Here is a 57671-nt window from a genome sequence, read left to right as displayed (position 1 = left end):
GCGCGCCAACATCCAGTTCTAACTTCCGGGCCGCCGCAGAGATACACCTTTGCGGCGGCCCGTATTTCCTCCGCATGCATCGCCCAGGAGCCAAGTGCATCCACTCCGCGCTCATCGGCATACCACGCTTCACGCTGCGCAACTCGCCCCGCATGGGAACGCAACGCGTGTGCCTGCGTGCGCCTGCCGGGTGTCGCCTCAACCCTTTGCAAGAGTCTGTGCACACTGGCTCGTTTCTGTATTGTTGCTCTGCGTGGCCTCGAACAGCCGTGCGCAGGGTGCAGCCGCGCCTGCACCGCACGAGATACAGGGCAACTCAAACCCGATCCTGGGAGATGGTTCCTACTACTCGGCCGACCCGGCGCCCATCGTGAGCAATGGCCGGCTGTACATTCTTGCGGGGCGCGATGAGGCTCCGCCCGATCGCAACGACTTCATCATGAACGAGTGGCAGTTATTCGCCACCGACGACGTTGCCTCGCACCGCTGGACCCACTATCCGTCGTTCCTGAAGCCGGAGCAGGTCTTTCACTGGGCAACGCCCGGGCACGCCTATGCCGGGCAGATCGTCGAGGCTAAGAACGGCCGCTACTACCTCTACGCGCCCGTGCAGGAAGCGAACTCAACCAACGAGGACAGCTTTGCGATCGGTGTTGCTGTTGCATCCTCGCCGTTAGGACCCTGGACCGACGCACATCCGTCGGGGCCCATCGTTTCGCAGAGCGTGCCGCTTGCCAACCGCATGCAGAACATTGACCCGACCGCGTTTGTCGACGAGGACGGCCGCGCGTACCTGTACTGGGGCACCTTCGGCCAGTTGCGCGGAGCGGAACTGGCAGGCGACATGGTGACGCTCAGGGGCACGCCGGTAGCGGTGCACACGCTGCCCGGCTTCTTCGAAGCCTCCTGGCTGTTTCGCCGCGGCGCAACCTGGTACATGGTGTACGCCGACAACCAGGCTGGCCCGCACTCGCCCTGCACCCCCACGGTCTATCACGCATGCATTGCATACGGCACCGCGCCTGACGCGCTCGGTCCGTGGACCTACCAGGGCGTGATCCTGCCGCCGGTCAGTTCCACAACGTCGCACCCTGGAGTGATCCAGTTCAAAGGCAAGTGGTACCTCGTGTACCACACCGCGGATGCAAAGGACGGCGGCAACTTCCGCCGCAGCGTTGCCATCGACGAACTCCACTGGGACGATGCCGCTGCGCCGGCGCGCATGCTGCCGGTGGCACCCACACAAGCACCCATGCCGCCGCAGCCGCCTTCGCGGAACCTGGCTCCTGCCGCGTTTGCCACAGCGTCCAATGAGCCGGTGCCGGTGCAATACTGGCTCGCTTCGCTGAACGATGGCAGGACACCAAAGAACCCACTACCCCCCGAAATGTGGGGCACGTGGACGCCGCACAATCCGTCATCGCAGTGGGTGCAGTATGAGTGGTCCCGGCCGGTGTTGTTGAACCAGGCCCGGCTGTGGTTCTGGGGCGATCAGCCACCGGGCGCGTCACAGGGCGTGACAGCACCCGCGTCATGGCTGCTCGAGTACTGGACTGGCCACGCATGGGCTGCCGTGCCGCACCCGGGCAGTTATTCCGCGGAGTTAGGCCGCTTCAACGATGTCGCCTTCCGCACCGTGCGCACCCGCTGCCTGCGTGCCCGCCTGCAAGCGTCGGGTTCCAACGGCCATTACGCAGCTTTCGGCATCGAGGAGTTTGAGGCAGACGCGCCCAGGTCGATGGCAAAGCGTGACCTGCCTCCTGTACCCACTGGCCCTTCAGCGTGTCCGGAGAAGTAGTTCAATCCCCTAAACACCCACGCTTCCCTTGCGACTCAAACCCGCAGCGAAAGAGCTTTGCCGCGACACGCGGCAATAGCTATCGCAGAAGCTCCGCCGGCAGGTTCTGGTAGCAGACCGGCCGCAGGAACCGCTCGATCGCAAGTGTGCCTACCGAGGTAAACCTGCTGTCGGATGTAGCCGGGTAAGGACCACCATGGACCATGCTGGCGGCAACCTCGACCCCGGTCGGAAATCCGTTGGCAAGCACGCGGCCGGCTTTACGTTCGAGGATCGGAAGCAGTTGCGCTGCCAGCGGATAATCTGCCGGATCGATCTGCAGCGTGGCCGTCAGTTGCCCTTCCATCGCCCGCGCTGCCGCGAGCAGTTCCGCTTCATCACCGCAGCGAACAATGATGGAGCAAGGTCCGAAGAGCTCCTCCGAAAGCTGAGGGGTGGACAGAAAATCGCTCGCACCGATCGCGAACAGTGCAGCATGCGAACCGAATCGTATCTCGTGCGGCTCCGAGCCTTCTGCCAGGAGCTCCAGGGATCCAATCACCCGGCGCGCCGCGATTCCACGCTGGTACGCTGCGTGCATGCCAGGGTTGAGCATGGCGGCCGCGGGCTTGGCAGCGAGTCGCGCCGCCGCTGCAGCTTCGAAGCTTCGCAGCTCGGGGCTGTCGAGTGCAAACAGCAGGCCGGGCTGGGTGCAAAACTGCCCGCAACCAAGCACAAGGCTGTCGACGAAATCTGCAGCGATTTGCTCGCCGCGCTGCTCTAATGCCGTGGGCAAAGCGAAGACAGGGTTGATGCTGCTCATCTCCGCAAACACCGGAATCGGCACAGCCCGTTTAGCCGCCAGCGCGCATAGTGCAAGACCGCCGATGCGCGAGCCCGTGAACCCCACTGCGGCGATCGCAGGATGCTGTACCAGGGCCTCGCCCACGCTGTGATCGCTGCCATGCACCAGCGCAAAAATCGCTGCCGGCAACCCGGACTTCGCGACCGCACGCTGCACGGCGAGGCCCACCAGCTGCGAGGTACCCGGGTGACTCGGGTGCGCCTTGGCTACCACGGGGCAGCCGGCCGCAAGCGCCGAAGCTGTATCGCCGCCGGCGACAGAAAAGGCGAGCGGGAAGTTGCTCGCGCCAAACACCGCAACGGGGCCCACGGGGAGACGCCGAAGGCGCAACTCTGGCCGCGGTGCGGGCTTGCGATCCGGCAGCGCGACGTCCACGCTGCGATCTTCAAAGGCTCCGCTGCGCACCACCTCCGCGAACATCCGGAGTTGGCCAACAGTCCGGCCGCGCTCCCCTTCAAGCCTGCCGCGCGGCAGGCCGCTCTCTGCTCCGGCACGGTCCAGCAGCGCATCGCCGAGGGCAACGATCTCCTCTGCAATCAGGTCCAGCAAGGATGCGCGCTGTTCGAGCGGCGCCTGCCGAAACGTATCGAAAGCTTGTTCGGCGTGCTCGCATGCCTCCGCTACCTGTTCTGCGCCGCTATCGGCAAACAGCGGCTCCAGCGACGCACCCGTGGCCGGGTTAACGGCGCGATATTCCGCGCCTGTGCCAGGGTGCCCTTGCCCGTCGATCAGCGTCGCCGTGACCCACTGCTCCATTGTGTTGCCTCCACGTTCCATTCATGATCATACCAAGTACAACCGTGTATACAATCAATCGAACTTTCTCAATCCTCGTACCTAGTGTGATGATCCAGGAAAGGTCTCGGCCAGTGAACAAAGCGTCAAAACTCCTCTTCCATGTGGCCTGCGTCAGTTGCGTTGGCTTGCCGGTGATGGCCGCTCCTGTTTCCCCGAACACCCCGGCAGACGCCAGCTCCCGCCGCATGCCGGACGTAATCACGCGCTACAGCGCGGACCAGCGCAGCCTCGAGCAGACGTATACCCTGCGCGTGTCGCCGGAAAGGTTTGCGCGCTTCGAGACCTTCTACAGCGATGAGCTCACCCTGCTTGCCAGCCTACCGTTCCAGCATCTGGCGCACGAGGACCAGGTGGACTATGCGGTGCTGAAGGCGCACATCCACGATCAGCAGCACGAGCTCGCGCGCAGAAAAAAGGAGATCGGTGACATGGCGTCGCTGCTGCCGTTTCTGCCCGCGATCGACGCGCTGGCTGAGCAGAAGCGACAGATGAAGAAGCCTGACCCGGAAGCCGATGCCGCCGCGTTGCATGCCATGGTTGAAAGCATCGCCGCGCTTGAGAAAGCCCGAAAAGACGCGGGACCAAACGCCCCCAGGATGGATCGTGCTCTCGCGAATCGCGCAGTACAGGTAGTCGCGGAACTGCAGCGCTCGCTGCAAACCTGGTTCGAGATGTACAACGGGTACGACCCGATGTTTACGTGGTGGGTCGCGCTGCCCTACCAGCAAACAGACGAGGCCCTGAAGAGCTATCGCGAGTATCTGCTCAAGGAGCTGGTCGGGATCGCGCCCAATGACAAGCTGACGATCATCGGCAATCCGGTGGGCCGCGATGCACTGCTGGCCGATCTTGCAGACAACATGATTCCGTACACGCCAGAAGAGCTGATTGCGATTGCGCAGACCGAGTACGACTGGTGCATGAAGGAGATGCTGAAAGCATCGCGCGACATGGGCTACGGCGACAACTGGCATGCGGCTGTCGAGAAGATCAAGCAGATGCACGTGCCGCCAGGCGAACAGCCGGAACTCATCCGCGGCTACATGAGCGAGGCGGACCAGTACGTACAGCAGCACAATCTCGTCACGGTGCCACCCCTGGCTACTGAGACGCTGCGCATGATCATGATGACGCCTGAGCGCCAACTTGTGAACCCGTTCTTCACGGGTGGCGATGAGATCAGCGTTTCCTACCCGACCGACACGATGACGTACACACAGCGCATGATGAGCATGCGCGGCAACAGTGGTCCGCTCTCCCATGCGACTGTGTTTCACGAAATGATCCCCGGACACTTTCTGCAGTTCTACATGAGTGCTCGGTATAACCCGTATCGCGGCGAGTTCGAAACGCCCTTCTGGCATGAAGGGAACTCGCTGTGGTGGGAGATGCTGCTCTATGACATGGGGTTCCAACAAACCCCGGAGCAGCGTGTCGGCGCGATGGTCTGGCGCATGCATCGCTCAGCCCGCGTGATCTTCACGATGAACTTCCATCTTGGTCGCTGGACTCCGCAGCAATGCGTGCAGTTCCTGATCGACAACGTCGGCTTCGAACCCGACAATGCAACCGCAGAAGTGCGGCGTTCATTCGACGGCTCAGTGGGCCCGCTGTACCAAAGCGCTTACCTCATGGGCGGCCTGCAGTTCCGCGCGCTGCATCATGAGTTGGTGGATTCAGGCAAGATGACGAATCTGCAGTTTCACGATGCGATCCTTCATGAAAACTCCATGCCGATCGAGCTACTGCGTGCAGATCTGGAGAATCTTGCGCTCACGCCGGAGTACTCATCCCACTGGAAGTTCTACGGCGAGCATCCTACGCATCCCTAGGGCGGCGCATCGATTCGTTCTCACTCGATGCAAGGGGCGGGTGCACAGTGTGCACCCGCCAAGCCTGTCGGCACGCATGTGCTCTTACGACCTGCCGCGTTGCTTCGGACAGTCTCGTATCTCTACCGCTCTACCTCGACCGATGTTTCCTTGCTCGACAGCGGAACCGTCCATGCTCCCGCATCCAGAGCAAAGTTTCCACTCAGTCTAGGGTGCGCACTTGTGTCCGCGGGAACACTCAGGCGCAGGCGTGCTGTGGATACCGTCTGCGTCGCTGGTGACAGCATGAGCGTGACACGCTGCGTCCTGGTGTTGAGACGCACGCGATCCACTGTGCCGCCATCCAGTGTTATCCAGAGACCAAGCGGCGCAAGAAAGATACTGCGTCGCGAGCTGTCCAGTACGCTAACGTCGATCACGTCGTGCGTCTGCGAAAGGTTGCCGCCGAAAGCGAGCCAGCCCATCGCCTTGTCATTCACGATGTAGGTCCCTGTGTTCACAGCATGCCCAAAGAAGTTGGGGCCGTAGTCGCCGGTATATGGATCATCGGCCATGCGGTCAGGAAAGGAATGGAACGCAGCCGACGCGAAGCCCTTGGTGTCGATCGTGGTGAGCGCGCCTGTCATCCCGGCATACCCGGCACGCAGCAGGTATAGGTCATCCGGATGACTGCGGTACTCGGCGAGCAGCGGTATGGCGTTCAGTCCCGAGCCGTAATGATGCAACTGGCGTTCAATTCGAGGGTACTTTCCGCCGTAGAGAAAGTCCCAGTAACGACGCGAGCTCCCGTTGTAGCCCCAGCTGGGGAGCACGGGGGTGTAGCCCAGGATCGCATTGAGCGTTACGTCTGCCTTGTCAGCAAAGCCGAAGTAGCGCGTCCAGTCATACACCTCTTCCTGCCCGGTGGAGTCCCATGGCATCTCGCTGCCGAATGGATACGCTTCGCTTCGCCAGTGCTCGGCACGTTCACGCATCCATGACTCCAGCTTGCCTGCTTCCTCGGTCTTGCCTTCGCGCTTCAGGTCGTCGAGCAGGCGCACAAAGACGGTGCCTTCCATCTGGCCGAACTGCGTGTAGTAAGGCGCCTGGGTCCGCATGGCCATGGTGGTCTCATACGCCTGGTCCAGGTACCACTGCCAGGGGTGGTGCGTGGCAAGGCCGTGCGTGTTGCGGGCGATTGTGTAAAGCGCCCAGTAGGCGGCGACCACGTGCGGGTAGTTGTAAGACCGACCGAGGTCGTCGGAGCTTTCCTTGTTCCAGCTGGTCCAGCTCGTCCAGTTTGTTTTCGGATCGTACTGGAACGCTGGCACGAGGCTTGGCTGGTAGAAAAACAGGCTCTTGTGCACGCCATACCTGTGTTCGCCTTCGGCGACTTGCAGGTGCCCCCACACGGTCTCGTCGACAAAGCGCTCCAGCTTCGCCACTTCTGCCGCATCGGGCTCCAGGAACTCCTTCATGGCCGCAGCCAGCCATGCACCGGCACCCCCTTCATCGCTCAAGCCCGCGATCCACACGCGTGACTCCTGCGTGACCTGTGCATGCACAGAGTCGTCGTAGCTGATCACCGAGGGTGCCCGATAAAATGGATCGTTGGGCTGATCAAACCATTGATCGTTGAAGAGGAAGTGGCCCATGTCGGCGATGGCTTCACGCTCGGGCTTGATCACGCGATACGCGATGCTCTGTGTGGTGCCGTCCGCATACTCGATCACCAGCCGCGCACGACCCCACTGCTTACCTTGAAGCGTGTAGGCAAGCAGCCCGCCTGGCAGCGTGCCGTCATCATGCCACGACAGGGCGCCCGCGGGTTCGCTACGCATCGCACGCACAGGCTGTGTGGAACGCAGGAAGAGGCGCGCCGACTGATCCTGCGGCACCACGTAACCGGGTATGCCGACGGCGACCGGACGGTGATGCGCTGCGAGCGTCGACTCCACCTGCCGTATATCGGGGGCGACGACGAAGCGCAGCGTGTAGTGCGCGCTTGCGCCAGGGGCCAGCGTTTCCGCGGTGGGCGGGTTCCACTCCTGTGCACCCTTCCACTCGGTCTCAGCAAATGCTGCAGAGTGCACCATCCAGTCGAAAGAGCCCTCGAACGTCGTTCCGCGCGGGGTGGGATCATTGCCCGGCTCGCCCAGGTGCGTCGTACGCGATCGTCGATCCAGGATCGGCTTCCACGCCTCAAAGGGCGTGTGCTGATCCGCAAGCACGAGCAATACGGGACCCGTACCTTTCAGCGGAGCCACCTGCACATAGCCGGCATCCTCACCGATGTACGGATCGTAGAAAGAGCACTCGCTGTAAGCCTGCTCAAGCGTTCGATCGTTCATGATGTTGTTGAACACCATCGCCATGCCGACGCCGCCGATCTCGAGCGGACTGTTGGTGGTATTCGTCAGGGCAAAGCTCAGCAACAGGGCGTCGCCATCGTCCTTCCAGCTGCGCACGATGCGCACCGGCGAGTCCGGCGGAAGCGAGTTCGTAATGTCCCCGGTAAGCTCGTGGTCCGTGGCAGTGAGGATCTTCTGCGGTTCGCGATGCGTGGCGCTGGAGAGTGCCTGCCACGCGGTCGCGCCCGCAGCGCGCACACGCAGATCAATATCGCCTAGATGGTAGAACGTGTCCTGCGATCGCTCGGAAAGCTTGTCTGTGGGGGCGTAGTTCCACGGCACCGCCCCGGTAGTGGTCAGGCTCGCCACCGTACCGCTATAACGCAGTACGTCGAGTCCCAGCGCACCTGAATGCAGCGTCATATGCCCGCCGGAAAACATCGGCCCGGGCGGCAGCGGTTCGGGCTTTTGCGCCTGCACAGCAAAGGGCACTGCAAGTGCGCACAGGATTGCCAGACGCACAGGGATGGGCAGGGCGGACTTGTACACGATTCTCTCCATCACGTCAGAGTGGGCGGCAGTGGGTTCCCTGCCGCCTTCAGGCTTAAGCAGCTATGCCTTTGCGAGTGTAGGAAACGGCTTGGTCGCAATGCTTGGGCGCGCCTTCTGCGAAGTCTCGTACTCGAGCTTTGCCTGCGCGAGCTCCGCGCCCTGTAGCTCCAGGCGCGGTGCGCGCACACGCGCCGAGCCGACGCCTTGCTGCTCCTGCACCCACTTGATCAGCTGCACAAACTTCGGCACGGTATCCATGCGAAGCAGCGGAAGAAACCAGCGGTACAGATCAAAGACGCGTTCTTTTTCACCGGCAACAGCAAGGTTGAAAAGTTCAACCGACTCGGCAGGGTAAGCATTCACCTGGCCCGCAATCCATCCCTTGGCGCCTGCGTACACCCCTTCCACCAGTGCGTCGTCCACACCCACAAAGATCACGAGGCGCTCGCCCAGCACTTCGCGAATCGCCGAGACTCGGCGCACATCCGCGCTCGACTCCTTCACGGCAGCGAGGTTTGCGTGCTCCGCTGCGAGTTCCGCAATCTGCGATGGCAGAAAGTCAGTCTTATAAGCCACGGGGTTGTTGTAAAGCATGCAGGAGAGCCCCGTGGCGGCAATCACGCTCGCCACGTGGAACTTCATCTCGCGCCAGTCGGATGTGTAGACATAGGGCGGCAACACCATCAACCCGGAGCAGCCGAGTGCCTCGGCTTTCTTGGCAAGTGCGACAGCACCCGCAGTCGAAAGCGATGAGATGGCCGCAACTACCGGAACGCGCCCCGCAGCAGCCGCCACCGCTGTCTTCAGGATGGCCAGCTTTTCATCATCGGTAAGTGTGGCGCCTTCCCCCAGCGAGCCGAGCATCACAAGTCCGGTGCATCCGTTGTCCAGCATCCAGTTGCAGTGCTGCGCAAGGAACTCGTGGTCGACGGAAAGACCGGGGTGGAAGGGTGTAGTCATTGCAGGCATAACGCCGTACCAGTTCATAGGTTCTCCTCGTGGTGACTTGTGGATGAAATCAGTGCGTGCAGGGGAACAGGCACGAGCGGCGGCCGCACGGACGCGGGCTCCCACCCAAACACCACGCGGGTCGCGGGCCCGCAGATACGGCCCTGGCAAGGACCCATCCCACAGCGCGTCTGCAGCTTGGCCTCGGTCCAGCCTGCGCAGGCCTTCACTTGTGCAAACGACGCATCTTCGCAGCGGCACAAAATGGTATCTTCCGCGGCGAGAGTGCGCAGTGCTTTGCGCAGGCGGAAGGTGCGATCGAGCATCTTGCCAAAAGCACGCTCGGCTGCGGCCCGAGCATGCAGGTGCGTCGAAGGCTGACCCGCGGCAGTAAGGCCGGCGATCTCGCCCTGCAGGAGCGCCGCGTCCAGTCCGGCAATGCCGGTCGGCTCACCCACGCAAAAAACATCCGCACGCGTGGTGCGCTGGTACGTGTCCACAAGCACACGCCGGCCAACAGGGGTGGCAGCAAGGGCGCAACCCAGCAGCTCGGCAAGCTCGCTGTTGGGCACCAGGTGGAAGCCAGTGGCGACAAGGTCGCAGTCGATTGTCCTGGTCTCGCTGCCGTTGGTGATGCGCACACCGGCAAGCACGCCGCGGTCGGCGATTGCTTCCACCGGCCACCAGCCCATGCGCACCGGGGTCCCGCGCAACCTCGCGGCATAGTGCAGACCCTGCCGCAGTTTTGTGAACCGCAACAACATGCTCGCGGCAAGCGGCAGCATCGTGCGCAGCCCGGCCTGCTCCGCCAGCAGCACCACGCGTGCGCCTGCTTCCTGCAGGTGCGCTGCAACAGCGATCAGCAGCGGCCCGGTCCCCACCACCGCCACCCGCTTGCCCGCAACAGAGTACCCCGCCCGCACCAGCGCCTGCAGGCCACCTGCCCCAAGCACGCCCGGCAGTGTCCAGCCGGGAAACGGCAGCATCAACTCGCGCGCACCAGTGGCCACAATCAGCGTGCGGTACGTGTAGCGCAGGCCGTGCTCGTCCTGCTCCAGTACATCCACAACGTTGTTCGCAGGGGCGGCAAAGACGCGCGTCGCACAGTGCAGCGTGGCTCCACTCGCATGCAGCGCTGCAATGGCCTTCTCCCGCGACGACATGGGTTGCGTCGATTGCGTGTTCGCCGCAACGGAAGAAGCGCGCCAGATCTGGCCTCCCGGCGCGAGGTTGTCATCGAGAACGTGCACATCGCAGCCGTGGCGCGCAGCGGCCGTGGCGGCCGCAAGGCCCGCAGGCCCCGCCCCCACAACCAGCACGTCGGCGTGCGTGATGTCGTTTGCAGCACTCATCGCTGTGTCTCCACACGCATCTCGTCCAGGCAGTTGATCTGGCAGGTGCGGCGGTGCGCGACGCCATTGATCACCGCGCGGCATTCAAAACATATGCCCATGCCACAAAGCGCGGCGCGAGGAGTGCCCTTGACGGATTCCCGGCACGGCACCGCGTGCAGCAACAACGCTGCCGCAACACTGGTACCGCGCGCCACCTGCCGCGGCATGCCATTCAGGTAGATCTGCACACATTGAGCTTCCGGCATGGCTTCAGGCATGGAGAGCCTTTCCCGCCGCGCTCCCTTTGAGCCGCGCGGGCAGAAAAGGTTCCAGCTCCATCGCGGACGCGCGCCCGAGCAGCCGATCAGCCAGCAGGCGCGCAGCACCGGGCGCATGCGTGTAGCCAAGGCCTTCAAACCCCACTGCTAGCCACAGCGTCGGATCATCACTCAGCCCTTCCGCCGGTCCTAGCAGTGGCAGCTTGTCCTCGGTCGCCGCGCGAAAGCCGGTCCAGATGCGCAGCGCAGACACAGCGCCCAGCCCCGGCATGTAGTGCTCCGCACGCTGCAGCATCCGCGTGAGTATTTCCTGGTTTATTGCAACCGTATCGCTGCCATACTGGCGGCTTGACCCGATGAGCAGCTGACCGGTCTGCCGCGGTTGCACGTTGAAGGCAACCGAGTCACCTGCCACTTTGTGAGCACTCTTTAGGTATCCAAGCTCGACGAGTTGATGACTGACAAAGCCGGGGTAACGATCCGTGATGACGAGATGCCCCTTGCGCATGCGCAGCGGCATTGCGGGCAGCAGCGCACAGTCCATACCCGTGGCCAGCAGCACAAAGCGCGCGGTGAGCCGGAGCCCTCCATCGAGCGAAACGCTGCCCTCGCCCGCGCGCGCAGCACGGCCCGCGATCATCTCGGCTCCCCACTCTTTCGCCTGGCGTAGAAAGTACGCGGCAGCCGCAGGGGGATACATCACCCCGTCTTCGGGCACCAGCAGCCCACCGGCAAGCCCGGCGCGAAGGTTCGGCTCAAGCGCGGCCAGTGCAGGGGCGCTCAGCACCTGGCTGTGCACACCGGCCCGCGCGTACGTCTCCTTTTTCGTGAAGACTTCCGCCATCTCTTCCTCATCTGCTGCAATCCAGATGGTGCCGGGCGAAGCATATTCCACCGACACGGGAAACGACTCTTCGCGCCACAAGCCTCGCGAAAAAGCAGTCAGCGCAAGCTGCGCCGGCGAGTCGTCCATCACCACCACGTGGCCCATGCCCGCCGCAGTGATGCCGCCGCCCGGCGTACCTGCTTCGACGATGGCGACCCGCAGACCGCTGCGCGCGCATTCGCGTGCCACAGCCGCGCCAATGATGCCCGCACCAACGATGATGAGATCGTAGCGATGCATCCGTTTAGAAATGGAACCCCGCAGTGAAGGGGTCGCTTTCATCAAAGAGCAGCGTGCTGTCCGCCGTAATCCAGGCACGTCCCTGGATGGTCGGGATCACCGAAGGCTGGTCTTCGATCATGGGACCAGGCTCGACATGCCCCTCGAAGAGCGTGCCCAGAATGCCCTCCTGGCGCCAAAGTTGTCCCGGGGCGAGCTTCCCATCGGCGAAGAGACACGCCATCTTCGCGCTCGTGCCGGTGCCGCATGGCGAGCGATCAAATGCCGAGCCGGGGCAGAGCACGAAGTTGCGAGAGTCCGCGTGCGCCATCTCTGGAGCCCCTATCAACTCAATATGGTCGACATCTTCCCCGGCCGGTCCGGTAATCCCTTGTTGGCGCAGTGCGGTGCGGATCGCCATCGATACCCGGAGCAACTCTGCGGTATTGGTGCCGGCAAGCGAATACGGATGCTCTGCCACTAGAAAAAACCAGTTCCCGCCCCATGCTATGTCCCCGGTGATCCGCCCCAGGCCCGGCACATGCACCGGCACCTGCGCACGGTAGCGGTAGCTCGGCACGTTCGACACCGACACGTTGCCGTCGTCCATGAGGCACGCTTCCACGATGCCCACGGGGGTCTCGATGCGGTGGCGCCCGGGCGCAATCGAGCCGAGGTGCGCCAGGGTTGTCACGAGGCCGATCGTGCCATGCCCACACATACCCAGGTAGCCGGCATCGTTGAAGAAAATCACCGCCGCACTCGAGTCCGGTTCCACGGGCTTGGTCAGCAGCGCACCCACCAGCACGTCTGAGCCCCGCGGCTCGCAGATGACGCCCGAGCGAAAGGTGTCCTGCATCCGCAGCCTCGCGAGTCGCTCCTGCAGTGAGCCTGCACCAATCTCCGGTCCGCCCGAGAGGACGACACGGGTAGGCTCACCTGCGGTGTGGGAGTCGATGATGCGGACGGAACGAGAAAAACTCATAGCGAGATAATACGTTGGTAAAAACATTTTTGCATACGTTGAACTTCCACCTGACGTGTGGATCGGGGAGTGATGCAGCCCGGTTGTGCCCGGGTGGCAAAGTGCTTTCCGGGCCAACCTTGGCCGCGTACTCCCCGCTTGAGAACTGTACGCCCAAACAACTAACCCCGGCTCTGAGCGATGGTTGCGCCAGCCATCTGGCCCTTGGACACCTTGCGGTGCATCAGCACCCCGGCGATCAGGAAGTACACACCACCGAAAATAGCGTAGCGCCCGAGGTCGCTGATCTGTTTCGTCCCGTGCAGCCCGCCCAGGACGAAGACCACTCCTGCCAGTGCAGATTGCGCACCGCTCAGGATCATCGCCCACTGCCCGCCCAACTGCCCCCTGCGAGCGATGCCTACGGCAAGCTGCGCTGCTCCAGCAGCGAAGGCCCAGAGCCCAAAGACCACAACTGCCTGGTGCGGAGACCTGAAGGCAGTGCCGGCGATACCCGCGGCCGCAAGGGTGCCCAGAGCCGCGTTGACGTACTGCGCGGTGGGTGTTCCGGAGTTGGAGCGCGAGGCAGATCGCAGGTCATACACCGTACAGGCGACATCCCAAAGGGGATAAAGCACCAGCAGGCCGGCTGCCAGCACCGGATTGCCGGCGGCGGTCGCCATGATCACCCCGGCCCAGACAAGCTGAACAACGGTGCGTGTGTAGTAGAGGTTGCGCAGGGAAAAGGCCTGCGCCTGGGCGTTCGTGATCGTGGCTGACATGAGTGCTCCTTGACTATCTTCTAGTTGGTAGATTTATGAGGCAAAAACGAAGAACCGGTGCCGAGCGGGCGGACCTACGCCTGGATACGTTGCAAAGCGCTGTGCGTTACGGCTTCGAACACGGCGCAGTCTCCGAGGGCACGGGCAGACAGCATGGCGCCGTGCACCGTTGCCATGAACGTTTGCGCCTCGTCCTCGCTGCTTCCTTTGAGTTTCATACTGCGCTTCACAACCCCTTCCTCGAGCGTCTGGCGAATCCACTCGCCCAGGGCTAAGAAGTGTTTGTGCACTTCGGCGCCCACCTCCTCGGGCAGGCTTGGCAGTTCAGCCGCCAGCAGGGCCGCGATGCAGAATGGCTGCGACCGATCCCGGATGCAGCCCTCCCAATGCCGGACGTACGCCTGGAGGCGCGCAAGCGGATCTTCCACCTGGTGCGTCAACGCCTGGGTTGCAGCCAGAAACCGCTCGCGATGCGCCCGGAGCACAGCGACCACCAGTCCGGACTTGGTCGGAAAGTGATGGTGAATACTGGCCTTCCGAATCTGCACTGCTTCCGAAATATCGGCGTAGCTGAACGCCGAGTAGCCACGATCCGAAATCAGGGTCCTGGCCGTTTGAAGAATTCGCTCTGCTGTTTCTCCCTGCATGCTCTATGAGACTACCAACTAGTAGGATGCGATTCAGAAAAGCTGCAACTTTCTAGATCCGCCGGCATGGGAGTGGCTCTGCAGCAAGTATGTTCGAGACCCGAGCTTCAACTTTTACGGCAGGCACAGTCCACCCGCGCTTACACCCTTACACAGAGTGTGCGCTCAAGACTGCGATGGATCAGCTTTTGGCCGTGAAAACCTGGAGCCACTACGTCCACAAGCAAGGGTGCACTCAGAATTCCAGCTAGGACCAAGATTGAAGTGACGACCAGCAATATGGCAAGGATCGCCCCAGCAACCTGCGATGCCTCCTCGTGCCTTTCTTCTGCGCGTAAGCGAGCGTAAACCGGAATAAAGGAGGCTGAAAGCACTCCTTCGCCAAATAGGTTTTGTAGAACATTGGGAATACGGAAGGCGGCACGGAAAGCATCCGCAGCATCGGAATTCCCGAAGTAATGCGCAAAGATTCGGTCCCGGACGAGCCCTACAACACGGATCAGCAAGATCCCCGTAGCTACCGCAAGCGCAGAGGAACGGTTCTGGTCCACCCTCTTTTCGGCCTGGCCGTCGGGTTCTCGTGCGGTCTCACTCACTCTCCACTCATTTACAGCCGCATACCCGCCGGTGCCCCTGAACAACCAACTATAAACGCGATTGTGTTGGCCGGTTCCATGGTCCTCCCGAAAGCTCATCTTCGGCATCTTCAGTTTGAAACGTTCACTGAACGCTGTTTTGCGCGTGCCGGTGAGGGCAGCGCCTTGGGATCCCACCACTAGAGACTACGCGTGCTGATAGGACGAAGTGTACATACTGAACCTGCAATAGTGGATCCACAAACATCTCTCTTGGGGAAGTCAGTAGGCCAATAGACTATTGGGTGCGCACCGGGTGACCGATTCCGCTGGTTGTCTTGCGTTCGAGCGCAGTCGAGTTCTATGCTGATGCCACCATGCAACAGCTGCCTTGGCGATCCCTGCTTTTGATGTGTGCTTGCATCCTGCCGCTCGCTTCAGAGGCACAGAACTCTGCTCCGGGTACAACACCGACGGAGCAGGCAGGTCCCGACATTACCCAGGTCCCGATAGTTCTTAAAGTCACAACGCGTGAAGTGATCGTAGATGTAGTTGCTTCTGATCGCCGCGACGAATCTGTTCCAAACCTGCAAGCCTCGGAGCTCGCAGTCTTTGAAACAGGCCCAGATCATCAACGGAAACAGCAGAGAATCACGTCCATTCGCTACGTTGCACCGTTGTCCGAGATGTCGCAGCCTTCCACACCGGCGACCTTGCATGTCCGGCTGGGTAGCGGCTGTGCGGAAGACACGACCGGTCACTACGAACTCACTTACCACGTCAGCACCGACGAGCTTCGCGATGGGGAACATAGCCTTCTCGTCACGACTCCACTTCCTGGGATCAGGCTGAACTATGGTCTCCACTACCACGTAGCTAGTATTGCGAAACTAACGCCTTCTACTCAGGAGCCTGAGAGTGTTGCTGAGGCGCGCCTCTTACAGGCAGCCTGCTTCCACAGCAACGAGCCGTTGTCGCTTCCACTGCTTGTACATTTCGTTGAAACACAGGATGCAAACGATCTGCGTTTTCAAATAACGATCCCGCCCGCCGCGCTTCCATTGGCTTCGATCGCGGTTGATTCCCGGGATATACACCTGCAATATGCTGCTTGTAGCTTTGACCAGAATGGCCGCGCCTTGCACTTCATGCACTCTTCGGAAAACAGAACACTGCGTTCTAGCGAGTATGTCGAGGCATCGGTTCACGGCTTTCCAAGCTTCGTTGAGCTTCCAGGCACGGAACATCCGCCTGCAGTCCGGTTCGTCGTGAGAGATACGCAGACCGGGAACATCGGAAGTGCTTTAATCAAGACACCATACGCCCTTAAGGCTGGGCAACTGACGCCGGAAGAAGCAGCGGCGGAGCAAAGCTGGAATGAACATCAAACGACTCGCACAGATATTAACTTTCCTCCTTTGGGACCAATCGGTTCCTTTGGGTCGATCGAACCAAGAGCGGGAGCGATGTGCGCAGATGTCTATGAGCTACCTGCAGGCATGTCCAGGCTTCCAAAGTACTGGTCTCTCGATTCCGTGGGCTCGCTCTATGCGTACGTTCTCAATGTGCCGCATCAACAGTTCTGGAAGACAGGCGGCATACCTGGAGTGACCCGCGCCACAGAGTGGTTCGGCATCGACTATCACGGAGCTTTTCAGGTCAAAGAACCGGGGGCCTACGAGTTCACTGTTCTAGCGGATGACGGCGCAAAGCTCTACATCGATGATGAGCTGGTGGTCGACGCCGACAACCTCCACAATTTAGAGACTGCGAGTGGGAAGGTTACCCTCCAGCCTGGCTGGCACACTTTGCATCTTCCTTACTTCCAGGGACCGCCCAACGCTGTAGCGCTCCAGCTCTTCGTCAAGAAGCCAGGCGGTTCTCGGGAGCTCTTCGACATGCGTGAGTTTGGGTCTACACCGGGCGTTGGCCAGGAATAGATGGCGCCCTCTCGGTAGAGACAGAGGGTTGCACTGCTTTCACGCTGCAATTACTCGCTGGCCTTGGAGCCCTGTTCTGCGCTCGCGACCGAGAGCTGGACTGTACCTGTTCTGCCGCTTTCGAGATCAATCACTGAGAGCATCAAATACTTCGCGCCGTGAGCCACACGAAGTTGCTGCAGCGTGGGCACACCTTTGGTGCTTGCCTGCTCCATCTGCGCATCGTCATAGTGGGTTGTCACCTCATCCATGGCAGAGCTCAGCACCTCCCCTTCTGCGTTATAGGCAAGAGCCGCTACCTTGAAATGTGCATCATTCCTGCCGCTTTCATCGCGATTGAACACTAGATCCTTGGCTGCGATTCCGTAGTCAATAACAAGAGGCTCGCCTGCGTTCTTTGCAGGCGCTCCCGCCACCTGTTGAGCAGCCTCCGCTCCCATCTTGATACGCGCCAGAAACACAATCGGTAGAGGAGAAGCAGGCCCACCGTCCGGTACCTGATCTGATTCCATACCCGACACAGAAGCTTCTTCGTCCAGGCCAGCCGGGTCCTTGGCGTAGTAGCCTTGGCGATAACTCACCTGGTAGGGTCCATCCACCGTCACCCTTACCTTATGAAAACGCCCATCCGACGAATATGGCGTCGGATCGTAGGTCACGGCATAGGCATGCCGCCCGTCGGAAACCGCCTGTTGTAGCACCGTACCGAGCGCATTGTTGCTGTAGTACGCGTGACCGCCAGTCGCCGCGGCGATTTCATCCATCGCGTTCCACGAACCACGCTGCGCGGCAGCATCGTTGCTGCCGGTGATGACCGGCGATCCTCCTACTTCGCTTGTATTCTTAGCCTGATTCAGAGGTCCGGCTACGTTGAGCACACCTCGCACATCGACCGGATAGACAGCAACCCGCGCCCCCTCAAGCGCTCGTAATACCATCATCTCTGCTTCGTCCGACTGCATCGATCGTCCCGCTCCGGCGGCACCGCTCTGTTCGTCGCGCAAGGGAAAGGCTGCGGCAAACCACAGGAGCGACTTGCGTCCTTTGTACTGGCGCAGGTAGAGTCCCAATTCGCTTAGCTCTCTGACTGCAACGCTGTAGGATGAAGGGATCGGGCTAGTCAGGGCGGGCGCGCTATTCTCGATCGCACGGCGGATGAGTTCGCGATCTGTTGTCACGGACTGCATCAACACCGCAGGCCCATGGCCGGTAGTCCGGAACACAGCGATCGGCGTGCCGCTCGGCAGTCCTGCAAGCGAGTGCAACACCTGCAGCCGGAAATACATCTGGTCTGCTACATCGACACCCATGTTGTCGATCAAGAGCACATTGATGTTGCGGTCGCCCTGCAACATGGCTACATTGCTGAAGACCCCCGGCGTCGACCGCGTTTCATTGGCATCGGTGACTGACTCTGCGCTTGCCTCGAAGTTGCGGATCACCTGGGGCTTGCCATCATCCTGCACATGAAAAGCGCTTTGCGGAAGCCCAAGAATTGGCTTGCCTTTTGCATCGGTGACCAGCACATCCTCGACAACTCGCCGGACAGAAGCTTGAAGCGTAAAGGGCGGCGGCTGTAGCGCGACGGCATCGTTACCTTGCGCTTGATTCTGCGCCTGTGTCGGTACGACCCAGGTCAGCAAGGCCAGTCCTCCGGTGAGTAAAAGACCATATCGATCAAGCATGCAGTACTTACCTCTCGGCCCCTTCGTCACCCGAAGCACTTGTCTGACATTGTTGCCGCAGCCCTACTTCTACAATACGAAGCTTAGAGCCTGCAAGGCCGTGAATCGGCGAGGCCGATCGCCATTTAGTCCCGCATGCCTGCTCATTGCATCGACATAACGTTGTCATGGTCAGACAGGCACACAAGCAAATGGTGTTCGCAGCGATGGGCATAATCCCGTCGGTAGACGGCTCGCCGTTTTGATCCTCAAAGGTCAGCATTTCGGCAACTGAAAAGATGGGTAATGCTAAACGCGGGTGTTTACTTGCGGACAGGTCCTCTCTCCTCAACGAGAGGGGGGACGGGCGTTGCAGGCGGTTTCTTTAGGTTGAAATACAGCGTGGTTTGCTCATGACCAGTAGGGTCCTGTTCGCGCCACAGCTTTAGCAGCAGACGCCGCCACGCAGTCAGAACCGCCTAAGTCCGGTGCGCCCTGGCATGACAACCAGGGCAGCGCGATCCTCAGCGCCAGAATCGACTCTCCCGGTGCCCCGTGATGCGCGGGCGTCATCCGGTTCGAGCGAGGCTAGGTCCGCCGCCGTCGTGATTCCGAACTTGCGGCCGAGGCTCTGCCGATGCCCCATATCTCTTCGACCGGCACGGCGGGCAGCAGCTCCTCCCGCACCCGGCTGGAACGCAGACCGCAGACCGCAGATCGCAGATCGCAGATCGCGCGATGCTGCGGATGTTTCATGGCGATGAAGTTGGCCACTTTCGCAAGAGTTTTCGTAGGCGCAATGCCAACAAAAATGGGGGTGCCGGCCCAGCGATGGTCACAATCGCGCAGCTCGCGCGCTAGCGGCTCGACTTCCCTGCCGTTGAACTCGCCCAAGTTCAGGAAGCTCTCGTCAATCGAACAGGTCTCGACTGTAGGAACTATCGTGCCATTCCTGACACCAAGGAACGACATAGTCCACAACTTGGCCGTTTCCGGAGTACCTCGGGAGCCGGCGTGCGTGTCGCGAGACCAGCCATAAGGTCCGTTCGCACAGGGCACTGTATGAAGAATGATTCCCGCTGTTGAAGTGGAGCTGAAATGGGCACTTCCCGCGTGTAAAGGATGCATGGTCAAGTCGCAAACTGTGGTTTCGATGTGGGCCAATATGGTTTCTGCAAGAAACTTTAATGCTTCACGAGTTCCTTCTAAGAGAACGAATGTCTCAGGCGAACGATCACATCCTAGGTCGTCCTCTTCATACGTTAGAACCCGCACGGTGAGCTTGTCTTCGCTAGCACCATGAGCCTGAAGAATGTCATTCACCGCGGCATAGTTGTGGCTCATCGTGTTCCTCGCTTGGCTGTCGGTTTGCAGGTCAGCATACTATGCTGACAAGATTAGGCATCCAGACCATGCAAAGGCGCTCTACGCCTGGCGCTAACCCAGATGCCGCCCGGTTCTCAGTTTTTGAAATATGCAGGAACAGGAATTGTGCTGATGGGTCGGTCCACTGATTGCGCAGTGCTGGCTTGAGCCAACGGATCGGACAGGTCGCCGACGGGTCAGAAGTGTGGTCTCGAAAACGGCGTTGTGGGAATTGAGCTTTGGGAACTTCACAAACTGTCATGTGAGCAGCGCTCGCTTACTTCACCGCCAGCACTCGATGAGGTGATGCGCCTTGAAGACGGATTAACCCATCCTCACACCGATATTTCGTCCTTGCGAAACTACGGAATCCCGCACTGAACATCGCTGCCACGCTCGGTCATCAGCCTGAAAGCTGATCTCGCTCGCGTTGGAGTTCCAGCCTCAGTTCCTCCTCGGAGGGTAGAACCAGCTTGTAGCGGCTTGCGAACAGGTGTTCGCTCTCCTGGAGCACGGAGTAGCGCACGACCGACGCGTCCTTCTGCGTGCACAGGATGATGCCGACGGTCGGGTTGTCGTCGGCGCCGCGCCGGAGATCGTCCATCATCCGGACGTACATGTCCATCTGGCCAATGTCCTGATGCGTCAGCTCTCCGGACTTGAGTTCGAAGAGCACGAAGCACTTCAGTAGGAAGTTGTAGAAGACAAGGTCAACGTAGAAGTCCTTCGTCTCGGTGCTAAGCCTGTACTGCCTTGCGACGAAGGCGAAGCCACGGCCAAGCTCGAGGAGAAAGGCCTGCAGGTTGTCGAGCAGGGCGCGCTCAAGATCCGCTTCGAGCAGGCGTCCGACACCGGGGAGGCCAAGGAACTCCAGCATGACTGGATCGCGGACGAAGTCCCGGGGTGTTTGGAGGGGCGCGATTGCGCTCAATGCCTCCCGTTCGACTGCCGGCCGGTCGGAGGTCGCGAGGAGCCGCTCATAGTAGAGCGTGTTGATCTGCCGCTCCAATGCACGGGTGGTCCAACCCTGCTCCGCGGCCTCTGCCATATACCAGAGCCGGGCTGGTTCCTGCTCGACCTTGAGCAGAGTCCGGTAATGCGTCCAGCTCAATTCAGGACGCAGTGCGTCGCGAATCGGAAAAGCCCGGTAGAAGACCCGCATATGACGCAGGTTCGAGACGTCGAAGCCCTTGCCGAACTCCCGGCTCAGCGACTCCGCGAGCAGCGGCAGGAGCCGAGTGCCGTACTCGGCCCGGGAAGACCCGCCCTGCTCAAACTCCACGATGTGCCGGCCGATCTCCCAGCAGGTCTGGATCTGGACCGCGTCGACTGCTCGAAGAGCCTTCTGTCGAGCACTCTGGATGAGCCCGCGGAGACTCTCGAGGAGGCTCGCCGCTCCGTTGTTCATTTTCTCGAGCTCGTTTGGCATCGGCTCCCATTATCTCAAGTATTAGGCAGCTCAGAGCGCGATGCTGTCGTTCACGGCGACGGCGATCTCCGGCTCAGAGCCGATGTAGCGTTCGGTCGTCTGGATTGAGCTATGCCCGAGCAGCAACCTGATTTGTTCGAGTTCTCCGCCGGCCTTGCGGCAGAGCTTCGCGCAGGTGCGACAGAGATCGTGCGCCCCGAAGTGCTCGGTGCCGATCTGTTTCGCCGAATGCTCGACGACCGACCACACGGCCCAGTCGCTCAGGCTCACGCCCAACCTGCCGCCCTTCGCGAGACTCCGCAGCAGCGGACCCTCTTCGATCTGCGCAGCGGCCTTCCAGGTGTCGATTGCGTCCCCAGCAGAGTTCCTGACACTTGATCTGCCCAAGAGGACACCGAGGCATACCTCACCGCCATGCCTTGGGATCGCGCCTTTGACTTCTGTGAGCGCCTGTACGGACAACTTGCCACGGAGTACAGCTACGAGTACGACGGTGATACGTAAACGGTCTCAACAGAAGAAAAAACTAGAGTCTTCTTTGCTGATGATATGCAACGCCTATTCAACGAGGGGAGTTCGCTTACGATTTCTGACATGAAACGGTGGAAAGACGCGGCAAGCGTCATACGGTAAATGCAGCCCCAACAGCTCACACACGATTATGTAGAGCGTACCGTAGAGAGTGCATGGATCAAACAGCAACGCTGCACTGGCAACGTTGGTGGCTTGGCTCGGGGCACGATGCCGTGGTCTACAGACCCGGGGAGTGCGTCCTTGACCCCGTTACCTTGATGAAAGACATACTCCGGTAAGCTCATTTCTGCAACGCATCAACGTCGTCGAACTGCCCTTCCCACGTCTGCTGGTAACCGGCCATGCAGTCTTTCCGAGTCATTCGACCTGGTTCGGGCGGAGAGGCGCGATCTTGCCTGCAGCTACGATCTACATTCTTGGGTAGTCTTTAGCCCTCATAGTCTCAGCTGTTTCAAGCCCTCAGATGGTAGGAGCTGCAAGGAGCGACACAGCGAGTGGTCCCGGCGGCGACCGGATCGCGTTATGGAACTCACATCGCAGGAGCGAGTGCTGGATACACCTTGTACTCGACACCAATGAGACGCAGCTCGGTCGTGCCGACGTTCTCGAGCGTATGCGCGGGCATGGATGGCGACCAGATCGCCGTGCCCTCGATGGGCCGGAGGAGGGTGCGGCTATCCACAAGCACAACGCCGTCGGCATCCCGCCGCACGCAGTCGCTCCAGCTCAGCAACAACAGCGGTCCGGGCCAACGATGGGTATGCAGCGGTGTGGTTTCCCCCGGGACGATCCTGATCTCGAGTACCCTTAATATTTCATTCTCGAAAAGCAGAATGTGATTGCGGGGCGCGGCTACAAGGGCATCGAGTTCTTCAGGCCATTGCTGATCTATAAGCATGAGATCAACTTTCGGTTCGAACACGTCACTAGTGTCTTGACTGGAAGACTCACCAAGGAGCCATAGGGATGCCTATGTGCAGCCAGTCTGTTCCCGCTCCGGTTCCAGCCCCAGCAACCACCAGGATTCCCCGAGGTACTCCAGGGGCGGCTAGGTTGGGGCACAGGGGGCGTGTTCAGCACTCTTCCGGCATGCACCTTGGAGATCGCCCTCGCACTCTACCTGCTGGCCCGCTACCAGGTAAAGCGACTCGGCACCCACGGCAGAAGGGACTAGGAGCATGTTGTTGAAACCCCGTTTTGAGGGAAAGCTCGGCTTGCTGCATGGTGAAAGGCAGATCATCGAGATCATTTCTTTGGAACGAGTTTGATTTCGAAAATCGATGGCCACTGCTTACCCGTCACGAAAAGGCGGTCATGTTGGGCGTCGTAGGCAATCCCGTTCAAGACAGCCTCGCTGTCCAGCTTGAAGATCGGTGAAAGGATGTTAGTGAGATCAACCCAACCTAAGATGTTTCCGTTCTTCGGTGAAATCCGCGCAAGACGGTCGCTGTGCCAAACGTTCGCATATATCTCGCCCTTGACAAATTCAAGCTCGTTTAGTTGGCTAATTTCCGTACCAGCATCTTTCACGACGATGTGATGCGTTTCTTTGAACGTGACAGGATCGCGGAAGATGAGGGTACTCGAACCGTCGCTGGTGACAAGCTCACGATCTGTGTGCGTCATGCCCCAACCTTCGCCGCTATAGGTAAATCGGCGCAACACCTTCAACGTAGTGCGGTCGCGCACAAAGCCTACGTTCGTCTGCCATGTCCATTCATAAAGGTTCGGCCCCCAGTCGACGATGCCTTCGCCGAAGAACTGGGGAGGGATGTCGGCTGACTGCTTCACAGTGCCAGTCTTCGGTTCGTAGACGAGCACCTGAGAATGCCCCTTCAGGCCAGTGCTTTCATAAAAAGACCATCTAAATACAGGAAGCCCTCGGTGTAGCTGGTCGTGGAATGAGGATAGATGGCCACGACCTTGTAGCCGTAGATCGGCGTTGCGGTTCTCTCGACAGTAGGCAATAACATCAGTGTTGCTGCAATCAGAAGCCTGACGAACGTTGGAAAACATTCCTGCATTTCGGCAGTATAGATCCCGCAAAATCGCCATTCCCGGAAACAATGGCTGCCTGCCCGCAAAAAAGCTCCCGGGAGGGTACCCAGAAAGCCAGCACTGCGTCATCCGAGGACCAACGCATGAGCCAAACTTCCATCCTTGCATATTTTCAAAAATGAAAACCAGCCAGAAAACGGGTTAGCGCCAGTCGTAGCGCGCCCTTGCATGGTCTGGCCCCCAATCTGTCTGGGCTGGGAACGTGGTGTCCCTACTTGGCAACCAACCGGGTTCCCAAGGTACTCAGGGGCGGCTAACGGTGGGGCTGGCTACAGGATGCTCGTGGCCCTCGCACCCTGCCTGCTGGACCGCTACCAGGTGAAGCGACTCGGCACCCATGACAGAAGAGACTAGGAGCAGGTTACCGAAAACGCCGTTTTGCGGGCTTAATTCGGTTCGACCATCGGCTCTGCTATTTGGCTATTTGTCTGTGTTCACCCCTAACGATTTGACGGCCTTTAGGATGTTGCCGGCGTCCTGGGTCCCCAGACCGGGAAGGACACGCTCTGACCGGCCTCCTGCTTCGAAGCGAAGGCCATAGACAACGCCTACTTTGGAGGCTGTAGCAACTGTAGCAACAGATCGATACTTCAAGCCTGTAATCCACTCGACTGGATACGATTGAACTCGCCAAGCTTTGTTATGGATGTCTAGCCAGCACACTTTCGAGATTGTCAGCGTTGACCGGTCACAATAAAAGGTCTCATCCGAAGGGAACGCCATCACGACGTAGCGCCAACTGTTGAGTACGAGTAGAGCTGAGCAGCCAACTATTGTGAGCAAAGGGATGATGAAGCCTAAAGAATTGACGGGCTTTGTCGCGAAGTCATCCCACATGCCCGGTTCGCCGTGCTTGCCCTTTGAAAGAACGATTAGGCACACCCCTGCTATCCACAGCGCCAGAAAGAAAGCAGTCCAATAGAATCTCCCTCGCGGAGACTTCACAGATGCGTTCAAACGGACGTTTACTGATTGGTCGTTGATTTCAATCTGGAACTCTCCGTCGCTTGGCCGCGCTACTTTAGTGTCTGACCCCATCCCGAGGACTTCACTCCTGAACACAACTTCTGTATGAGATCCCAGTCTAGTCACTACTCCTTAACTCCCGCCATGTCACGTTCCCGGAAACAATGGCTGCCCAGCTCGCAAAAAGCTCCCCGGGAGGGGTACCCAGAAAAGCCAACACTGAGCCACCAGTGAACCGACGCATTCGGCAAACTTCCATCCCTGCATATTCTCAAAAACGAAAACCAGCCGGAAATCGGGTGAGCGCCAGTCGTAGAGCGCCTTTGCGTGCTCTGGACACTCAATCTGTTTGAGCTGGGAACGTGGCGTCCATCCCGGCAACCACCCGGGTTCCCGAGGTACTCAGGGGCGGCCAGAATTGGGCACAGTGGCGTTTTGGGCAATTGCACGCGCGACGGCTAAAGCTCTGCTGAACTGCAACCTTTATGTGAGTTCTAGTGTCGATAGTGCAGGCATGTAAACAGACCCCAAACCCTGGACCAACCGACGATGCTGCAATTAAGCAAGCTACCTTTTCTTGTTCTGGCGTGTCTCCCGCTCCTTCTTTGTGGGCAGTCCGAGCCGCGCACATCTTCTTCCGAGAATGATCTGTCCACACCAGCAGTCATCCAGGGTCATCCATTTTCAGCGATCAAGTACAGCCGCACAGTCGAGGTTCAGCCAAATGGTCGCCGCATGATCACAAGAGAACTGCATCATCTCCTGCTTGCCCGTGACAAGAGTGGCCGCATTTTTCTCTCAGGATCAGGTCAGGTGGATGAGCAGTGCGACGTGCCGTCACTTGGCAAATTGAAGCCCTGCGATAGCTGGTCTTTGTCCTTGTTCAATCCATCCATAGCGACTATGTGGCACTGGGGCGAGGGGGAGTTTGCAGAGAAGACTCAGATAGTTCAGATGGATCTCACCAGTGATCAGATGGCAGAAGTTGAGCGGCTCACCTCAGTCATCTCCATACCTCTTTCTACTGATTCCCCTGAGCCGGGTGTCAGTTTCCAAAATCTCGGGGAACATGATTTTGAAGGCATTCCGGCTAAGGGTACCCGAATCATTACCATTCACGCAGTCCCTGGTAGTAGCTCATCGACTCAAACCATTCATGAGGTTTGGTTTTCTTCCGAGATGCGACTCGTGCTCCGGGTAGTCGATGGCGATCCAGCAGGAAAAGAGACGGTATCCGGCCTCGCTCACATCTCGTTAACTCCCGACGCTTCTCTCTTCGAGCCGCCTCCCAATCGAATCGCTCGCCACTGGAAAGAGAGCAGTCAATATGCAGCGCCAGATCTCGAGGCGTTGACCCTCTGGGCGGTCAAGTAGTCCTGAGAGGCTCTCAGCAAAGCGCCCAGCACATGAAAACTTACCGGGGTACCCGGAAAAGGCAGCCCGAAATCGTCCGTGAGCCGAAGCACCGGCCAAGTTCCTGCTCCTGCATAGTTTAAGAGCCAGTCGTGGAGCACCTTCGCGTGGTCTGGACACTCAATCTGTTCTGGGTGTGAAGGGGCGTCCGATCCGGCAACCACCCGGGGTTCCTGAGGTGCTCAGGGCGGCCAGGTTAGGGGCGACGCCATCCATCGAGCCTGAGCGCAACTGCGCACAGGTAAAATGGCGCACAAATGGCTATTTTCCTTAGCAGCGAACAAGGTGCGTTTGATTTGCGAGCTATCCGAGACGGAGGCATCACTTTGTATCGGAGGCATGACATCCTTGCCGAGGACACCGCCTGGCTAGGGCAAGTGGGCTATCGGATTGTTCGACTGGACTGCCAAGCATGGAATTCCGAACAGGACATGCACATGAGCCTGTTCTCAGTCTTTCACTTTCCCGACTACTACGGGATGAATCTGGACGCTCTTAGTGACGTGTTTACTGAAATTGAGGTTCCCCTCAACGGCGGAGTAGCACTCATCCTGTCTTCTTACGACCAATTTGCGAATGGTGCAGGCGGGTCGGTTCCTGGCTTACAACGCGGTCCTGCCGAGGCTCTCCTGGTTATCCTATCGAGAGCCTCACATGAGTTTCTGCTGACTGGAAGGCGATTTCTCACGCTTGTGCAATCTGCCGACCCGCTGCTTAGCTTCCAGTGTTTAGGCGGTCATGCAGCATCCTGGAATGCGCGGGAGTTGCCTCTGAGCAACCGTAGTCTTTAACAACTCTAACTGCCCATCCCGGCAACCACCCGGGTTCCCGAGGTACTCCGGGGCGGCCATGTTGGGCGTTCTGGCTGATCCCTAAAGGTCAACAAACGGCCTTCGAGCAGTCTCTTTAGTCCCTGAATGGTCTTCCTCCTGCAAAGCCGGAGCAGCGTTCGTCCAGACGCACCAAATTGCGAAAGAGCGGCTTGCCATCGAGCGAACTACACGACGAAGGCTAAAGCCATACCTAGGATGGCAATTCCAGCCCAGACCTTGGCAAGACAAATGGTGGTGTCGCCATCCATACTTCGACCAGACGCCTTTCCCCGGCCGAGTGAAAAAACAAAACCAACAATTCCGATAGCCACGTCAATAATTAGAGCAGGAGCTTCCTTGTGGATGCTAAGTAGCATGTCTTATCCCTTATGCCCCATGGCTAGCGTGTGCATATTTTAAATCTGAGAGCAACCGTAACAACGGGTCAGCGCCAGTCGTGAGCACCTTTGCGTGCTCTGGACACTCAATCTGTTTGAGCTGGGAACGTGGCGTCCATCCCGGCAACCACCCAGGTTCCTGAGGTACTCAGGGGCGGGCAGGTAGGGGCACAAGGGCGTGTTCAGCAAGCGTCCGGCATGCACCTTGGAGATCGCCCTCGCACTCTGCCTGCTGTACCGCTACCAGGTGAAGCGACTCGGCACCCTTGGCAGAAGGGACTAGCGGCATGTTGCCGAAAACGCCGTTTTGCGGGCGCAAATCCAGTGCAAGCCTACTGGAACGCTGCGCAGACGCTACTGCCGTCTCAAACCTGAAACACGCTCAAGCAGAGCGCGAGCCTCGCCTACAGTCGCACCTATTCGCGTTTCGAATTCATCTCCAAGGCTTATCCCGTTGCAAATCTCATTCAGTGCGTTCTGGACAATGTCGGTTTCTGCCCGCGTGAGGTCCCATCGAGCGTGTGCGGCTGGACCAACAGCCACAAGGCCGCAATTTCCGTCCTGAAATGTGTGCTCTTCGACGGTCACTTCTTGGCCCGATCTGAAGGCCCAATTCTCGTCGTCCGGGTAGAGCGGCTCGCTCCCGATGCGATATGTCGCACTACTTATGGGCTGTGCGATAACGGGTGTCCAAACGGCCGTGCCCTCGTCCAGCATTGGGATATAGATGGTCTTCGTCTGCATGAACGTCAGCGTATCAGCCTGTCCCTCTAAGCGGATCACCGCCCAATTTCTCGGCAAGCGCCCGCAAAGTCGTTGTTCCCGGAACAATGGCTGCCTGCCCGCACAACCCTCCCGGGAGGGTACCCAGAAAAGCCAGCACTGCGCCATCCATGGACCGACGCATTCGCCATACTTCCATCGCTGCATATTTTCAAAAGCTGGGACCTGCCGGAATCTGGTTTAGCGCCGGTCGTGGAGCGCCTTTGCGTGCTCTGGGCACTCAATCTGCTTGAGCTGGGAACGGGGCGTCCATACGGCTCACCCGGGTTCCCGAGGTACCGGAGGTACTCAGGGGCGGCCATTCGGAGCCTTCGCACACTGTGCACCCGCATCAGCGTCCCTCGCTGGAACGTGGTGTTTACCCGGCAACCATCGTGGTTGCAGAGGTACTCCAGGGCGGCCAGGTTGGGGCACAGGGGGTGTTCAGCAAGCTTCCGGCATGCACATTGGTGAGGGAGCTCGCCCTCGCTGCGCGGATCACCGCTCGAGTAGCTTAAGACGACCTAGGCACGTTTGTATTCACTGGAACGTGCGTTTCAGAGACAAACAGCTCCTCTTCTATTGCTGAACCTGCAATGCCACTGGTAACTTCCATCCATACGACGGGGAAACCTGATGCCACACGATGATGAGGAGGCTGAGGATGGCTGGATCTCCGAGCTAGAGGCGGAGCAGCGCAACTTCGCATGGCCCGATACTATGCGGAACAGCCGAGGAGTGGACGTTCTCTTCTTCAAAGGCGATCCCAAAGCTCCGATGGTCCAGAGGGTTGGGTGCTGGGTATTCGGCATATCGATGTTCTTCATCACCGCAACTTCGATAGCTGAACTGCTCGATTCTAAGAGTGCAGAGTGGGCCATCATGGCGCTGGCATCTGGTGGGTTCGGCGGCTGGGTTTTCAGTAGAGGTTTTGTCGGTCTCAAGAATGGACGGAAGTAGCCAGGTTTGTTCCCCCTGAACGGACGGCTCAACCGGTCACCGCCAGCGTTCCGACAGCCGAAAGCGGGGTTTATGAAACCTGACCTTGGATTGCTATAGTTCCACCTTCTGGACCTAGACCGCTGACCATTACCCATGCCTTCGGGGCATTGGGATCTTGCCCGGAGAAACTCAGCGCGGGCTTGGTTAGCTTTCGGCTACGACCCTATCCCGCTGCAACTCCGAGTTGGACAACTCTACCGAGGACCCAGCCGGAAAGCGCGTTAGCACCAGTCGTGGAGCCCCTTTGCATGCTCTGGACACTCAATCTATTTGGGTTGGAACGTGGCATCCATACGGCCCACCCAGGTTCCCGAGGTACTCCGGGGCGGCCAAAGTGGGGCACAGTGGACGTATTTGGCAAGCTTTCCGGCATTCACCCTGTTTGCGGACTCGTGGCCCTCGCACTCTGCCTGCTGTACCGCTACCAGGTGAAGCGACTCGGCACCCTTGGCAGAAGGGACTAGGAGCATGTTGCCGAAACCGCCGTTTGCGCGAACGTCTGCTCTAGATATGTTCACGCCTGCATTTCAGGGATATAGTAGCTTCGTGACCTTAGGAGACGGTGTGACAAGGGTGGACCGATGGTCACCAAGGTTTGGGCTTGTGTCGCTCGCGACGGTTGCCGCATTAGCCGTTATCTGCCAGCTTCCCGGAAAAGTCAGCTTCTATTTGATCCCGATTGCCGCGCTAAGTTTTGCTGCAGGCTCGATCATCATTCTAGGGTTGACTATTTTTCTTGTTGCTAAGAAACGTCCGCGAACGGGTGCCTCTATATCTCTGATTGTCCTGCTTCCTCTCATACTCTGGTCGCCGATGGTCCGAGCCGCGGAGTTCGCACATCTTGGCCTCGCAGCGGAATTTGGGGTCGGTCAGCTTGGCTACTCTTCGTCACACGGGAGCGACTTCATTGTCTATGATTGGTCAGTTGGCCTAGCCGGTGCGAACACTTTTCTCATTCATGACGTAACGGATGAGATTGCACTACCTATGTCTAAGCACACACATCCATCAAGCTCCGAGGATGGCTTCGGCGAAGAATGTGCGGGCAAGGTCAAGCGTCTCGTGAGCCACTACTACGTCTGTTCGTTCTGATCGCAATGCGCTGAGCTGATACCCAACTCTCGAAGTGGCTATTTTCCGGAAAGTCAGGGTTCCCGGAAACAATGGCTGCCCAGCTCGCAAAAAGCTTTCCGAGCCAGGGGTACCCAGAAAAGCCAGCACTGCGCCATCAATGGACCGACGCACTCGCCAAACTCCCATCCCTGCATAATTTCAAAAATGAAAACCGGCCACAAAACGGGTTAGCGCCAGTCGTAGAGCGCCTGTGCGTGCTCTGGACACTCAATCTGTTTGGGTTGGGAACGTGGAGTTCGATCCGGCAACCACCCGGGTTCCCGAGGTACTCCCGAGGCGCCCAGGTCGACGCTGGCTACAGGATGCTCGCCTTTGCGCTCTGACCGTTATACCGCTACCAAGTGAAGCGACTCGGCACCCTTGGCAGAAGGGACTAGCAGCATGTTGCCGAAAATGCCGTTTTCCAGCAGCAAACGCGCGTCGATAGCAATATTCTGTCATCAGTCATGGTTCTATCTAAGATCAAAGGGCATTTGCTGCGTGCTCTCAAGCGGCGCACGTCAACTCCTCCCATTAAGCAAGAGCAAGGGCTTGGCCCTCGCCTGCTTTCTGAAATCGAGAATGACTGGGTAAAAGTGATGCTTAAGGCCAGCGTTGGTTGGGAGAATGCCGACATCAGTAAAACTTCCGTTGCTCGGGTAGAGCCAAACCCAGAAGGCTTTCTCGTCGTTCTTGACGCCCCTGCAGCTGAGAATCCTCATGCGGCTGCAGTTATGAATTCGTACGCGCAGCTCTGGATAGAAACCGCTGATCACTTGATCGTAAACGTACTGCTCCATGAATCGGAAGGGCGGCTTAAAAGCTTCTACGTCATAGTAGTTGATCCGAAGCATCCTCGTCGCAGAGTCAACATCCGTCCGAAAACTTGGATTGAATTAAGTCGCAACGTTGTAGGTTTTGGCTCGTAATGATGCATCGACATAGGCCCGTGCCTCTTGCCAGTTTCCACCAAGTGGGCTAGCGAGTGATCACGGGGGTAGTTGTGATGTATAGCCCCTTGTCCAGCTTAGCGAACGTTTTCTTGTCAGGGCTTGCTATATGCAGAGTGTTCAGCAGGATCTGCTTCTTAGTGGTCAAGGAAATGCCCAACACAAGAGCATCCTTCTCGCCTCCGGCCTGCCAGATGTCACCTTCGATAGAACCTCCTATTCGCGCCCGGTATTGGCCGCCGAAAACTTGACTACTGGAGAAATGAAATTCTGCCCCTCCATTCTCTGCGTCACGGCTGCCACGGCAGATGGGAAGGAGTCCTGCATAAAGAAGCTTGCTTTGGAGGTGGACTGTGACCCTGAGTTTCTGCTTCGTGTCACATTGCGCAGACCACGTCCAGACAATGTCAGGCCCCTGCTGTGCTCCGGATTGCTGCGCGATGAGCGGGGAGACCAAAACGCTCCCCAGTAGCAATATCACTAGCTGGAGACCCATTCGATTTGCGGTTAGCATCGCTAGAACCCCCGGTGGCCCACCAGCGAACATATCAGACCTCGGGGCATTCCTCGAGAAGTCACGTGCCCGGAAGCAATGGCTGCCTGCCCGCACAACCCCTCCCGGGGGTACCCAGAAAAGCCAGCACTAAACCATCCATGGACCGACGCATTAGCCAAACTTCCATCCCTGCATATTTTAAAAAATGAAAACCAACTAGAAAACGGGTTAGCGCCAGTCGTAGAGCGCCTTTGCGTGCTCTGGGCACTCAATCTGTTTGGGGCTGGGAACGTGGTGTCCATCCCGGCAACTATTGGCAACCACCCGGGTTCCCGAGGTACTCACGGGGCGGCCAAGGGCGGGGACAGTGGCGTTCTCCAGTCGATTGCGAGACACAGCCATGAGCTAAGTGGGAGAATGCAGCTGGCTGTACTGATGGCGGGCTTTGCGATGACAACCGTTTTAAGGTCCTTCTTTGCTATGATCCTCCTGATTAGCAGTGCCTCGCCACTTCTTACGATGGGGCAAGACCAGCCGTCACGTGGAACGGTCCAAGACAACAAGCCGGACATAGTTAACCTCCCAATCACACCGCAAGGCTCATCACGAGTATGGATTAACAGGGACAAGAACAAATATCGCTGCAGCTATGAGCGTCAATTTGAGAAGTCCAAGCACGGAGAATATGTAACCGAAAAGCAAGCATGGGACAGTGGAGCCAAGCCATTCAACAAAAGAGGCTGCCCAAGTCGCTAGCGTGCTTAGGCAGTATTGTCGCTGCCTTGCCAGTCATCCTGGCTCTCAGGATGGGGAGATGAGTTTGCAACCACCGCCGAGTACAAGGCTGCCAGCGAGCCGGACGGGGATCGATTCGACATTGACTGGTTTCTTGCATACCCCGGCATCGAGACGATCGTTGCAAGCCCTCAAGCTGCCGAATGGTCAAGGCGCTTACAACGCCCGATGTACTCGGCCAGCGTCGAAACAGATCGTTTTTGGATCTCCATGGTGTTCAGCGGCGTGCATCACCGGAAAACGTCAGACGAAGCTGGATTGATGAACCAAGTCGTAATTCGCAGACCGTAGTCCAAAACGAGTTAAAGCGCCTCAGTTGATCTCCAGAAAGTTCCCATCCCGGGCAGCCACCCGGGTTCCCGAGGTGCTCAGGGGCGGCCAGGTTAGGGGCACAGAGGGCGTTCCGTGCTGATCACCGGCAAGGATGGAAACACCTGAGGGGCAGAACCTAGTTAAGTTGGTAAGGAATCCTGACGAGGTTTTCAACGCGCCAGAAGCTGCGCACCACAGGGCTTGGAGAAGTGGACAAACTGTCCCTGATGAATGAAGCGTCTTCCGTAGGCGTGAGGATGAGCTTTTGACCCGCTGCCGCTGCCTTCTCAAGCTGTTTCGTGGAGGCAGCATCTGGGATTCGTGCCGTGTTCAGCATCTGCTCAAAGATGAACAACCATGCGCCTGGATTCGTCTCCTGCAATGGATTGAACTGGATGAAGTTCACTTCCTCCTGGATGACGGTCCTTGCCGCTTCCCCTGGGGGAGAAGAGTCATCAAGGTCGAGAGTGTCTCCTGCTTGGACAGGAAGCGACACTCCGCACAGCTGTCCTCCTTTTCGTAGTTTGCCTGTGCAATCCCCAGAATGGTTGTTACGTCCTGGCTGTCCGGCTGCGTGAGATCAGGATCGTGTGCTACGTACTGTTTCTGCTGGTTGCTGGCACTGAGTGCGAACAGCTTCTGCATCGGCGCTCTCAGGCGTTCATCGAAAGGGATCTTTCGTGCTGGAGCTGCGTTGGAAGGGCTTCCAAGCAGATCACGCATCTCCAGCGCATGCACCTGTTCGGTGACGGCAGCTTTCTTGCGTAGAGCATCAAACTCCGAAATGATGGCACTCCGATCCAGGGAGAAATCCGAACACTGCTCAGAGCCAAGCCCCCTCGCAAGGAAACCCCGATACGCCTGCAGGAGTTCAACTGCCGATTGCCGCTTGTCCCCCAGCTTGGCTAGGACTTCCGCCAGAGAACTGGACAACTCCCCTCTTCGATCCAGCGCACTCAGCTCGCGATCCGAGGGATGGAGCAGGGCCATGGATTGCTCCACTCTTCCACTCACCAGGCTCCATTCAGAAGATTCCAGATGCACGTCCTTGAGAATGCTGAGGTACCCCGAGATGGCGCTCGGCGAGCTGAGACGGCCGGCAGCATCCACCAGAAGCGCCCGGGGCATTGCGTCGCTGCTACTGCCGGGCAAAGATGCTAAACGCTGGAGGGTGTTGAAGTACGGCGTGTAGTTGGGAGTGGAGCTGTCGCTGCATGATGTAGAGGACTGCGGAAGCTGCATCGAGAGGAACGCCTGCATGGCGCGGTCCCGGTCGAGGGGGATCAGCCTGTCGATGGATTCAGCCTCAATGCTCACACTGTCCACGTGAAGGGCCTTCAGGTAGAGCGCCTCTTCAAGCGCAAACTGAGTACCGGACCTGGGTCCACCATATGAAAGCATGGCAGGATAATGAGCCGCGTGGGCGCCTTGAATCAGATCTAGCAACCAGGCTATACGCTGCTGGCTGGAAACGATGTTCGGCTCGTTATCCAGGACCTCGAAGGTCAGAGAGGCTTGGTACTCCACGGGAAGCGTTCTTGTGGCATCCATGATGGCCGCTGCATCTAGCGATCTCTGGGAGACCCTGCTCTTCGCTGCCGCTGGTGAGGTCTGAGCGAGAGCAGTTGACGTGCCCAGGATAAACAAGCAAATCAAATACAGTCTGAACACTGGCACTCCGTAAGGGTGTCGTGATGAACCAAGCAGAACAACAATGCGTTCTGCTTGCTACCTGGCTGTTCTCGCAAGAGAGCAGATCGCGAGCTGGAATGAATGTCACTCTACATGAGACAGTCTGCACCGCCGATTACCAGCATGCACCAAGCGCCACAGGAATGCATACGTGCAGACCGCCTGTTCCTGATCCGGTTCCCATCCCCCGACAACCACCCGGGGTGCCCGAGGTGCTCAGGGGCGGCCAGGTTGGGGTTGCTGCCATTCGCAATCTGTACTGCTCTCTGTCACATTGTTCTGTACATTGATCCGTGAGGTGACCGGTGGCTTCTCTGGATTCTCGTATTTCTCGCATGTACGGTGTCGATAATGACTTGTGCGCACCACACCGTTCGGTTTCCTACTGGGCAGTTGTTGCCATGTTCATCGCTGTTGTAGTCATGTTCGTTCGCCATGGGCAGGCTCAGTCTATGCAGAGTTTGCTGCTCGGAGCCGTGGCGGTCGGTACTCTGGTCTTCCTGACGCTGATTCGTAGCCGTATTCAGCAGCTCTCGAGCAGGCACCCGGATATCAATGCAGACCTGAGAAGCCTTTCCACATGGTCTGTTCGCCTTGCTGCCGCCGTAATGATTGCCTGCAGTCTCGCCGGAAGCTGGGTCTAGCTCTCAGTTCAGAGCCTGAGGCTGCCAGTGGTCGCTAAAGGGACGCCCTTATACACTGTGCGTTCCTCCAGCCAGCAGTAAGCACCAGTGGTCCAGGTGAACGCATCGGGGTAGACCCCCTGTTTTCCTCTCTGGCGACCACCCGGTCTCCGAGGTACTGAGGGGCGGCTAGGTTGGGGCACAGGAGGCGTATTTGGCAAGCTTTCCGGCGCTCACCTGAAGAGAGGAAACGCGCTCGCACTCTGCCTTCTGTACAGCACTACCAACAATTGCCTATGAAGATCGCTCATCGGCACGAACCCTATGGGCAGCTCGGCCTCACATCCCTTCTGAGCTAGAACAAGGGCTTTATCATGGTCTAGCTGCAAATCATTGCATGTATAGGCCGCTAGGAGGCTGCGAATGCAGAACCCGCTGCCACTTGGGGAAGTAGTCGCCGAACGCCGCTTCACGCTGATTGACTCGCGTGGAGAACCGAGGAAGATTACTGTGCGCATGGGAAAACCGGTACGTGCAGCTTTAACCGGGCTCCCCCTTTACCACTGCCCGCTACAAGTCATCGGGATTGGACGCGACGAAGTCATCGCTGCTCGAGCTGGTACGGACGCGTTCATGGCGCTTCATTGGGCAATGGACCTTGCTGGACTCTTGAGCGATGGGTCGGTAGAAAGAGAAGCTCTTGTAAATCCACACAGAAGTGACCCACCCGAGAAATCATGGATCTCCCGATAAGCCGCAGAGAACATGTGAAAACCGACCGGGCTTGGCAGCACCCCTCGTACACGCCGCGGGTCAACACACCTCATCTGCCCCCCATGACCTATGCATCCAAATGCGTCGCTATCGGAAGACCATTTAGCGAGTCAGAAACAGTTGAGGTGTACGCGTTGAGAAACTACAGCATGATTGCTTTCATGAATATTTGCCTGATTGTGCCAGCCTGTCTCGCACAATCACCTCAATCGGCGGCTTCCCAGGCAGGCTCGATTGTGAGCGGTCACCCATTCTCAGCCACGAAGTATTCGCGCTTGATTCGTATCCTGCCGAACGGGATAAGTCAGTTCCTGCAGAATGAAGCATACCCAATCAAGCTCGCTCGCAGTGATGCCGGGCAGGTATACCTCCAGAGTATTGAGTCGCTCGAGGCCCCGTGCGATCAACTGTCTCAAAAGGTTCCGCCTCCTTGTCCAACTTGGGACGTTATCGTCTTTGATCCTCAGAGCGACATGCTCACTCATTGGACTGAAGGAGAGATAAGTAGCCATGCTGCCGTAATTGTCAAGATGACCACTGAGCAGTCAAGCGAGGTTGAGAGAGCCACTTCAAATATGCCTGAAGAACCTGTGCATGTAGAGGAAGGTGGAGCAATGGTGACAAGGGAAGACCTAGGCAAGAAGGTAATTCAAGGCGTATCGGCTGATGGTTTTCGGATTACGACGACTCACAAGAGCAGTCAGAATGGAAAAGCGGCGACCGAGACGATTCACGAGGTATGGCGATCTGAAGAACTGCGACTCGTTCTCAAGGTGATTGACGGAGATCCGGCAGGTATAGAGAAGATTTCTGGCCTTGAAAAGGTCTCTCTGCATCCGGCATCCACGCTGTTTAGCTTGCCAGAAGGATTTCAAGTCCAAAGTCCGAACGCAGTCGGTATATACGCTAAGGATGATCTCGCCGCGGTTCAGAGCTGGTTCGTGATGCAGGAACCAATATCCCCCGATCCGGCCTTGTAATCACTGCTTCTTCAGAATAGACAGCTTGTTGAAGGAAAGCTTGCTCAGTCCAGGTCCTCCTGTTTTCCTCCCCCGAGGCATTCTTGCGCACTCCATAAAAAGGGACGCTTCAGTGCCTGGCATGCAGGCCAGGAGCGAAACTCATGCTCACAGGCGCATTGAGGCGCACCTGTTCGGCCGCTTGTGCCCCGCAATCGCACGCAGTTGCCCCTTCCAGCTCTTGGGGCACACGCAAGAGTGAATGGCGCGCCTTAGTGGCAAAAGGGGTTGGTGCCTGCGATTGTGGCCTTGGTGACTTGGCGGGTTAAGGACAAGACGATCGTGGCATGAGGTTGCTGTCTCGTCCTCCCCTGATTTAAGAGCCCAAGCTTCCGAGCGTAGGTGCGAAGCAGGTCTACGCTTTGGGCGGAACGACGGCGTCTTTGGCCGCTTTTGCAATCCGGAACTTCACCGTCGTTTTTGCCTTGATCTTGAGCGCCTCGCCGGTTGCCGGGTTTCTGCCCATCCGTGCGGCACGCTGTGCTTTCACAAGCTTGCCCAAGCCCGGGATGGCGAACTCGCCTAGCTTTTTCGTCTGGGTCGTTGTGATCTCGAGCAGCAGGTCGAAGAACGCGTTCACCTGCTTGGGAGTGAGGTCCATCTGCTCGGCCATGAACCGTACCAGCTGAGCCTTGGTCATCTTGGTAGCAGGAACCTTGAGGGTCCTGCTTGCTGAGGTGGGCGCGACCTTCTTCGCCACTGCCTTCTTGCTTGCGGTCTTCTGTACTGCGGTTTTCTTCGTTGCCAATGTGTTTCTCCTTGAAGCTGATTCCCCTACATGTAGGGTTCTCGCTAGTCGAGCATACGTGTAGCTCTGATGTTCGCCTCGCTGCAGAAGAAGCGAGTGCATGGATGAACGCCTCACCGGGCGTCAGGATGGTTTGAATTCTTGAGCCTGTTTCGACCCTCCTGAAGCCTCAAAGAGGCAACTTCCCGTCCTGCGTCGCTGCCGCGACCGCCTTCATCATCTCTGGGCCATTGTTCCGGACATTCCCAACGCTGGGATTGGCCTCGTACATCTCCATCTCTTCGGACTCATAGGGCCGCAGCAGATCGATCGGCAGCTGCTCCGACGTCGCTTCCCTGTCCAGCCAGCGATCGTAGTCTCGCGGGTTGAGGATGACTGGCATGCGGGGATGGATGCGATGCATCAGCTCATTGGCTTCTGTGGTCACGATCGCGAAGGATTGAAGCCACTGCCCGTCCTTGTCCCGCCACGCGTCCCACAAGCCTGCAAACGCCAAAAGCTGGCCGTTTACGAGCTCGAAAGCATAGGGCTGCTTCGGTGGTCTATCTTCTTTCGGCCATTCGTAGAACGCGGACGCAGGGACCAGGCAGCGCCTCTTTTTGAAGGGCTCTCTCCAGGTCGGCGCCTTCATGATCGACTCGGCTCGAGCGTTGATCGTCGATAGCCCTTTCACATCCTTCAGGTCCCTGGTGAAGAACGGGACCAATCCCCATCGGGCCAGTACCATCTCCCGTTCCCCTGTTTCCCTGCTCTGCCGGATGATGGGTTGGTACGTGGTCGGTGCCACATTGAAGTCGGCTTCTGGCATGGGCAGCTCTGCCGGCCGCGGTGTGGCATGGAAGTACTCCGCGATCTTCTGCTTATCACCGCGACGAACATATCGACCGCACATGAGCTTTCTCCTGCTTCCATCACAGATCCACAAGTAGAGGGCGCAGGATGCCCGACATCGCCTGCGCCTACTTGTGCAAATGCGTGGCGGCACTTGCACGAAGGTCGGGGCTCTCTCACCATTGCTTCGCTGCGACTTTTCGGTTCGTCAAGGAAAGACGGGGTACATGCAGCTTCCACACAGCTTCGCCTTCACGGTTCGCAGCGGCTTGCCGCACTGCACGCACGGAGGCCCGTAGTTCGCCAGCCGGTGGTGCCTTGCATCATTCACATAGCGGTCATCGCCACATGTCACTTCGGCGTAGCGCATCCGGACCGGCTCGAACATCTCATGCACGGGAGTTTGAGTGAGGGTGAGACCCTGCTCGGCCCGTAGCTTCTGCACGGCCTGAAACGCACCGTCGTAGAGCCTCGTGAGTTCGCCAAACTCAGCCTCATCGAGCATGGGCACATCCGCTTTGCAGCGCCAGCACCAGAGGGTCTGCATACAGAATAGTTGCGCAAAACCGCGGCCACACACAAGGCCATGCGGCCCGGCGGAACAGGCACTGCGGCTTTACACATTGCGCTGAGCCAGAACAGGGACAGGCCATCTTGAATACCAGCCGAAACGTTAGCACCCAAGAGTAATGCGTCCACGCCCAAAACAAGGCAGCTTCCGGCTAAGCTGGTATTTTGCTCTCAGGCTTCCGATGCTCCGTCTTGGTTCCCATCCCGCATGGCACCCTCTTTTTGAAACACTGGGGTACCTCCTTGGATTCGCAGCGTACAAGAAGGCGCGTTCCTCCGAAGGGGATGTTCTGGATGAGCAACAGCGCTGGAGTGTGACCGCCGCTGCAGCGGTAGGGGCACTGTTTGGCAGCAGATTGTTAGGGTTTTTTGAACAGGCACCCCGTCTGCATTTAGCTCTGCCCCGCTTACTCCTTCCAGGAAGCGGGAAGACCATTGTGGGTGGGTTGCTCGGTGGCTGGGTCAGTGTAGAGCTTGCCAAAAAAAGACTCGGGATCAACCTCCGAACAGGCGACCTGTTCGCCCTGCCACTCTGCCTTGGCATAGGCGCAGGAAGAGTTGGCTGTTTGCTCGCCGGGCTGGCAGATGACACCTACGGAATGCCCACTACGCAGCCTTGGGGGGTCGACTTCGGCGATGGCGTCGCAAGGCACCCCACCCAGGCATACGAGATCGTCTTCCTTTGCTTACTGGCTGTGCCATTGCCCGCGGATCACGCTCGAACGAAGCCCACCGTAGAAGATCAGGCAAGACTCCAGGAGCTTCTTGCTGGCAGCTTCGGACTTAAGTTCCACCAGGAGCGAGTAGTTCGTAAAGCGTGGGTGTTGACTAGGGGCAAAGGTCCGCTCCTGCTTCATCCAGCAGCCGACAGCCAAAGGAATCCAGTGGCCGCCGTGTTTGAGAAGCCTGACAACATCTTCGACGGGTTCACTGGCGGGAAGAACGCAAGTATGAGGCTCTTCGCACATGAGATGAGCCTCGACCTTAACATGCCGGTCGAAGACCATACCGGCCTCCCGGGCAGCTACGACTTCGAAGTGCAGCCGTTTGCCCCACAGAACCATGACATACAGGTTGCGGTCCGGGGCGCAATGGAACGGCTTGGACTCCACATCGAGCTGAAAGATACCCCGGTGAACGAGTTCGTTATAGACACTGCTGTGCGCCCCCCGCTCTCTCCATCTGCTCCGGTCATGCATTCAGTGCAGAGCGGGCCGTTTGACCCGGACCGGGACGCCTTTCAGGATTTAGCGGAGGCAAAGCAGAGAGCCACACTGCAGCACAAGAACATCCTGCTGGACGTAGGAGGGAACTGGTGTGGCTGGTGTCTCTTGTTGGATCGATCGATGCAAGACGATGCCAGTGTACGTGCTCGCCTCGACCATCTCATCGTGCTTCATGTGAGTACGAGCTTCTACAGACCGAACACCAAGTTTCTGTCTCGGTATCCCCCGGCAAACGGATACCCGATGTGGTTTGTACTCTCGCCTAAAGGAAAGCTGCTTGCTGCAAAATCTCCTGAGGCGTTCCAGAAGACAGACAACACCTACGACACCGGCAAAATAGAAGCCTATTTGCGTCAGTGGGCAGGAGAATAAGCGATCTGAGGTACTCACTCCGACAGTGGCCACCCCATGAGTACCTCGAAGACCCGGGTGGCTGCCGGGGATGGGGGCCGGGCTGGAGAGTGCTATCAAATCGCGGTGATTGCCCATCGGTACATGAATTGAACAACAAGGCACATGCGGGGGCGCAGTGCCAGATAGGAGGAGATGTGCGCAGAACAGGTTGCGCAGCAAACATCGGGTATCCGCTAGCAAATCTCCAACGCCCGTGCAGTAATGGACCACGCGTCGTGGCATGATGATGGGACGCCCCAACAGCCAGGCTGCTCGCGATGGGGGATCTAAAGGAGTGCTAGGGTGAAGAGCATATCTACTTTGCTGCTTTTAGGTTTGCTAGCTGGTCCGGGTATAAGCCAAACGACTGATCGGGGTACACCGAGTGCCGATAAGATCCTCAAAGATGCAGAAGCCAGCGCCCGTGACCAGAACAAGAATGTGCTGCTCACAATTAGTGCTTCATGGTGCGGCCCTTGCCATCTGCTGCAGAACTTTCTAGCTGATCCAGCGATCCGTCCGATCTTTGACCGCTACTTTGTGAAAGTAACCATGATCCACGGAGAACACCCCGATGACAGTCGGCATCAGGATACCCCTGGGGCTGGGGATCTGCTTGACTCGCTCCACGACACAGGCACAAGCTTACCGCTCATGATCATGCTCAACAGCAGCGGAAAGGTCATCGCGGACTCGATCCACCCGGTCTACGGTCGCAGAGACGTCCGTGCGAATATCGGATACCCATCCTCTCCAGTAGGGATGGCTTGGTTCATGGTCATGCTGAGTCGAGCTGCTCCCTCGCTCACCTCGAATGAGGAAGCAACAATCCAGAAATGGCTGCACCAACACAGTGGCAACGAGCAGCTGGAGTCATCTTCAACGCAGTAGTCTGCATGTCCGAACGCCATAGTCCCCCACTCTAGCCGCTCCTGAGTACCTCGGGGAACCCGGGTGTTAGCCGAGGATGTTTTCAGAGAGTGCATTTTGTAAGCTTGTCTTTGCGGGGACACAGTGAAACGTTCGAACCAGAGAAGAGGCCGAACACCATTGCGCAGTGGCTTTGCTAGCACCAGCTCTTGGCGTACGTATGACCATTCACTCAGGATGCTAAGTAGCGACGAAGCGGAGGCATTCCGCCTCAACCGTCTTGCCGCACAAGAAGGCATGCACGATGCTGTTCTCGCTATGGGGTGGTTTTACCTGAATGGCGTTGGAGTTGAAGCAGATGAGGATGCCGCGGTTCATTGGTACAAGAAATCTGCTCGCCAAGGAGATGAGAGGGCGATGTTCAGCCTGGGGCAGATTGCATATATGCAGAGGGGATATGGAGAGGCGCTAGTATGGTTCAAACGCGCTGCCGACAAGAAGCATCACCGGTCCCTATTCTGGCTCGGAAAGCTGTATTGGCGCGGGACCGGCGTTGTTCAGAACCGGCAGCTAGCTGGTCAGTATTTTGCGAAGGCAGCTGAAATGAAACTGCCAATTGCTCAACGAACGCTGCGATACCTTTCCAGAAACAACTCGCCAAGCCATTCGTGACACCAATGAACGCCATTGTGCCCAAACTGGCTGCCCCTGAGTACCTCGGAAACCCGAGTAGTCGAGACGGGGAACTCCTGAACAGCTAGGGCCCGCGGCCGTATTAAATTGGCTTCATGGAAATCATCATCTTGCCATTGGCGGGCCTGCTTGCCGGTACATTTCTCGCATTGGTGTCGCTGACGATCCCCAACCTGCGACGCTTCACTGCGGCAGTTTGGATCGCCCCGTTCTTGGCAAGCATGGTCCTTCTTTTTGGCGGCTTCATCCTGGCTGACATGAATCCCGCTCGAGAGTACGGTGCAAGCTACATCCCAGATGGGCATGAGCATGATCCAACAAGGTTGGATGTTGCTCTGGTGCTCCTATGCGTCTTCTTCACGTTCGTTTTCAGTGGGTATAGTGCGTTTCGCATCCAGAAGCATGCGACAAAAGCGATAAGGGCGCGTCGCAGTAATCATTGAACAAGGTCTGCCTCATCTGGCCGCCCCTGAGTACCTCGGGAACCCGGCGGTTGCCCGAGATGGGGCACAGCTCCTAAGAAAGCTTGGCCTTCTTAACCGCTACTTTAACGCCGATATAAGCGCACAGCATCGCAATGCACATCACGAAGGAAAAAACCAAACAACTTGCTGGTGTCCAGCCTAGGGAGACGTACGTACGAAATAGCGGCGGAATCGTTATGACTGACACAACGATTGAGTATCCCAGCGCAATGAGAGCGGCTTTCGCCTGCGGTCGTGTACTAGCCGCCAAGGGGTTGCGCAGGGTGGCAGGAGGAGCCACAAGTTCCCTCACGTAGATATAGTTGAAGAGCACCAGCGGGAGTATGCCGATGTAAGCAGGTACAAAAGAGCGATACCGGGGGAAAGTGCAAGCGAATGCCGTAAGAAGCATCGTGTTGATCCCCGTGAGGATCAAAAAGCTCAGTCCAGTCTGTGAATCTCTGCTGTTGGTAGAACCAGTCTCCATTGACACATTATTCAATTCGTCCAGTCGGTTGATCAACCATCCAGCTCGACATTCCACACCAAAGGTACAGGGACCGAGCGCCACGTCCCAGCCCAAACAGATTGAGCGTCCAGAGCACGCAAAGGCAGCTTGGAAGGACCTAATGTTTAGTGGGCTGGGGAAGCCGAAGGGCTTGGAGCGACAATGCGTGCGAGAGGGTTCCAATTATGATCCCATTGGATCATCCAGGCTCCGAGAATCGCGGTTGCGAGGCATAGTGCCACTAAGACGACGCGCTTCTTAGGGCTTAGGTAAACTCGCGTGTTCCTATCTTCCTCTGTCACGACCCCATCAGTGTTGGCGAAGTCTGATCTGTACAGCTCTTTGCTGGTTCCCACACCGTGAGCGCCTTTAAGGCCGCCGAGAAGAAGAAACCAGCCCGAAGAAATATCCATTGGCACCTACCGACCCGTTCATCTGCTAATGACAACTATAGTGACGCCCTTAAAACGGTGTTGGCAACATGTGCCTAGTCCTTCTCCCAAGGATGCCGAGTCGCTTCACCTGATAGCGGTACAGCAGGCAGAGTGCGAGGGGCCACGAGTCCGCAAACAGGTTTCCTTTCAGGCTGGTTTGCCTTCGAAGTGCTGCTCGATCTCCTCAAGCGTCTTACCTGTGGTTTCTGGCACAAACAGCATCGCAGTGAAGAAATAGCCGATTGTGCAGAACGTCCAGAAAAGGAACATCACCCAATAGCCATAGCGGCCCACTACAGGTAAGAAAAGCCCGGCAATAGCAGTTGAGGCCCCTTGATTTAACAGCAATGCAATCCCCATTCCTGCCGAGCGAATGCGGGTCGGCATCAGTTCCGACAACACGAGCCAAACAACGACTCCAGGACCAACCGCGTAGCTGGCAATGAAAAGCGCGAGACTGCCTGCCATCAGCCAGCCGGTGCTGTCACTAGGAGCCAGCGAGCCGTGTTCGATTGAAAACAGCAATACCGAACCGATCGTAAGCGCGACCACTAAACCACTAGTGCCAAGTTTGAGAAGCCATCGCCTTCCCTTCTTATCTATCAGGGCAACACCGACCAAAGTCATGATGACGTTCAGCAGCTTCACTGCGACATCGCCATGGGTGGCTTGTACGGCGTTCATTCCGGCGCGCTGCAGGATTTTGACCAGAAATGTAAGGACAGAATTAATGCCAGTAGTTTGGTTGCAGGTCAATACAACACAGGCCAGCACAAACGGCACGATGAACTTGCGCTGTAGAAGTGACCCGGGCCTCCTGTGAGCGTCTACTCTGGGTTCAGAGAGTTTCACCTCATTGCGGCTTGTGCTCTCCATCTCTCGCATTTGCAACTGCGCAGCTTCTTCAGAAGAGCTGCGGCGTAAGCTAACGAGCGCCGCATCCCGGCGGCCATGGCGAAAGAGCCAGCGCGGGGTTTCGCTCAGGAAGATTGTGCCGATACACAGGAGCAGCCCAGGATAGATGCATGCTAGGAACATGCCGCGCCACGCATGATTCTGCGCTGAAATAATTAATGGCTGGTTCCCGTGGGCCGTACCAATCACGGCCTCTGCACGGCTCGTGTACAGGACGCCTACGGCCGAAGCGAGCACGATTCCAACCGTTAACATGAACTGAAATACGGCTGTACCGCGGCCTCGCATTTCTGGGCTTAAGCTCTCGGCCAAAAATAATGGAACTACAACTGCGAAGACGCCACCTGCGACCCCCTGCAGCAGACGTCCACCGAGAAGGACATCAAAATTGTGTGCGGAGACGATGATGCCTACACTCACGATAAACAGCAGGCCGCCCAGAATGAGCGTTGATTTCCGGCCCATTACATCGGCCAGAAATCCAGCTACAAGAGACGATATAGTGCTGCCCGCAAAAACTGCCGCCGCAATTGATGAGACTTGCCCATCACTCAAATGAAGACCTGGTCCGAGATAAAGCAATGCTGCCGCGAAGATGCCGATGTCTGCTCCGTAGAGCATTCCGCCGAGACCGGAAATGACAATCAAGAATCGATTGTAGGAAGGGGTGGGCGATGCCGCGCCCGTGAAAGATTGGGCTTTCGGTGCAACGATCGGCGCTGGACTCAAGTAAACTCCGGCATTGCGTGGGTTTGTGGTCAGTATTCGTGCAGTGCGGTTCTGCATCTCGACACACGAATGATTCATCGTACAGCCAGATTCTCTCCTGATCCTCCAACGCAAATCAGATGCCGGAGGGCGCAGCATGTCGGAATCTGCTTTCAGTGTTGGCTCGATAAGGGGCATACCGAGGCAAGATGGTCGAAGCTCTTGAGCTCGTCGTAGCACCATCTGTCCCCCACCCTAGGCCGCCCCTGAGTACCTCGGGAACCTGGATAACCGCCGGATCGAAACGCCACGTTCCCAGCGAGGTCACGGACCGGGGGTGCAGAGTGTGCGAAGGCTCCAACCCTGGCCGCCTTGGAGTACCTCGGGGAACGCGGGCGGTCGCCGGAATGGACGCCACGCTCCCAGCCCAAACAGATTGAGTGCCCAGACCATGCAAAGGCGCTCCACGACTGGCGCTATGCCAGATTCTGGCCGGTTTTCATTTTTGGAAATATGCAGGGATGGAAGTTTGGCGATTGCGTCGGTCCACTGATCGCGCAGTGCTGGGTTTTCTTGGTACCCCCCGGGGAGGGTTGTGCGGGCAGGCAGCCATTGTTTCCGGGAAGGAGGCTACCGCGAAATCAACAGATCTTCAGGTCTTGCTTGATGCGGGCCTGAACCAAAATCTCTTCAGGTTCAAGGGCCAATTGATCGACGAAGATTGCGACGACGGCATCCCAGACTGTTTGCGACGTCCACGGCAAAACCGCAGGTGGAGGAGGCAGGGGTATATGGGTCTCAAGGAAGGACAGTTTCTTAACCTTCTGCGTAATCCTCGGAAGCTTCGCTGAAGTGCCTGGGGACTCTAAAGCGGTTAGGCTCAGCTTCCCGCAGATTAACCTGTAGAAATCTCCGACTGTACGCACATCGTTGGCTTCATCGTCACTGATCGAAACAACAAAGAGTTCTTCTGCTCGAAGGATGATTTCTATAGCGTCAAGCCCCATGATTAGAGGTTATAACGCACTACAAAACGAATGGCGGAGCGTGTGCAGAGTGTGCACTGATGCTGCCCGGCACGCAGCCTGCTACTAGCGGTGAAGCGTGCCGAAGAAGCGAGTCACGCCCTTCAACGAATCCATCCAGTAGAGGAACGCTTCTGGCTTCTTCAGTAGGCGATTGAAGTCTTCCTGTACGTTCCTGGGTGTAGCCCACTTGGTGCAGTACTTGATCAAACGATCAAGTCTGCCCTCGTTCTGCAGGTTGGCGCGTTTGGCCAGAAAGCTACAGTGCGTCCTCGATTGCTTGTTGAGCCGTGCTGAGGATTGAAGGCTGGGATGGCCGACACGGTGCTCCGGGCATGCTTCCTGCCACATCAGGATCCAATCGCGTGAAGAGATGCGGTACGTGCCTGCATCCATGGGCCTGGTCACCATCAGGGTCGCGTAGCACCCTTCAGAACAGACGGCTGGTCATGTACCAGCGTGAAGCCTGCACAGACAAACAGCCATGAACGACTTCCCTCGATCGCTCTGAGCTTTGTATAAAGATCGTGCTCGGAGGTACGCCAATGGATCTGGAACGACGTGTGCGCAGGCTGGAACGGGACAGTATGGGTTGGAGGGGATTGTGCCTTGTTCAGTTTGTAGCTTTAACCGCGCTCGCAGGGAGCTGGATGTTCAGGCCCTCACCTGTCGTTCAAGCCAGTGACGGCGTCCTGCGGGGCCGAGGTCTCGTCATTACCGATGAAGCGGGGCGAGCGCGCGTGTTGGTAGGGGCACCACTACCCGACACCAAGGATCGTAAGCGGCGAGACAACGCATACGAGGCGATGGTCTTTCTTGACGAACAAGGGCACGACAGGATCAGCCTGGGTCAGGAGATGCCGGCTCAGATCAACGGCGTGGTGTCGAGCGAACACCATCGAATCGCTCCGGGATACGGATTCGTCATCGACGATCAGAAAGGGAACGAGCGGGGTGGCTTGGGGTTCTTAAACAATGGTCGAGCACTCATATCCTTGGATCGCCCGAATGGCGATTCGTGGACTGCGTTGGTGGATGACAAGATCGGCTTCGCCGGCACCGTGTCGACCTACGACCGGTCCTTCGGCGAGAACGTGACCGGGGTCCTATCTGGAACGCAGGGAAAGAGAGCGTTTGTAGACGTTAAAGATCTCCATGACAGACCCCGAGCAGAGTTGGGGGTCGACGCGAATGGGAAGCCGGCTCTGCGTGTGCTCGACGAAAACGGAAAGGTTGAGCAGGATCTGCTTGCGAGCACTCAACGGTGAGTGCTTCCGGCATACCTCGGAAGCCAGCTGCTTGTCCGACTGATGGCCGAGGGCTCGCTACACTTCGTTGGCTTGCCCCCAGTCGGCCGAAGCTCACTTCGCATGGAAAACAGAGCTCGATCCGGACGGCTCCAGAAGGCCACCACTCGCCCGGACTTTCATCATGCCCTCGAAAGCAACGTAGACGATGAACATGCCGAGAAAGCAAAGGAGAACGAAGCGGCAGGCGCGCACTTTGGTGAAAGGCTCTTTCATCACGGCTCCTCTTTACGATCTTCGGATGCGCTCGTTGCGGTGCCTTCGCTGAAGTCGCGTTCAGCAGGTACCTCTCGCCCAACGGACAACTTCGATCTTCGCCATCTCTTCGCCTTTGCGGTACACTCCAGCCATGAGCTTCCACGGAGCTGCGGTACGTCTCGCCATCGTTGTGACCTGCAAAGGCTGCCAAAAGGCCATACCGACGGGCGAGCGTTCGATCCCTGACAACCCAATCGCCGTCCGCTGCCCCATTTGCAACGAGCATCGGCAGTACCGACCCACTGAGCTTTACGAGGGACGCCTCTCCTTCGGGCTGATTCAGGGCGGCAAGCGGTGAGAGGGGCCAGAAGCCACTGGCATGCGGGGTGCCAGAATGCCGCCAGCTCGTGTTCGTCGCGGCGGCCAACGGGGAGCAGCCGGTTCTTCCTGCTCAGCCCAGGCATGCCCTGTGCCCGTACTGCCTTCATGCTGGCAGCTACGAGCCTTCGGTTCTTGTGCTGCACTCGGGCTATGGGACGATCTACTACCCGCCAGAGCGCAACCTCACGGACACTACACTGCTCATCGCAGGCTTTCTGGCAGCTATCAAGCTCGCCAGGGTACCCGAGGCTGAAACCGGAGCAAACAGCCCCAGGGTTCTCGCCACAATCTCAGAGAGCACCCGCTTAGCCAGGGTGATCGTAGACAAGCTACCCCAGCACTGAACCCACAGCAGAAGGAGACGACCCATGGATGCAGACGATCTTTGCCTCAAAGACGAAGAGTGCGCAGACTACGAAATCGGGGTGGAAGACCATCTCTCAGGGGTGCCATTCGCAGACGAGAGACCCGACGCCTGGAGGCGTGGGTGGAACGCTGCGAAGCATGACATCGAATTGGAAAATGCAGACGAAGAGATCGACTTCTAACAGTCCAGCACCTGGGCCAATACCCAAGTGTGTTTGCACATCCGCAGCCTGGCCAAGGCGTTGCGCGGGTGCTTGATGCGGCACAGGACTGGCTTGGCTTGCCGGACATTCTTGTCACACGCAACAACGCTGCATGGTACGAGGCTTGGCGACTTGCTTGTACTCACTGAAACCACCGTTTCACCCCGCTTCAGCTTGAGAGTTGCATCCAGCTAATAGCGCACTCAGGGCTCAATAGGCGTTTTACAGTTTGATCGGCGATGTCTTGCGCCTTTTCAATGGATGGCCATATGCCTGCACCAATCTCTTGCGTGCTGCCATAACCTGAGCGCCGCATCATCAAGCCGATGCCCCCAGCCCACTCTCCGAGTTTGAAATCGAACCTCTCGCCTTGCCATTCAGCGTGGCCCGTTAACATCACGGTCGTCATGCCCATCATCCTCTCATGAGATCTGTCAGGCTTATTTAGGTTCGTTTCGACCGTGATGTGGTTTTGTTACTCCTGCAACGGACCTTTCAACTGAGAACACACAAACGTCCAGTCAGGCCAGAGGACTCGTTCTTGCCGAAACGCGACCTCTGGGGAACTTGTAAACTACAGCGGGGCCGTTGGGGCTGGGCCCTCCCGTACACAAGCCGGAAAAGTGTCGTGCGAGTCAGTGGTGGCGTCTTCCGGTATGGCCAATCCAATCACGGGTATCAGCCCCACTTCCTCTTGCCGGCTACGTGCGATGAAGGACGTGATCATATGTATGTCGGCGTGCTCGCAAAGGAGAAGACTTCATCACCTCGAACGAGATCAAGACCGTTGAAATTCCCTGGCGGGAGGGTGCGCGCCTCATAGACGACTGCGCCTACTTGTTCGCCACAGAGGTTCGGGAGCTTGAGGAACTGACCCTCGGCCTGACCATTGTCGAAGCCAAGCTTCAAGCTCCCATCGCATCGGCTGATGTAAATGATCCGCTCGGCTTCTTGAGAATCGCCGCGCGTCCCATCCAGGAGGACAAGAGCTGCCGAGTCTTCCAAGTGGTCTTTGATCGCAATCATCTGATTTCCTACACGGTTATCAACGAGTCGTACGGCAAATATCCGGAACCTCCGGAAGCGTTCACAGGCAAGCTCTTCCGCGTCTTCTCTCAATCGCATCTCCTCGACTTTACCGAACGCACAACCTACGCTTCAGCAGGCCATCCGGCTCCTCTGATGCACTTCGAGATCGCTTGCTTGAACCACGTGATCGACGTGATCTGTACAGCTCCTCCAACCATCTTGCTCGATAAGCAGGCATCGGCATGATCATAATCGAGATATACAACGGCTCTTACCCAGCGCTGATACCTGCTTCCGTGCGTCTCCCGCACCCTTCCAAGCCATGCCTGAGGGAGGTCGACGCTTCTGGGAGTTCTTCACCGTCAACATCCGCAATTCGCATACGCGCCGCGCCTACTTCAAGGCCGTCGAGAGCTTCGCAGTCTGGTGCGCGGAACGAGGTTTGGGTGATCTTGCCCGGGCCACGCCAATGCACGTCGCGGCGTATGTCGAGCAGCTCGGCCGCACGCACGCCAAGCCCACCATCAAGCAGCACCTAGCCGCGATCCGCATCTTGTTCGATTGGCTAGTCACGGGCCACATCATGGAGAGCAACCCCGCCCATGCCGTTCGGGGTCCGAAGCACAGCGTCCGCAAAGGCAAGACCTACGTGCTCTCGGCCGAGGAGTTTCAGGAGCTGCTCGCCGGCATCGACACCACTTCCCTGCTCGGTCTGCGCGACCGAGCTCTCATCGCGCTCATGGGCTACACCTTCGCCCGCGTCGGAGCGGCGACCGGCATGCGGGTCGGGGACTACTACATCCAGAAGTCTCCTGCCACGACGCAACCATTATGTTTCCTCAGTTCGCAGGCGCCAGATGCTGGGATCCTTCGACGGTTCGCTCTTGACGAATCATGCGAACAGCAAATCAGCGATTCTTAGAGGATGATGCTGGGCTACCGGGTTCGGCTGTTGTTTGTGCCGGCAACTCCTGCGTGTTGGAGCATCTTCTTGGCTCTTTTTGTAATCTTGCTAAACAACGCGCGGGTTGATGGACGCCACGCCCGAATCAAGGTTCGAGCACCACTTCGCACACACTGCCGTCGCATTTGAGCGTAGCTTTGGTTGCGAATCGTGCCTCCAACCCTGCAGGAAAGCGCTCCGTCCACTTCGCTGCTGTGATTCGCTCCTTCATTGTGTCGCTTGCCACGCCCACAGGTGAGGCTGTGACGATGCCACTCGAGGAGAGCAAGACCTGAAACTCCGCGGCCCCCGTTAAGCCACGTGCTTCGCCGATGCTGAAGGTGCGCATAGCAACGAGAGCATCATGCGCGTCAGGCGTCTTCGTGATCTTTGCAGCTGTGCTGGCTTGCTGCAGCTTGGTGCGCAATGCTACCGAGCGCGGGGAAGCCGCCTTGAGGCCGGCAGGATCAGCCGGCGGCAGAGTGGCAAGAGCCTCCGCGTAAGCAGACGCGGCGTCTGCGGGTTTGTTCTGGGCCATCATGATATCGCCCAGGTGTTCGCCGACTTCCGCACTTTGGCGTATCGCAAAGGCTGGACGAATCCACGCTTCGGCCTCAGTGTTCTTGCCTTCTTTGAAGAGGATCCAGCCCAGAGTGTCCCAACCGGCTGTCATCAGTGCGCTGTTTTGGCGCAGCGTGGCCTGTGATTCGCCGCCTGTCCATCCACGCGACTCTGCCGCTAATTGCTCCAGCATGGCGCGCTCCGCTTTCTCAGCGAGCGGGAGATCTTGCCCGGCCTTGGCAAGCTCGTAGCTGGCGTCGTTGCGTAGAGACGGGGTTAGGGAGCCGCTTGCGATCGCGGCGAGTAGCGATGCACCGGCATCACTTTCCCCTCCACGCAGGTCGACCTCCCCCAAAATCAAACGAAAACGTTCATCCCCACGAGCCTCGTCACTCAACAATGCCCCAAAAGCTTTTGCCTGCTTGAGCGCCTCTGCATCGTTCTGCCGGCTCAAGAGCAGCTGCATAGCCTGAATCGCGGGCTGCGGATTGGTTGGCGAGCGCTTCTGCCACCGCGTAAGCGTCTCGAGGGCTGCTGCATCATCGCCAGCAAGGCCCTGCAGTCTGGCGAGATTGCGGTACGCGAAGTCTGCCTGGGGGTGCAGCTCCAGTTCTTTTGCGTAAAGCTGCATCGCCTCCTTTTGATTGCCGCGATGCATTGCGACAGCACCCAGGTCTCCCCACAGGTCGCTCGCACTACTATCCAGGGTCTGGGCCTGTTTAAGGTACGCATCCGCTTGGTCGTACCTACCCTCCCGTATGGAGCTGTTGGCCTCGGTGATGAGGCGCTTCGCTTCGTACTGCGACGTGCTGGAGGCCCCGTGGCCTGAAGCGGATGCTCGCACCAATTGCAGATACGGCACGCTCCCGGCGCCGCAGCTCTCATACCAGTCCGCATAGGATTGCAGATTGGTGACTGGGATCTTCGCCTGCAGTACTGTGAACCGTCGTTCCGCCAGGAGTGATCCACCCGACGCTCGGTAGGTCACGTCACAGTCCGCGAAGCTGCTATGCAGATGTATTGGTTCCGGCAACTCCATGTTCCAGCCCGCTGGCAGCTTCATCTCCAGCGTAGATGTGTCGGCGCGGGCGGGACCCAGCTGCAATGCGACATGCGGCAGATCCTTCTTGTCGACGAAGGGCAACAAGCTCGGCCCGAACAGTGCCGTCACACGATCCTCGCCCCAGTCCTTCTCTCGATCGCGGTGGTAGTGGAAGCGGATCAACAGCGGCAACGCTGGATCACCCACATGCTCGATCTCGACCTCGCTCACCTTTCCGCCGAAGCCGTAGTTCCCCATCATGCCCTGCACGAGTTCTTCATACTGCGCCGGTGAAGCCTGACGGAGTGCAGCCCGCAGCAATATTTCCATATCATCATGGTGCGTGATCGTAATCGTTGAGTCGCTGGCCTGTGCGCTATCGAGCGCCCCTGTAGCCACGAAGGTCGAGCTTGGCTTGAATGGTAGGTCCGCAGGCGTGTGCCGGATGCCTGCTGTTCCGCTCGCCGGCACGACCAGTACATCTTTGTCGCGCACCATGGCAAGCAGCACGCGATAGTCGGCAACCTCGCTCGTGGAGTCCAGCCAGGCTTCCTTGCCATCGACTGAAACGCGCGTGATCAGATGGTTGAAGCTGGCAGGCGAAGGTACGTCCTGGTCGAAGCGGATGCCAGGGCCGGCCAGCACAGCGTCTGGCTGCAAACCCAGCGCGAGCAACATCGAGGCCAGCAAAGTGTGCTTGTCCTTGCAATCGCCATACTGATTCTCCAGCACCGTCGCGGCCGTATGGGGCTGATACCGGCCGACGCCCAGCCCCACGCCTACGTAGCGGATCTGGCCCGAAACCCAGGCGTATACCGCGCGGACTTTGTCCTCCTGTGTGGTCTTGCCTGCAGTGATTTCAGCTACTTTGGCGCGTACTGCCTCATCCGGTTTCATCCGGTCACCCTCAAGGCCGCGGTACCACGCGCCCACGGCTTCCCAGCTGGCGAAGGTCGTCCACGCAATATCCGGTAGCGCGCCATCGGCCGCGTCCTGCTCCTGGGTTGGGGTCAGGGGTTTGGCATCCCTGGCCTTCTTGAGTACCTCGGCGGCCGCTCCGACAGTGGGGTCAAGCTGCTTCCAACTCCAGTGGTAGGTGTGACGCCCATCGGCGTCGCTCTGTGAGAACTGAGCATTCGACTCCGGCTTTGTCCTTACGGTGAGCTTCATCCCTGTCGGCACGCGCAGTTCGATGGTCTCGTCCTCAACAACAATGCCCTGAGGGAAACTTTCCGCGCCCCAGAACTGACCAGGAGCTTCCGCAGCAGTGCGCGTGGTCTGAGTCTGCCACTCCAGCGTGTCGCCAGTGCGCAGTCCTTTGACTGGCAGTTGCTTAATCATGACGTCGCTATAGAACGGTGCCTGCTGTGTGACGGGCGCAGCCTGATCCTGCACATCACCAAGCGGTGTGATGACGGTGGTTCCGTCGGGGTGCCGAACGCGCACGTACACAAAATCAGCGTGCTGCGACTGCTTGGCATAGAGCGTGCTCACCACGCTGAACTGCTTGACGGCCGATTCCGATTGCACGGAGATGACCATCGTTTCAGTCTGTTCTCCAGTGCCGTCGGGCCTCATGTCGATGACGGTAGTGGCGTGACGCACAACGAAAGGCTCTTGTGTATACGAAGTGGCGGATGGGCTGGCTGAGGACTGCAGGGTGATCAGCCCGAGAAGTAGTGCGAATGATGCAAGCATGCTGTTGTGAACGTTAGCAAAGGGCGACCGGAGGAGGCGAGGCGATCCGCAACAACATTGACGCGAAAGACACCTCAATGCTGACTTTCGTCACGTGCTGCTCGAAAGCAGCAGGGAAAGATGTACAAAGTCATGGCAAACCTGTTTTGTTTCGAGGCAGAGCCATTGGCACCAACGCACCTGGTAGCGATTCGCTTACAGGTGTGGCGATCATTCCGCTTTCACTCCGGAAGGTCTGCCCTATACGCGGGGCGCTTATAGGTGAGGTCAGGCTTTCAATTGGCAATGGACTGTCGCCAGATTCGCTCTGGCTTGAATACCCGCGTCCTGCGGGCTGCCCCTAAAGCTCATCTGAAGGCTCCTGTTCTTTGCCATTTTCCAATCGAAGTTTGATCACCACTTGTTGCAGATCCTCGACGCTCGGCAGCTCCGAACTGACAGTAGCCGGCAAATCACGTGTGATCTGATAAGTGCTAACGCCGATCGGCTGGTTGATGTTTTCGAGAGCAAACTCCACAACCGGGCCAGTCCTACTCTCGCAAAGCAGTATGCCGATACTCGGAGCCTCAGCAGAGGTTCGCATCGTACCGTTGACCGCGGCCAGGTAGAAAGCCAGCTTGCCCGCCCATTCCGGCTGAAACTTTCCTGTCTTCAGCTCAATGACGACGAAACGGTGGAGGCGGATATGGTAGAAGAGCAAATCCAGATAGAACGTTTCATCCGCAACGTGGAGGGGAACCTGACTGCCCACGAAGGCGAAGCCGCGACCGAGCTCGAGCAGTAGATCGCGTAGGTGCATGAGGAAGCCGCGCTCGATGTCTCGCTCGTACGCCTCTTTAGACACGGTGAGGAAGTCGAAATTGTAGGGGTCTTTGAGAATTCGCTGTGCAAGGTCGGAGTCAATTGGAGGCAGAACTCGCTGAAAGTTGGTTAGGGCTTTCCCTTCCCGTTCATGCAGTCGGCTCTTGATCTGGAGCACTAAAACATTTCGGCTCCAGCCATACTCAATAGCCGCTCGAAGGTACCACTCTCTCAGTACCGGCTCTTTCAGCCGGTCGAGCAAAACCGTTTGGTGCCCCCAGGGCAATAGTGCAACAACCTGTTGCACTATTGCTGCGTCTGGCCATGCCTCCGCCAGCGACCTCATATATTTGAGACTGCGAGGGCTGTACCCTTCTACCCCTGGGAACTCTCTCTGAAGGTCGTGCGCCAAGCGCTCGATCACCTTGGTGCCCCAGCCTTCGACCCTCTGACGGGTCAGAATCTCAGTGCCGATCGACCAGTAAAGCACCACAAGTTCCCTGCTGACCGCAAATGCGGCGCGGACCTGCGCCTCGCGAATGCGAGATTTCAGCTCTTGCAGGAGTTCGGCATAGCCGTTTGGCGAAGATGTGAGCTCAGACATCGGTATCGGGCCCAGAAGTGCAGCAGCTTGTTGCACTTTTGAGCCTAACACCGTTTGTCGACGACAAGCGGCAATGTCGTTTGCAATGAACTACTTACAGACTTAGCCGCCATCTGTTTGTGAGGTATCGAGCTCACAGGCGCAAAACAATCTAGTATGCAGCGTCCGTGTTGTGGCTCACTAAAGTCCCAATTTCCCGGCTGCGGTCTGTCGGAGCTCCTTACCTTCGCGGATGTCGCGTCGGGCCATGGCGAGCGAGCGATGTCCGGTCTGCTGCATGATCTCGAGCTCAGTCGCGCCTTTCAGGTAGGCCTGGGTTGCAAAGCCCGTGGCCTCCGTAATGCCTGGCAGTCAACCCAGCCCGCTTCTCCGACCGATGCACAATCACCTCAATCGAATCCTTATCCAGGGCTTTCCCCACGTTGCCGTGGCGATCGACCCGGCGGAACTCCGCGGCGGCTACATGCATTTGTGAGGGAGAGACCGAGTACATACAGCTTCTACACAGCTGAGGAGCTGACGAGCTGATTCAGAGGCTCCGCCTCTCGCGCGCGCAAGGGGCACCTTCATCTTCCGCGCTGCGCTTGTGCAGACCAGCCGGTGGCTGCCCTTCGGGGAAGGCATCCGCCCCTTGCACTTGCTACCTCCGCAGGCGTGGGCCTGGGCCAAGGCGTGTTTGAGAACAAACAGAGCCAATCCACTCCAAAGCGAGTTCTCACCCATCAAGAAGCCAGCCAGCAGGAAGCCCTCCACCCCAAAGCTCAACATCTACGAGACCGTCACCGCCCGCATCCTCGCCTCCCTCAAGGCCGGCGTCGTTCCATGGTCCAAGCCGTGGCGGGGCAACAGCAAGGGCACGGCATTCCCGTCCAATTACCGCACCGGCGCACCCTACCGCGGCATCAACGTGCTTCTGCTGTGGGGCTCGCCATATGCCTCCAACTACTGGCTGACCTTCAAGCAGGCGCAGGAGCTTGGAGGCACGGTGCGCAAAGGCGAGAAAGGCACGCCGATCGTCTTCTGGAAGAAGCTTGCGGTGTCTGCCCTTGGTGTCATCGTCAACGGCCGATGTGAGGGCGGAGTTATGGTGAATACCCTTGTAGGTGCAGTGCCCTTGGCTGGTCTTCCTCCTCGTGAAGAAGTTGCCATGCAGATTCTGAATCAGGCGAAGCTTTCGCTTACAGCTTAGGAGAACTTCGTTAGGCTACGAGATCCGTTCCGCGCAGAGTATTACCAATACGCTCTCTGCTAAGTCTTGAGCTTTTCGGACGGCAGTCGGCGGACAGTGGCTTATACACTGCCGCCGAGTCCCATTGAGCGCCCTTTACGGGGCAAAGGATGGTGGAGCTTCGCCTGCTTGCTTGTTGGGTGAAGAAGCGAGGTCAAACGCCACTGTGCCTGCGTTCCGCAGGGTTCGCCAGTCGATCCACCAGTTTTGCAATGGTTTGCCGTCGACCGCGACACCACGGACATAGAGTTTGTCCGGAGCGCCGGGAGAAACGATGTTCACGGCATGCCCGTCGAAGTTCAGCTTGATCTTTGAGAAGGCAGGGCTGTTGATTGTGAAGCCTGCGACTCCGGGGATCTCCGGGTATAGGCCGAGATTGGCGAAGACCACCCACGAGGAAGTTGCTCCCAGGTCATCATTCCCTGGCTCTCCGGCAGGATTGGCGGCGAAAAGGTCGCGCAGGGTTTTCCGTACGACCTCCTGCGTGCGCCAGGGTGCCCCGGACCAGTTATAGATCCAGGGATTGCCGAAGCTCGGCTCGTTGGCGATGTAGAAGAAAGGGCCGCGGTTGAGTGCGTAGCTGCCGTTCTGGCTGAAGTAGGCATCCAGCCGTGTGTTCACAGCACCGGGTCCGCCAATGGCCCGGACCACGCCTGCGAGATCATACGGCACCATCCAGGTGTACTGGGCTGCATTGCCCTCAACGAAACCCTCGTAGTTCTCGGGCTTGAAAGCGGGGAGAAAGGCACCGCTTTCATCTCTTGGTCGGATGTAGCGTGTCTCAGGGTCGAAGAGTGCGTGCCACTGCCCGGAGCGGTGAAGAAACTGCTGCGCGACGGACTTCTCACCAAGCTCCTGCGCGAGATGCGCAATGGCGAAATCCGCACTCTCATCTTCCAGAGTTACAGATGCCGAACCGGGATGCTCCGGGGATTCCGAGATAAATCCACGGGAAAGAAACTCGGCGAGTCCGGGCCGTTCGGGATAGAGGCGGCTGTGCACGGAAGGATCCGAAGCGCCG

Annotated in this window: 51 protein-coding genes and 1 pseudogene (2 of these 52 running past the window's edge); 21 read left to right on the top strand and 31 right to left on the bottom strand. The window is 58.2% G+C overall.

Annotated features, from left to right (window positions below; translation table 11 throughout):
- Positions 1–22: the 3' end of a TonB-dependent receptor gene (locus D1Y84_RS14655; RefSeq protein WP_124849352.1), read on the top strand. 3809 nt of this gene lie to the left of the window's left edge; the window shows 22 of its 3831 coding nt (coding positions 3810–3831); the start codon falls outside the window, past its left edge; the stop codon is at positions 20–22.
- A 231-nt stretch (positions 23–253) separates the two neighbouring features.
- Complete coding sequence (locus D1Y84_RS14650) at positions 254–1798, top strand: family 43 glycosylhydrolase (protein ID WP_233581439.1); 1545 nt, start codon at positions 254–256, stop codon at positions 1796–1798.
- 79 nt (positions 1799–1877) lie between these two features.
- Here D1Y84_RS14650 and D1Y84_RS14645 read toward each other — a convergent pair whose 3' ends face one another.
- The gene (locus D1Y84_RS14645) at positions 1878–3419 is read right to left on the bottom strand and encodes an aldehyde dehydrogenase (NADP(+)) (protein ID WP_199726419.1); all 1542 of its coding nucleotides are present in this window, start codon (positions 3417–3419) and stop codon (positions 1878–1880) included.
- Positions 3420–3574: 155 nt separating this feature from the next.
- Here D1Y84_RS14645 and D1Y84_RS14640 point away from each other — a divergent pair, with 155 nt between their 5' ends.
- Complete coding sequence (locus D1Y84_RS14640; RefSeq protein ID WP_233581438.1) at positions 3575–5272, top strand: DUF885 family protein; 1698 nt, start codon at positions 3575–3577, stop codon at positions 5270–5272.
- Between the two features lie 122 nt (positions 5273–5394).
- Here the strand turns inward: D1Y84_RS14640 and D1Y84_RS14635 are convergent, their stop codons facing one another.
- The 9 genes from D1Y84_RS14635 to D1Y84_RS14595 form a co-directional block, all read right to left on the bottom strand.
- Positions 5395–8151 (bottom strand): DUF5695 domain-containing protein, encoded by a 2757-nt coding sequence (locus tag D1Y84_RS14635; RefSeq protein ID WP_124849351.1) that lies wholly within the window; start codon positions 8149–8151, stop codon positions 5395–5397.
- Positions 8152–8214: 63 nt separating this feature from the next.
- A complete protein-coding gene (locus D1Y84_RS14630; RefSeq protein WP_124849350.1) occupies positions 8215–9141 on the bottom strand; it encodes a dihydrodipicolinate synthase family protein in 927 nt (308 codons plus the stop codon).
- A complete protein-coding gene (locus D1Y84_RS14625) occupies positions 9138–10454 on the bottom strand; it encodes an FAD/NAD(P)-binding oxidoreductase (protein ID WP_124849349.1) in 1317 nt (438 codons plus the stop codon). The genes D1Y84_RS14630 and D1Y84_RS14625 overlap by 4 nt, the downstream gene beginning before the upstream one ends.
- Positions 10451–10684: a 2Fe-2S iron-sulfur cluster-binding protein gene (locus tag D1Y84_RS14620; RefSeq protein ID WP_233581437.1), complete on the bottom strand. Its 234-nt coding sequence runs from the start codon at positions 10682–10684 to the stop codon at positions 10451–10453. Before D1Y84_RS14620 ends, D1Y84_RS14625 begins: the two co-directional genes overlap by 4 nt.
- A gap of 22 nt (positions 10685–10706) precedes the next feature.
- Positions 10707–11840, bottom strand: coding sequence for an FAD-binding oxidoreductase (locus tag D1Y84_RS14615; RefSeq protein WP_124849348.1), 1134 nt, complete (start codon positions 11838–11840; stop codon positions 10707–10709).
- Positions 11841–11844: 4 nt separating this feature from the next.
- Positions 11845–12804, bottom strand: a complete 960-nt coding sequence (locus tag D1Y84_RS14610) for a proline racemase family protein (RefSeq protein WP_124849347.1) — start codon at positions 12802–12804, stop codon at positions 11845–11847.
- Positions 12805–12965: 161 nt separating this feature from the next.
- Positions 12966–13565 carry a hypothetical protein gene (locus D1Y84_RS14605; protein WP_124849346.1) on the bottom strand — a complete coding sequence of 200 codons (600 nt, stop codon included), beginning with the start codon at positions 13563–13565 and terminating at the stop codon, positions 12966–12968.
- A gap of 74 nt (positions 13566–13639) precedes the next feature.
- A complete protein-coding gene (locus tag D1Y84_RS14600; RefSeq protein ID WP_124849345.1) occupies positions 13640–14212 on the bottom strand; it encodes a TetR/AcrR family transcriptional regulator in 573 nt (190 codons plus the stop codon).
- A 140-nt stretch (positions 14213–14352) separates the two neighbouring features.
- Positions 14353–14808 carry a lipid II flippase MurJ gene (locus D1Y84_RS14595; protein ID WP_233581436.1) on the bottom strand — a complete coding sequence of 152 codons (456 nt, stop codon included), beginning with the start codon at positions 14806–14808 and terminating at the stop codon, positions 14353–14355.
- A 356-nt stretch (positions 14809–15164) separates the two neighbouring features.
- On the opposite strand from D1Y84_RS14595, the gene D1Y84_RS14590 reads away from it, so the two are divergent.
- A complete protein-coding gene (locus D1Y84_RS14590; RefSeq protein WP_124849344.1) occupies positions 15165–16727 on the top strand; it encodes a PA14 domain-containing protein in 1563 nt (520 codons plus the stop codon).
- Positions 16728–16777: 50 nt separating this feature from the next.
- Here D1Y84_RS14590 and D1Y84_RS14585 read toward each other — a convergent pair whose 3' ends face one another.
- The 6 genes and pseudogenes from D1Y84_RS14585 to D1Y84_RS14560 all read right to left on the bottom strand — a co-directional run bounded on the left by D1Y84_RS14585 (position 16778) and on the right by D1Y84_RS14560 (position 23692).
- Positions 16778–18412, bottom strand: a complete 1635-nt coding sequence (locus tag D1Y84_RS14585) for a VWA domain-containing protein (RefSeq protein ID WP_124849343.1) — start codon at positions 18410–18412, stop codon at positions 16778–16780.
- Positions 18413–18979: 567 nt separating this feature from the next.
- Complete coding sequence (locus D1Y84_RS14580) at positions 18980–19735, bottom strand: hypothetical protein (RefSeq protein ID WP_124849342.1); 756 nt, start codon at positions 19733–19735, stop codon at positions 18980–18982.
- A gap of 424 nt (positions 19736–20159) precedes the next feature.
- Positions 20160–21185, bottom strand: a complete 1026-nt coding sequence (locus D1Y84_RS14575) for a YhcG family protein (RefSeq protein WP_124849341.1) — start codon at positions 21183–21185, stop codon at positions 20160–20162.
- A 30-nt stretch (positions 21186–21215) separates the two neighbouring features.
- Positions 21216–21455, bottom strand: coding sequence for a site-specific integrase (locus D1Y84_RS18530; protein ID WP_233581435.1), 240 nt, complete (start codon positions 21453–21455; stop codon positions 21216–21218).
- 793 nt (positions 21456–22248) lie between these two features.
- A complete protein-coding gene (locus tag D1Y84_RS14565; protein ID WP_124849339.1) occupies positions 22249–22617 on the bottom strand; it encodes a hypothetical protein in 369 nt (122 codons plus the stop codon).
- A 347-nt stretch (positions 22618–22964) separates the two neighbouring features.
- Positions 22965–23692 (bottom strand): annotated as a pseudogene (locus D1Y84_RS14560) (glutaminyl-peptide cyclotransferase).
- Between the two features lie 1600 nt (positions 23693–25292).
- On the opposite strand from D1Y84_RS14560, the gene D1Y84_RS14555 reads away from it, so the two are divergent.
- Positions 25293–26117 carry a hypothetical protein gene (locus D1Y84_RS14555; RefSeq protein WP_124849338.1) on the top strand — a complete coding sequence of 275 codons (825 nt, stop codon included), beginning with the start codon at positions 25293–25295 and terminating at the stop codon, positions 26115–26117.
- Positions 26118–26413: 296 nt separating this feature from the next.
- A complete protein-coding gene (locus D1Y84_RS14550) occupies positions 26414–26947 on the top strand; it encodes a barstar family protein (RefSeq protein WP_124849337.1) in 534 nt (177 codons plus the stop codon).
- Positions 26948–27153: 206 nt separating this feature from the next.
- Here the strand turns inward: D1Y84_RS14550 and D1Y84_RS14545 are convergent, their stop codons facing one another.
- Positions 27154–27345 carry a hypothetical protein gene (locus D1Y84_RS14545; protein ID WP_124849336.1) on the bottom strand — a complete coding sequence of 64 codons (192 nt, stop codon included), beginning with the start codon at positions 27343–27345 and terminating at the stop codon, positions 27154–27156.
- 1419 nt (positions 27346–28764) lie between these two features.
- Between D1Y84_RS14545 and D1Y84_RS14540 the strand changes: the two genes are divergently transcribed.
- From D1Y84_RS14540 to D1Y84_RS14530, 3 genes are all read left to right on the top strand, one after another.
- Complete coding sequence (locus D1Y84_RS14540; protein WP_124849335.1) at positions 28765–29088, top strand: hypothetical protein; 324 nt, start codon at positions 28765–28767, stop codon at positions 29086–29088.
- Positions 29089–29733: 645 nt separating this feature from the next.
- Positions 29734–30222, top strand: coding sequence for a hypothetical protein (locus D1Y84_RS14535; RefSeq protein ID WP_124849334.1), 489 nt, complete (start codon positions 29734–29736; stop codon positions 30220–30222).
- A 488-nt stretch (positions 30223–30710) separates the two neighbouring features.
- The gene (locus D1Y84_RS14530; protein WP_124849333.1) at positions 30711–31172 is read left to right on the top strand and encodes a hypothetical protein; all 462 of its coding nucleotides are present in this window, start codon (positions 30711–30713) and stop codon (positions 31170–31172) included.
- 1760 nt (positions 31173–32932) lie between these two features.
- Here D1Y84_RS14530 and D1Y84_RS14525 read toward each other — a convergent pair.
- Together D1Y84_RS14525 and D1Y84_RS14520 are read right to left on the bottom strand one after the other, a co-directional pair.
- A complete protein-coding gene (locus tag D1Y84_RS14525; protein WP_124849332.1) occupies positions 32933–33202 on the bottom strand; it encodes a hypothetical protein in 270 nt (89 codons plus the stop codon).
- Positions 33199–34347 (bottom strand): hypothetical protein, encoded by a 1149-nt coding sequence (locus D1Y84_RS14520; protein WP_124849331.1) that lies wholly within the window; start codon positions 34345–34347, stop codon positions 33199–33201. The genes D1Y84_RS14525 and D1Y84_RS14520 overlap by 4 nt, the downstream gene beginning before the upstream one ends.
- 446 nt (positions 34348–34793) lie before the next feature.
- Between D1Y84_RS14520 and D1Y84_RS14515 the strand changes: the two genes are divergently transcribed.
- Both D1Y84_RS14515 and D1Y84_RS14510 read left to right on the top strand, forming a co-directional pair.
- Positions 34794–35132, top strand: coding sequence for a hypothetical protein (locus D1Y84_RS14515; RefSeq protein ID WP_124849330.1), 339 nt, complete (start codon positions 34794–34796; stop codon positions 35130–35132).
- A gap of 902 nt (positions 35133–36034) precedes the next feature.
- Positions 36035–36865, top strand: a complete 831-nt coding sequence (locus D1Y84_RS14510; RefSeq protein WP_124849329.1) for a hypothetical protein — start codon at positions 36035–36037, stop codon at positions 36863–36865.
- A 394-nt stretch (positions 36866–37259) separates the two neighbouring features.
- Here the strand turns inward: D1Y84_RS14510 and D1Y84_RS14505 are convergent, their stop codons facing one another.
- The 3 genes from D1Y84_RS14505 to D1Y84_RS14495 all read right to left on the bottom strand — a co-directional run bounded on the left by D1Y84_RS14505 (position 37260) and on the right by D1Y84_RS14495 (position 38988).
- Positions 37260–37652 (bottom strand): HU family DNA-binding protein, encoded by a 393-nt coding sequence (locus tag D1Y84_RS14505; RefSeq protein WP_233581433.1) that lies wholly within the window; start codon positions 37650–37652, stop codon positions 37260–37262.
- Positions 37653–37821: 169 nt separating this feature from the next.
- Positions 37822–38544 (bottom strand): SOS response-associated peptidase, encoded by a 723-nt coding sequence (locus D1Y84_RS14500; protein ID WP_124850169.1) that lies wholly within the window; start codon positions 38542–38544, stop codon positions 37822–37824.
- Between the two features lie 147 nt (positions 38545–38691).
- The gene (locus tag D1Y84_RS14495; protein WP_233581432.1) at positions 38692–38988 is read right to left on the bottom strand and encodes a hypothetical protein; all 297 of its coding nucleotides are present in this window, start codon (positions 38986–38988) and stop codon (positions 38692–38694) included.
- 184 nt (positions 38989–39172) lie between these two features.
- Between D1Y84_RS14495 and D1Y84_RS14490 the strand changes: the two genes are divergently transcribed.
- From D1Y84_RS14490 to D1Y84_RS14475, 4 genes are all read left to right on the top strand, one after another.
- Positions 39173–40651: a prolipoprotein diacylglyceryl transferase family protein gene (locus D1Y84_RS14490; protein WP_370245776.1), complete on the top strand. Its 1479-nt coding sequence runs from the start codon at positions 39173–39175 to the stop codon at positions 40649–40651.
- Positions 40652–40975: 324 nt separating this feature from the next.
- Positions 40976–41563, top strand: a complete 588-nt coding sequence (locus D1Y84_RS14485) for a thioredoxin family protein (protein ID WP_124849325.1) — start codon at positions 40976–40978, stop codon at positions 41561–41563.
- Positions 41564–41779: 216 nt separating this feature from the next.
- Entirely contained in the window at positions 41780–42214 is a 435-nt protein-coding gene (locus D1Y84_RS14480; RefSeq protein WP_124849324.1) for a tetratricopeptide repeat protein, read from the top strand.
- Between the two features lie 116 nt (positions 42215–42330).
- Entirely contained in the window at positions 42331–42678 is a 348-nt protein-coding gene (locus tag D1Y84_RS14475) for a hypothetical protein (RefSeq protein ID WP_124849323.1), read from the top strand.
- Between the two features lie 73 nt (positions 42679–42751).
- Here the strand turns inward: D1Y84_RS14475 and D1Y84_RS14470 are convergent, their stop codons facing one another.
- From D1Y84_RS14470 to D1Y84_RS14455, 4 genes are all read right to left on the bottom strand, one after another.
- Complete coding sequence (locus D1Y84_RS14470; protein WP_124849322.1) at positions 42752–43222, bottom strand: hypothetical protein; 471 nt, start codon at positions 43220–43222, stop codon at positions 42752–42754.
- 566 nt (positions 43223–43788) lie between these two features.
- Complete coding sequence (locus D1Y84_RS14465) at positions 43789–45285, bottom strand: sugar porter family MFS transporter (protein ID WP_233581431.1); 1497 nt, start codon at positions 45283–45285, stop codon at positions 43789–43791.
- 620 nt (positions 45286–45905) lie between these two features.
- On the bottom strand, positions 45906–46271 hold the full coding sequence (locus D1Y84_RS14460) for a hypothetical protein (protein WP_124849320.1): 366 nt from the start codon (positions 46269–46271) through the stop codon (positions 45906–45908).
- Positions 46272–46355: 84 nt separating this feature from the next.
- Entirely contained in the window at positions 46356–46685 is a 330-nt protein-coding gene (locus D1Y84_RS14455; RefSeq protein WP_124849319.1) for a hypothetical protein, read from the bottom strand.
- Positions 46686–46939: 254 nt separating this feature from the next.
- Between D1Y84_RS14455 and D1Y84_RS14450 the strand changes: the two genes are divergently transcribed.
- On the top strand, positions 46940–47557 hold the full coding sequence (locus D1Y84_RS14450) for a hypothetical protein (RefSeq protein WP_124849318.1): 618 nt from the start codon (positions 46940–46942) through the stop codon (positions 47555–47557).
- Positions 47558–47650: 93 nt separating this feature from the next.
- Here the strand turns inward: D1Y84_RS14450 and D1Y84_RS17985 are convergent, their stop codons facing one another.
- Positions 47651–47812, bottom strand: coding sequence for a hypothetical protein (locus D1Y84_RS17985; RefSeq protein WP_158615499.1), 162 nt, complete (start codon positions 47810–47812; stop codon positions 47651–47653).
- A gap of 368 nt (positions 47813–48180) precedes the next feature.
- On the opposite strand from D1Y84_RS17985, the gene D1Y84_RS14445 reads away from it, so the two are divergent.
- On the top strand, positions 48181–48519 hold the full coding sequence (locus tag D1Y84_RS14445; protein WP_124849317.1) for a hypothetical protein: 339 nt from the start codon (positions 48181–48183) through the stop codon (positions 48517–48519).
- A 24-nt stretch (positions 48520–48543) separates the two neighbouring features.
- On the top strand, positions 48544–48723 hold the full coding sequence (locus D1Y84_RS14440) for a hypothetical protein (protein WP_124849316.1): 180 nt from the start codon (positions 48544–48546) through the stop codon (positions 48721–48723).
- A 190-nt stretch (positions 48724–48913) separates the two neighbouring features.
- Here the strand turns inward: D1Y84_RS14440 and D1Y84_RS14435 are convergent, their stop codons facing one another.
- Positions 48914–49153: a hypothetical protein gene (locus tag D1Y84_RS14435; protein WP_124849315.1), complete on the bottom strand. Its 240-nt coding sequence runs from the start codon at positions 49151–49153 to the stop codon at positions 48914–48916.
- 428 nt (positions 49154–49581) lie between these two features.
- Between D1Y84_RS14435 and D1Y84_RS14430 the strand changes: the two genes are divergently transcribed.
- Both D1Y84_RS14430 and D1Y84_RS14425 read left to right on the top strand, forming a co-directional pair.
- Positions 49582–50019, top strand: a complete 438-nt coding sequence (locus D1Y84_RS14430; protein ID WP_124849314.1) for a hypothetical protein — start codon at positions 49582–49584, stop codon at positions 50017–50019.
- A gap of 76 nt (positions 50020–50095) precedes the next feature.
- Entirely contained in the window at positions 50096–50695 is a 600-nt protein-coding gene (locus D1Y84_RS14425; RefSeq protein WP_124849313.1) for a site-specific integrase, read from the top strand.
- A gap of 127 nt (positions 50696–50822) precedes the next feature.
- Here the strand turns inward: D1Y84_RS14425 and D1Y84_RS14420 are convergent, their stop codons facing one another.
- Both D1Y84_RS14420 and D1Y84_RS14415 read right to left on the bottom strand, forming a co-directional pair.
- On the bottom strand, positions 50823–53924 hold the full coding sequence (locus D1Y84_RS14420) for a DUF3857 domain-containing protein (protein ID WP_158615498.1): 3102 nt from the start codon (positions 53922–53924) through the stop codon (positions 50823–50825).
- 433 nt (positions 53925–54357) lie between these two features.
- The gene (locus D1Y84_RS14415; protein WP_124849311.1) at positions 54358–55422 is read right to left on the bottom strand and encodes a YhcG family protein; all 1065 of its coding nucleotides are present in this window, start codon (positions 55420–55422) and stop codon (positions 54358–54360) included.
- Between the two features lie 676 nt (positions 55423–56098).
- On the opposite strand from D1Y84_RS14415, the gene D1Y84_RS14410 reads away from it, so the two are divergent.
- Positions 56099–56611 (top strand): ArdC-like ssDNA-binding domain-containing protein, encoded by a 513-nt coding sequence (locus D1Y84_RS14410; RefSeq protein WP_199726418.1) that lies wholly within the window; start codon positions 56099–56101, stop codon positions 56609–56611.
- A 135-nt stretch (positions 56612–56746) separates the two neighbouring features.
- Here the strand turns inward: D1Y84_RS14410 and D1Y84_RS14405 are convergent, their stop codons facing one another.
- Positions 56747–57671, bottom strand: the 3' portion of a protein-coding gene (locus D1Y84_RS14405; RefSeq protein ID WP_124849310.1) for a GH92 family glycosyl hydrolase. Its footprint extends 1298 nt past the window's final position; only the last 925 of its 2223 coding nucleotides appear in the window; its start codon lies beyond the right edge, outside the window; it ends in the stop codon at positions 56747–56749.

The organism is Acidipila sp. EB88, from assembly GCF_003858395.1.
Classification (GTDB): Bacteria; Acidobacteriota; Terriglobia; order Terriglobales; family Acidobacteriaceae; genus EB88.
Note: the sequence above shows the minus strand (reverse complement) of the source record. Positions and strands in the feature narration are given on the sequence as shown.

Excerpts from the sequence above, each read along its gene's own strand:
- D1Y84_RS14475 (WP_124849323.1), top strand. The coding sequence starts at position 42,331 with ATGGAAATCATCATCTTGCCATTGGCGGGCCTGCTTGCCGGTACATTT.
- D1Y84_RS14600 (WP_124849345.1), bottom strand. The coding sequence starts at position 14,212 with ATGCAGGGAGAAACAGCAGAGCGAATTCTTCAAACGGCCAGGACCCTG.
- D1Y84_RS14530 (WP_124849333.1), top strand. The coding sequence starts at position 30,711 with ATGGTTCTATCTAAGATCAAAGGGCATTTGCTGCGTGCTCTCAAGCGG.
- D1Y84_RS14480 (WP_124849324.1), top strand. The coding sequence starts at position 41,780 with ATGCTAAGTAGCGACGAAGCGGAGGCATTCCGCCTCAACCGTCTTGCC.
- D1Y84_RS14575 (WP_124849341.1), bottom strand. The coding sequence starts at position 21,185 with ATGCCAAACGAGCTCGAGAAAATGAACAACGGAGCGGCGAGCCTCCTC.
- D1Y84_RS14500 (WP_124850169.1), bottom strand. The coding sequence starts at position 38,544 with ATGTGCGGTCGATATGTTCGTCGCGGTGATAAGCAGAAGATCGCGGAG.
- D1Y84_RS14540 (WP_124849335.1), top strand. The coding sequence starts at position 28,765 with ATGCCACACGATGATGAGGAGGCTGAGGATGGCTGGATCTCCGAGCTA.
- D1Y84_RS14455 (WP_124849319.1), bottom strand. The coding sequence starts at position 46,685 with ATGGATGCAGGCACGTACCGCATCTCTTCACGCGATTGGATCCTGATG.
- D1Y84_RS14545 (WP_124849336.1), bottom strand. The coding sequence starts at position 27,345 with ATGCTACTTAGCATCCACAAGGAAGCTCCTGCTCTAATTATTGACGTG.
- D1Y84_RS14425 (WP_124849313.1), top strand. The coding sequence starts at position 50,096 with ATGCCTGAGGGAGGTCGACGCTTCTGGGAGTTCTTCACCGTCAACATC.
- D1Y84_RS14610 (WP_124849347.1), bottom strand. The coding sequence starts at position 12,804 with ATGAGTTTTTCTCGTTCCGTCCGCATCATCGACTCCCACACCGCAGGT.
- D1Y84_RS14460 (WP_124849320.1), bottom strand. The coding sequence starts at position 46,271 with ATGGGGCTTGACGCTATAGAAATCATCCTTCGAGCAGAAGAACTCTTT.
- D1Y84_RS14550 (WP_124849337.1), top strand. The coding sequence starts at position 26,414 with ATGGCTATTTTCCTTAGCAGCGAACAAGGTGCGTTTGATTTGCGAGCT.
- D1Y84_RS17985 (WP_158615499.1), bottom strand. The coding sequence starts at position 47,812 with ATGAAAGAGCCTTTCACCAAAGTGCGCGCCTGCCGCTTCGTTCTCCTT.
- D1Y84_RS14615 (WP_124849348.1), bottom strand. The coding sequence starts at position 11,840 with ATGCATCGCTACGATCTCATCATCGTTGGTGCGGGCATCATTGGCGCG.
- D1Y84_RS14580 (WP_124849342.1), bottom strand. The coding sequence starts at position 19,735 with ATGAGCCACAACTATGCCGCGGTGAATGACATTCTTCAGGCTCATGGT.
- D1Y84_RS14585 (WP_124849343.1), bottom strand. The coding sequence starts at position 18,412 with ATGCTTGATCGATATGGTCTTTTACTCACCGGAGGACTGGCCTTGCTG.
- D1Y84_RS14510 (WP_124849329.1), top strand. The coding sequence starts at position 36,035 with ATGATTGCTTTCATGAATATTTGCCTGATTGTGCCAGCCTGTCTCGCA.
- D1Y84_RS14520 (WP_124849331.1), bottom strand. The coding sequence starts at position 34,347 with ATGGATGCCACAAGAACGCTTCCCGTGGAGTACCAAGCCTCTCTGACC.
- D1Y84_RS14565 (WP_124849339.1), bottom strand. The coding sequence starts at position 22,617 with ATGCTTATAGATCAGCAATGGCCTGAAGAACTCGATGCCCTTGTAGCC.
- D1Y84_RS14605 (WP_124849346.1), bottom strand. The coding sequence starts at position 13,565 with ATGTCAGCCACGATCACGAACGCCCAGGCGCAGGCCTTTTCCCTGCGC.
- D1Y84_RS14450 (WP_124849318.1), top strand. The coding sequence starts at position 46,940 with ATGTTCAGGCCCTCACCTGTCGTTCAAGCCAGTGACGGCGTCCTGCGG.
- D1Y84_RS14555 (WP_124849338.1), top strand. The coding sequence starts at position 25,293 with ATGCTGCAATTAAGCAAGCTACCTTTTCTTGTTCTGGCGTGTCTCCCG.
- D1Y84_RS14630 (WP_124849350.1), bottom strand. The coding sequence starts at position 9,141 with ATGAACTGGTACGGCGTTATGCCTGCAATGACTACACCCTTCCACCCC.
- D1Y84_RS14640 (WP_233581438.1), top strand. The coding sequence starts at position 3,575 with ATGGCCGCTCCTGTTTCCCCGAACACCCCGGCAGACGCCAGCTCCCGC.
- D1Y84_RS14440 (WP_124849316.1), top strand. The coding sequence starts at position 48,544 with ATGGATGCAGACGATCTTTGCCTCAAAGACGAAGAGTGCGCAGACTAC.
- D1Y84_RS14415 (WP_124849311.1), bottom strand. The coding sequence starts at position 55,422 with ATGTCTGAGCTCACATCTTCGCCAAACGGCTATGCCGAACTCCTGCAA.
- D1Y84_RS14495 (WP_233581432.1), bottom strand. The coding sequence starts at position 38,988 with ATGCTCGATGAGGCTGAGTTTGGCGAACTCACGAGGCTCTACGACGGT.
- D1Y84_RS14435 (WP_124849315.1), bottom strand. The coding sequence starts at position 49,153 with ATGACGACCGTGATGTTAACGGGCCACGCTGAATGGCAAGGCGAGAGG.
- D1Y84_RS14490 (WP_370245776.1), top strand. The coding sequence starts at position 39,173 with ATGCGTCCACGCCCAAAACAAGGCAGCTTCCGGCTAAGCTGGTATTTT.
- D1Y84_RS14590 (WP_124849344.1), top strand. The coding sequence starts at position 15,165 with ATGCAACAGCTGCCTTGGCGATCCCTGCTTTTGATGTGTGCTTGCATC.
- D1Y84_RS14645 (WP_199726419.1), bottom strand. The coding sequence starts at position 3,419 with ATGGAACGTGGAGGCAACACAATGGAGCAGTGGGTCACGGCGACGCTG.
- D1Y84_RS14625 (WP_124849349.1), bottom strand. The coding sequence starts at position 10,454 with ATGAGTGCTGCAAACGACATCACGCACGCCGACGTGCTGGTTGTGGGG.